The sequence below is a fragment of the Bacillus silvicola genome (assembly GCF_050524305.1).
GTDB lineage: Bacteria > Bacillota > Bacilli > Bacillales > Bacillaceae_G > Bacillus_A > Bacillus_A cereus_AT.
Genome location: NZ_JBNGVC010000013.1, coordinates 1,666,373 through 1,722,754, shown reverse-complemented (window position 1 = coordinate 1,722,754; position 56,382 = coordinate 1,666,373). Strand labels below are relative to the sequence as shown.

Genomic DNA, 56,382 nt, shown 5'->3' with positions numbered 1-56,382 from the left:
ATGTCTTTTAGATTCACTTGTAAACCTCCTACTTCAGTCTTCCACAATTCAATAAATAATCCGGTACGTGATATTTTATTATCCACACATAAACAAAAGAGCAACCGTGCATCATCAGTTGCCCTTTCGTCAATTCTTTATGTTATTACTATAAACCCTTTTTGCAATAGTTAACATGAACTGAAGTGAACTTAATACTTTGTTAACCTAACTTTTGAGCATATTCAATCATACGCTTTATTTGCGAGTGTTTATTATAGATATAACGTGGACTGTAGTCTAACTCTTCAGCAAGCTTTTCCAATGTCTTGCCCTCCACATACTTACCATACATAATTTTATGTTCCAAACCGTAGAATGTACTAATTACCTTTTTGAAATCAAACATGTCATTCATCTTATGAGCTAAATCATATTCCCGTACAGCAATACGATCTTCAAGTTTTGCTCCTTCTGACTCAGCGGTTAATCGTACCTCTCGCAAATCACCACTGACCCATCGTTTTAGTTCTCGCTTGCTTCGGTATAAGTCACTTTCCAAATAGATAATTTCATCTTCTAACTTTCGATAATCTTTTAACCAGTCTAACACTTGATGATTCACCTACTTTCTTTATAAGCGTGTAGAATTCGTTTTAAGAGGTTTTACAACTTTAGATACCTATGGTATTCAAAAGAAATTCAAACGCCTATTCCCCCTGTTTTATGACGTCGTTTTTACTAAGAAATGAAAATCCCTTACACACTTTCAATGATTTTGTCAATTAACTCATTTAATTCACTTTCTGTTTCCATATCTGCCGTATTGTCCGCAATCTCTTGCAATTTTGTAGATAGTACTAATAGAAAATCTGTGGATGCTCTCACTTTTTATCCCTCCTGCATAAAATTCTACGTTTGATTCATACTATCTATGAGCCAATATGGCTGAACTTCCTAAGTTGAAATCGTTAGTAAAACTCTCCTCTTACCTTGGGCCACAGAGAGCAGTTAGCTTATGCTAGCTGTTTTTTGTATTGTAAAACTTCTATCACTCATTCCCTATTCGCCCTCCTTTCTTTTCTATATATATCTTCTAATTGATTCAACGAAAGTTCATATAACTGTAGCCCTTCTGGTGTTTTAAAATATCCCATTTGAATTAACTCAGATTGGTAGAACTCCTTTTGAATTTCAATCGCTTTATTTATTTGATGAATAGAAACTGTTTCAATCATATAAACCCTCTTTTCAGTAGCTCACGAGCCATATATAAGAAATGGTGATAAATATAGTTTCCGGTAGTAGCAGGTGCAAGAAACACAGTAGAAAATCCATATCGCACTTCGAATGTTTTCAGACTACCTAACAACGATTCGGGTTTGTATCTACTCCTGTACTCACCCTTCAATATTTTTTGATAGCCTTCCAAATCTTCCACGATAAGAACAAATGGGTGTTTAGAAGCACGTATTAATTCATTTTCAAATCTGGTACGGTCTTTAATGGACTCCACAAGTTCATCTACACCGTTTTTCCGTTCTAATCCGGCACTTAAATAAACATCACGTGTAACTCCCATTGCTGGATTACTTGGAATCATTGCTGAATAATCAGCTGTTTTCATTGTCTGTATTTTGAAAGGTACTTTCTTTTTACGAAAATACTCCAGTACATGTTGATTCTTTTGTTCCCGCGTGTCTACGATAATTTCAAGTGTATGGAGAATCTTCTTTAATTCCGACTCTGAGTAGCGATAATGAATGGCACTCATATAAATTGCTCCATTAACTCTGGATTTTCAAATCTATTTCCAATTACTTCAACATCATAACCCCTCCATAAAAAATCTTTCAGTGGGTATGTTCTCTGATCACCCAGATGTCCAGTTACACAAAAACAACCATCATCAAAGGTTACTTCGGCAATATTTTTAACATTTCCACTACAAATATGAAGGATATCCGCCTCATAGACTTCCTTATCGTCCTTGTCTGTTAATCCCGTATATTGCATCACCACTACTAATTTATGTTCAACATGTCCCCTGAAAAATTGTTTTATAGTGTCCCAACCATACATTTGCTCAACACCTAAATCCCATGCTCGAAACTTACTCTCTCTCATATTCAATCTCCTATCACAGTTAATTTCCCCCAAAAAAGAACGTCCATTTTCACTGTCCCGACGATTTTTAGCCTTTCGGGTTACAAAAAAGGTTACAACGCCTACTTCTAATTTGTTATCCTTCTCGCCCTTACTCTCCCAAGGGCTTTAGCTTTCAAAGGTGTTAAAAGGTTACAAGAGGTTACAAGCAATTCCACTAACTTGTAACCCTCTTCATCCTTACTCTCCCAAGGGATTGAGGCTCATCGATTACAAAAGTTACAGCTTTTCCGAAAAAAAAACACTATATATAATGTAAGAAAAACTTTTTAATGATAAAACATTTTCCATACGTATATATGTATTATACTTGTAACTTTTGTAACCCTTACCCTTCTATACCTTGTGGCTCTAGGGATGAATGAGGTTACAAGCTTGTATTTTCCCTTGTAACCTTTGTAACCCCATTACTTCAAAACCATTGATATGACTGCATTTATGAAGGTTACAAGTTGTTATCCTTGAACATATTTTCCCGGTATTTCTTCAAAATCAAACCCTAATTTTTTTACATAATCCATATTAACGGGTATCGCCCGATACGTTTTTCCCTTTTGTTTAATCGCAACATAATCTACATATGTTCCTTTCTCTTTCTTCCCTACCGTTATCCCACGCTTTAACCACTCTCGACGGGTCGGTTTCTCTTCTACACCTAAGAATCGAGAGATGAAGGCTGGCATGAAATATAGCTGATCTTTTTTATAAATAGCCTTATTCAGCGTTGGTTCCCACGTGTAAAAGATATCCTGTCTACTACTATCCAAATCAGTAAGGATTTCCTCTAAAAACTGCATCGGCTTGTCTATTGCTTTATTTTCCTTGACGATTTCATCAAACAAATCAGATATTGCTTGTAAATCCACATCCAGTCGTAGTTTTTCCTTCAATATGCTCCCAGTGAAGTGAACGGCTGCATAGTATCCCGCAAGTCTCGTTAGCACTTCATTCCCTTTTGCTTTCTCTACATAATATTTCCTGAATGTAGGGTACTCCGAGAGCAAGGTCTTCTTATTTGCGAGCCATACTTGCAAGAATGCAATCCCAATCGCTCCATAATTTTTTTCCATCCCTTCATGAAGGCTCATAATATTTCCGTGATTCTTCCCAAGCGGTTCATCAATAAGAGGAATAATACGAGCAGCCGCTCCCCCTTGATTCTTCGCATATTCATTTAAAGATACTTCACCTGTGCTGAGGAGAATGTTGTGCCACGTGAATTCCCTCTGACTTCCTTTTAGAGAACCACGCCCCTTGGAGCGCCCTCCGCTAAATTGATAAATGATATCTTTTAATATGCGTTCATTGGCCTTTCGTGTGTCATCTAGCAGTAAAGGGAAACTATTTAAATAAGCCGCTTTTCTTTCAATCGATACTTTTGTGGCATTCCATTCGCTCATCAACCTTTCATTTCCCCATACACTGGCAGCCGCTTTGAGTGTCGTCGTTTTCCCTTGTGAGGTTGTACCACTTAAATCAACAATGAAGGGCTGTAGACGCAAGTCTTGAATAATAACACTCGCAAAACTAGCAAGTATGAAAAAGACTGCCTTCGGATTCTGTTTGATACGTGCAAACACTTCTTGTTTCCAACTTTCGCCGGTCCCTTTCACTTCAAATGCTTCCAATAGTTGTTTCTCACCATAATCAATCGCCATGATTTCAACATCTTTTGTTACAGATGGATGAATAAAACTATCCTTGACATGTCCTAAACGTTCTACTGCTCGATATTGGCCTATATCATTCATCACTAAATACTGGTCAAAGTACGTAATGATTTGTTTCACATTATTATCATGAACAGAAAAGCCCCTATCGCTTAATTCTAATAATTCTTTCCTAATCGCAATCGTGGAAGCTGGTATGACTTCTTTCACGGCCCCGTTTTGTTCCTTCCATTCGATTTCATACAACACTTGTGAACGTTCTATGTTATGAAATTCCTTGGTTATATAGGGCGTTTTACGCGAAACGAGTTTCGTGATTACATTTCCATCCTTATCCTCTTTTTCCTCAAAAAGTGTAGCATTTGTCCCTACTTTAAACGGCTTCGGAATCACTGTATTTTTGCTACTACCTTTCACATAGGATTCAGGGGTTTTTATATCATTAGGCGCCGTATTTCCCCCCTCACTGACCTTTCTATAAGCAGATTCCACTTTCTCCTGTACGGTTTGGAAAGGGAAGTCTTTCTTGTGCGGTACAAAATATTGATAAGCGAGTTGTAAGCTTCCTAATACATCTTGCTTACTCACACCACATGTCAATAACCTTCTCGCCATATCATAAAAATCACCGTCACGCGATCCGCTTCCTTCATACGGATATGCCATTGGTGAAGGGGTTTTCGCACCATTCCAAGCCTTATATAAAAAAGAGGGCAGTTCATCCACTCCTTTTAAGCTTTGCGTAACCAAATAACGCCCCTCTGTATTTTCAGTTGGAAAAACAATATAACCTTTCTCCGCAGCCCGTGTATCCTGTGTAAGCCCTAATCGATTCACATACTTTTGGTATTGCCCTTGTGCACGTGACTGTTCTGTTTCACTACAAAAAATAAACTGCCAACCATTTGGTGTTTGCATGGCATGATGATGAATGTGCTCCCCGTCTAGAAGCTCACGTAATAAGGCACCTTCTGTTTTATCATCGATATCAACGACAACTCTTCCTTCTGGAATTCTAACGCCAATCCATCCACCTTTTTGTATCCATGCGTGAATTCGTTCGTCTTGTAATGTTCCTGTTGTTTGCCACTTTCCCACTGCACATTTCGCTTTTTGATACTCTCTATTTCCATTTGCATATCCAATTAACTGAATAATTTTTGCATGCGGAAGTACTTCCTGGATGCGTTTTGTATAACTTGGCATTTTATGCGGCACATTCTCACCCTCCCACACTGATTACATAACAGGCTAGAGAGAGAACCACATGAACTCTCTCCTACCTGCATTCGATTTATTCTCAAAACGGCACGTCTGAATCGGAGACCTGGATACTTTGAGGTGGTACAACTTCTGACGGTTTAAATCCAGTTACTTGTGGGTACGTCTTCCCGTTGTATTCACGATCGCCAACTACTACTTTTAACGACTTATTCATTAATATATCTGCCCATTCTTTATAGCTTCTAAAATGCATACCAGCCAATCCTACCGCTGTAGATACTGTATAAGTCCACTATAAAATATCATCATGTATAAATCGTTTCCGGATACCCGATAATGTTTGTAAAAAGCATAAGGGGAGAAAGATACGCTATGCCACATAAAATACAAAAATCACAACCTTTAACAATATCAGATTTACGAAAATTAGAGAAAAAAGAAAAACAAACTTCTCGTCAACGACGTATTACAGCTGTTCGAATGGTAATGGAAGGATATACAATGGTGGACGTAGCGGCCATACTTGGTATGCATCGTCAAAGCGTTGCTCGTTATGTGAAAAAATTCAAAGAACATGCACTAGAAGGATTACTTACTCGCAAACAAATCCCAGGTAAAAAGCCGTATTTAACTAAGCAACAACAGGGAGAATTGAAGCAACTCATTTTAAATACAACTCCAGCGGAGTTGCAATTCGGTCAAGAAGCTTTCTGGAATACACGCAATATCCAATACGTCATCAAAGAGAAATTTGCTATTTGTATGTCGCGTGAAGGCATCCGTAAAATGTTACATCGGATGAATTTTTCCTATACAAATGCTACTTATGTATTGAAAAAAGCGAATAAAGAAAAACAAATACAGTTTCAAAAACAATTAGATATGATAAAAAAAACTTAATTGATGAAAATACTGTACTCTTATATCAAGATGAATGTCACTTTAGAGATAGTCAAACCGTTCATGCTACATGGTTTGCAAAAGGGAAACAAAAGAAAATTGCAGTGTTAGGAAAGCGTATTTCAACGTCTTTATTCGGTACGATTGATGCAATCACTGGTAAATTTCTCTGTACAAAAGCAGAGTGCTGTAATGCTGAAACGTTTCAGCAATTTTTAACATATGTGTTAAAAGAATATAAAAATAAGCACGTTGTGCTTGTGTTAGATAACGCAAGGTATCATCATGCTAAGCTATTGAAATCTTTTTTGCGAGAAAATAACCGCCGTCTGACTTTGCTGTTTTTACCTCCATATTCCCCGAACTTAAATATGATTGAACGTGTATGGAAGGTAATGAAAGAAAATGTATTAGCAAATTGTTATCATGAAACGATGGATCATTTGATGGATTCAATCTATCAATTTATAGAATCTATTGATAAAAATCCTGAGGCAATCCTCAGTCGTATTCAACGTGCAGACATGTCGATTTTTTAAAGAGGACTTATATGCATGTAATCTCCACATTGAATTCTCTGTTACAACGAAGTTATCGAAACGTATTTGTTGCCCTTGATGCGGTTGTGCTACATCACTGCGAATCTCGTAATCAACGATAATGCGTGGGTTCCCATTTTGTGATGTTGTCTGATCATATTTCACCACCGTTACTTCATACTCACCTGGCTTTACTTGGTCAAATCCTTTTGCTTGCGTTGGGTCTACTGTAAACATTTATTTTTCCTCCTTAGTTTTTAAATCTTTTAATCTATCTAGAGCTAGTTGAGCTAACCTAATCGTGAAGTTTTCAAGTTTCCTATTTGCTTTCATTTCAAATTCTTGTACCTTCATTTGCATTTCTGGATTCCCATTCACCATTTCCATTACTTGATTAATTAGGCTCGTCCGTCTTGATTCTTCCTCAGCTTTCACATCAATCCCTAATTCCAGCCATTGGTATAATTTGCGCCCTACATCAGCTGTAATCTTCTGTGGACTTCCTTCAAACAGTTGCGTATTATCCTTAGATGTATCAGCCACATGGTCAATATCGATGACAAAATTCAGCATAAACTCATACTCCATTTCATCTTTTTGTACAGGCTTAGTACCAACTTTACGTGGAGCCATTCTTCCGTTTGCATCCGCTTCTACCACATACTCAGTCTTTGTTCTAAGAGTTGTTAGAATATGAACGTCATTCTGAGTTAATGTTTTGATTAAGTTGTTCGTTTCAGAAGATAATTTACCCCAATTTTGAAATGAGTTACCTGACATCTGACCGTGAGTTTCTACAATACCGCCTTCACCTTGCCAATTATGAGATAGGGAATCTATGATGATGACTTCCGCTCCTGCCTGTTTCATGACACCAACAGCTGCATTGTATCGTTCTGTTGTATAGGGAGGTGGAAAATCCACATGAAGGAAGCTTCCAATTTTCGTTTCACCATACACAAGACCAACATGTAATTTAGAGCGATTGTGTTCAGTATCGATGACACCTATCTTCTTCCACAATTCTTCTTCTGATAAATCAGGATAAGCTTCTTGCATCATTCCGCAGGCTGTGAGCAATGCACTACCTGTTTTGCCTGATCCACTACAACCAATAAAGCCAATGACCGCTTTCATCTTTTCACGTTGCGCTTCTGTCACTTGAAACATAGAATCACCCCCTGACCATGCTTTTCAAAACAAAAATGGAAGCTTCAAAATCTTGAATTTTGCTTTCCGTGTCCCGAATATTTTTTTCAACGATTGGCTTCTTTTCTATTAACCTTTCTAATTCACCCTTATGTTCACGCAACTTTCTATTCATGACAGTTAATGCCTGTTCTAATTCTTCAATTGCAGCGTTCAAAACGGTATCATCTCTTCTTGTTTACTTACTTCATACACAGCCATCAACGCTTGTAGCCCATATTCATAAGCAACAATGATGGAAGCTGCACCTGGAACTTCGCTTTGTTTATAGCGTTCTATTATATTCATGATGATTTGCATTTCATTTTCAATCTTTTGTTGTACGTTCACTTCACTCACCTGCAATCTTCTTTTTAGAATGTGACTCTACATATGTTGTGATACATTCTGTTTCGTCGTGTATGGAATCACCGTCAAAATCATAATATTCTTCACCGAAATATATTTCTTTCCCACAACTTTGACAGTAGTCCATCACGTTATTTATCATTGAATCATGTGGATTCCCTATAACCATTGCATTTTCAATTATGTTAAATCCCTCCCTGTTATCTATTGATTACCACTTCATATTCCACAGTTTTTCTTACTACTACGCCATCAAAATCAGCAGCAGTTTTCTTTGCTAAGTCGTATGGAAATTCTTTCGCACCTTTCACATGTTTAGAAATCACTAATGGCGTTTCATTACCTATAAATAAATTCCCCACCATCACTACATATGCAGTTTTCACTCCCAATTGTTCATTCATTTTAGCCCCTCCTTTACATTCTTGATTTTCGTGCTATACTAACTTTGAATTTTTTTAAATTAGATCACCTGTTGGCGCAGGTGGTTTTTTAATGTCCTTTTACCTAAGAAAAATGATTTTTGTTTCATCGATTTATAATCTGGATTGATTTTTAAAAATGCTTCATTCTTCTTTTTATTCACTGTGGATTTCCCCATCTCAAATTTCATTGCAATTTCTCTTGTGGTATATCCCTCGCCAATATGCAAAATGATTGATTTTTCTTTTTCTTCCAGCACACTCGTTACTTCTTCAAATTCAATGGATGACATGATGTCTTCTTCCACATTACTAGGAGACACTGCGTAAAATTCATTTACTGATTCCTCATCTCGATGCAAATCGATCGAATGCAGATTGATTTTGTTTCTTTCCTCATGACTCACTTTTCTACTTACCTTAAAAGGCGTTCCTTTCATGTGAAGCTCATCACTCATTGCCCATTTCATACCTTTCATGACATATGCATTGAATGTTTTCGCTCTCTCTGCATCATATTTCACACAACACGCCCATACATGCATACGACCTACTTGAATTAAATCGTCTAGCTCCATATTGTTCATTTCTGCAATTTGTGTGGCTCTTGCTATACTTCCAAACCTTTGTTTAATCGCTGCGAATACTAGATGCTGTTTTTCTTCGAACAACTCTTCAGGTGTCATTTTCTTTGACCTTCCTTTCATTACTTTTCCAAAAACTTTTTAATTGGTTTATCTAATAAACATGCAAGTGACATGACTGTACAAATTGTTGCCGCTACGATCATTAATGATATTGTGCTTTCCTCCATCATCCTAACGACTCTCTTTTTTCATGAAAGCAGCTAAGAGCCTGTTTATAGTCTTATAAATATGTTAGGATGTATGCAAAAACAGGAGATGAGTGTATGTCTTATCCAAGTGATATCAGCCGTGAAAAATTCGAGATCATTCGTGAGGAACTAGAAACGTTTAGCAAACGCACAAGTCCGCGAAAGTATGACCTTTATGATGTGTTCAATGCACTACTCTATGTTCTGAGTACAGGCTGCCAGTGGCGTGCTTTACCAAAAGATTATCCCAAATGGCAAAATGTTTACCGCTACTATGCAAAATGGAGTAAATCCAATGCCGAAGGTAGTAGTCTATTAGAGACCTTATTAAAAAAATTGTTGGGCAAATAAGGGAAGCAGTGAATCGCCCCAAAAGCTCTAGCTTTAATATTGTCGATGCCCAAAGTGTTAAGAATGCAGATACGGCTGAACAAAAAGGTTATGATGGTGGTAAGAAAGTTTCTGGTATTAAACGACATATCAGTGTAGATATTCTTGGATTTCCCCATGCAATCCATGTTACCACTGCCAATGTCACAGATCGAAAAGGCGCACTCGAAATGTACGAGCAATATCCTGAATTGAAAGAAACCATAGAAGCCATCCTCACGGATGGTGGGTACACAGGAGAAAAGTTTCAAAAAGAAATTCAAAAGCTATTGAATGCTGAAGTACAAGTTGCCCAGCGGTCCGAATTGCATCAATTTCAAGTGATCCCTAAAAGATGGATCGTAGAGCGCTCATTTGCTTGGTTAGAAAAATACAGACGATTGTTCAAAAATGTAGAGAGAAAACTAGAAACAAGTAAACAAATGGTTGTCCTAGGATTTCTCGCTATTTTAATAAAAAGATAAGACTATAAACAGGCTCTAACTGTTTCCACGTGAGTTCTTTCAGCAATTGCTTATGCTTCTCTACGAAACAATTCGGAATGTCATCTATCGATTTCAGTCCTAACTGTCGCTGCATATAAGATGTAATCTGACGCATCACCCTTGTAGCATCCTTTTTGATTAACTCTCGAACCGCTTGTTCTAGATCAAATTTTGTCCCTTCTATCGCCTCAAACTTCAGTTGAACCGTATTTTCTACAAAGTGTTTTGCCTTTGCATGGCGTTCTTGTTGTAGTTGGTCTCGAATGATTTTAGAAGCCACATTAGATATCTGGGTTTCCGTTAATCGATTATCAAAACTTCCAACTGTTTGGTCTAAACCTGCAACCTTTTCCGTTTGGATTCCTACTACCTCGCCAAGCTCGCCTATGATATGACTGTTTTTACGCAACTCTTTTTTCGTATTTTCTGTATCCAGCGTGTAATTCTGCGTAAACACTTCACACATTCTCATCAAATGCCTTACTGCTTCTCCATTCTCTCCACGTTTGATAATAAGGTCTCCATTTTCATCCATTGTGATTGGTAAGTTTCTAACGTTCTCCACATTCATTCCTCCATTAATTAATTTTTCTACCTGTCATAGCAATTTCTAAATCATTTGTTAACTCTCGCATCGCCTGTATACGTTGACGTAAGTTTTCTTTAGTAGCGTCGTTTGCATTGGCGATAGAACCACGCATTAAAGCTGATATGGATACGTCTTGAATGAAACTATCTATATGAGCAATGATTGTGTGTACATTGGTGTTTGCTAGATAATTCAACGAGGACTCTTCTTCTCTTAAATCCTCTGGATTTTTCAACAGCGCATCCGCCTTTTGCTTATAGAAATCCGCTGTATCCTTGAGTTCTGCATTTTTATCCCTGAATTCATTTATAATGTTAATATGTTCTTCGGACTCGATTTGTACCTCTTTCACAACTTCCCGTTCCACAATCTGCGGTTCTTGTTGTTCTAACTCTTCGATTTGCTTACGTGTAAGTTTTTCGGATTTACGGGCTTGTGTGGCTTCTTTTTGGGCAAGCTTCGCTTTTTCTTCGGCTTGTTGAAGGAGCTTGTCCTTTTCTTTAAGTGACTTTTTGACTTCCCTTAGTTCACGAACAGTCATTTCATTAACTGTCTTCTCTTCTCCTGTGGAGGGAATCGTGTGCGGTTCTTCGATGAATTGTTGACGATTTATTTCTTGTGGTAGAGATAACATTTCAAATATTTTTCCTGTCGGTAAAACGCTCGACGTCGCGTGCTTTGCAAATTGGTCATATGCTTGTATTAATTTCCTAGCTGTTTGTGGGACAACATCAACAGATTGTAACCATTTTTCCCATTCACCATGCACTAAATTCTTTTCTTTCACATACTTTAATCGTTTTCCAATCTCAAATATCGATTGACCTGCAATTTGTTGATAACTTTTTATCTCTGCTGTAATTACGTTGATATCAGTTGATAAGTTCATCACTTCATTCATTTTTGCACCCCGTTCAAACCTCCACACTCTCATTTACATTTTTCTACTTCATGTGGATTTTGTGGATAACCTGTTAATAAGTTGTGGATTTAGTCACACTTACCTTTCAATACATCTACCACACTTTCATTCCATCTAATTTGATACCCGCTATGCCCTGCCCATTTCGTGTAAACGGCATTTCCTCCCCGTATTTCTTTCCTTCATCAGTTAAGTGCCATTCTTTATCCTCTTTGACTTGTAATCCTTTTTCAAGGAGTAGTTGATTTACAGCTGGTGCTTTCAATCCGATCTGCTTACCTATTTGAGTTGGATTCAGAAATCCTGTTTCGTGTATAGCAGTAGGTAACAATTGTTTATACGCTGTGAAGTCCTCCCCCGTTTTCTTTTCTGCACGCTCGATAGCTACGGCATAAGCGATACCTTCTTTTACACCCGCTATGCTTGCTAGTGTTCTTGCCATATCCATTTCTTGGCGGAATACGAGATTGACTGACTTTTTGCGTGGTTTAGATTGTTTAGGTTTAGCTTCCTTCTTAAGAAATGCATCCGCTAATACATCCTTAACTTTTAACTGATACGTAATTAAATTTTGCGTGAGTTCAGGTTGATTCAATCGCATATTCGGTGTAATTGAAATTTTAGCTAACCATAATGGAAGATAATTAAGTTCAATACATAAAACTTCTTGAAGTCCACTATTTGTAGGGAGGGTTAACTTTGACCCGCCACTCCTTAAGACTAAATCCGATTGAATCTTCTTACGTTCATTCCGCATTTGATCATCTGACAGTCCAATTCCCTTGCATACCCACTTAACGCCAACATAAATTTTTTCATCATTTGCTTTCACTGCCATGATTTCTGCACCATTAAAATTTACTAGCTGTTGTTCTACCGCAACTACTTTTTGTCCTGTTACATCTACAATAGTTTGTCTCGCCATGATAAAACCTCCTAAAATTTATTGATGAAATACAAAGTTGAATGTTTTTCGCAAACTCGCATATTCTCAAACAAAAATCACTGATATCCGACAATTATCTACCGCATTTTTCGACATATTAAGTAAAAAATATTCCTTCAACCATTTTCAATTTTGCTTTCTCTTTCGTCTCACGTTAGTAAGCGTTTACATTTTATCCTCGATGATGCGTGATTAAATATTTTGTTTCTTGTATTTTGGACATACCTACAATTCATCGTGAAATTTATCAAGAAACCATCTAAAAATTCATTAATTTACTTGCGGATAATACTCCGTTCATGCAGATTTACCTCCTCCTCGTTCAACATATGGGTACTTTTCATGGAAAAAGGAAACTGGTACTTTTCCACGCTCCACCCAATACCCTTTTGCTTTAAGCTCATCATTCAGAGCTTTAATTCTTATTTGAGCGGTTCTTATACACCCAAGTCCCAACATTGACTGAACATCTTTTGAATTGTAGAACAGTTTTTTATCCATTATTCAACACCTCCAATCCCAATACCTTTAAACGGTATTATGTTTCAAAAAAAAATCATCATCATAAATATCATCATCTACTTGCGGTAAACGAATCATATCTGAAGGTATGTCATATACTAAAGATGCTTTTTTCAAAACCGGACCAGGAATAGCAGTAATTCCCCGTTCATAATTACTAAGTGTTTTTGCAGTGACACCAATCTTTTGGGCTGCTGGTTCTTGTTTAAATCCAGCATTCACCCTCGCTGCAGCTAATGTAATTTGAAACATATTTTTCAACTCCTTTCGACAAGTTCTGATTTTAATTTACTACCGTTTTACCGAATTGTCAACGGAAATAATACAAATACATTCCTTTAAAAAGTAGTTTTACTATTTACATTTCTACCGTTTTTCGGTATTGTGGTATTAGAAAGTGAGGTGAGCGCAAGAACATGGACACTAAAAATTTAAAAAAAATTTTTTCGAATAACTTAAAAAAATATTTAAATCGTAACGGAATTTCTCAAACAGATTTAGCTAACGAGCTAAATATACCAGAAACTACTTTTTCTAATTGGATGCAAGCCAAAACTTATCCTAGACCAGATAAAATTCAAATGTTGGCTGATTACTTCCAAATTACTCGATCCGATTTAACAGAAGCGGAACAAAATTATACAGGTGAACGTCCACCAATAAGTGTTAGAATTCCAGTCTTAGGTGAAATTGCTTGTGGTTCTCCTGTACTAGCAGAACAAAATTACGACGAATATCGATTTGAAGCAACTGACCTTCCAAGTGGAAAATTGGTATATCTTAAGGCTAAAGGCGATTCAATGGAACCGACAATACCTAATGGTGCTTATGTAATGATTCGTGAACAGGCGGACGTAGAATCTGGTGAAATAGCTGCTGTTCTTGTGAATGGAGATACAGAAGCCACCTTAAAAAGAATTAAAAGGCAAGGGAATATCATTATGCTTATGCCAGATAATCCAGCGCACAATCCAATGATTATAGATGAAAATAACCCAGCTAAGATCATCGGAAAAGCAATCAGATTTACTCAAGATTTGTAATTCTTTTGCGCAAAAGAGTTATACAGAAGGAGCAGCAAATCTATATACATTTGCTGCTCTTAAATATCTACAAAAGGAGTAATCTTAATGCCTGTTTATAAAGATAAAGAGAGAAAAACTTGGTATTTTAAAGTTAGATATAAAGATATGTACGGTAGAAATAAACAAAAATTAAAAAGAGGTTTTAAAAAACGTGGAGATGCTATTCTGGCTGAAGCTGAATTTGTTGCAAGTATTAAAGATGCATTCACAGATGAAGTGACCTTTGGCGAAGTATTTGAACATAATATTACTTTCAAAACTTACAAACCTAAGACTATTCGTCGTCGTACTAATGAGTATGATCTACACATCAAACCACGTTTTGGTCACATTAAAGTTAAAGATATTAATACCCAACAAGTTTTGGAATTCCAAAAGCATTTAAGCAGTACATTAAATTCTCCTGAAAGTGCAAGAACAGTTTATAGCAATTTCAAAGTATTAATGAATCATGCTAAGAGATTCTATAACCTTCGGTATGATCCAACACTGCAAGTACCAACTATGCCTAGAGGAAAAAAACGAATTGATTTTATTAAAAGAGAAGATTTTGATAAACGCGTACAAAAAATTAATATGCATTACTATAAAGAGTTAACTATTCTCATGTTCTATACAGGATTACGTGTAGGAGAAGCACTTGCTGTAAAGTGGAGTGATATTGATGTGGCTAAACATCAAATTAACATTAATAAATCTTGGAGCTTAAATGAGAAGGTTTTAACATCAGTAAAAACAACTGCAAGTGAAGCGATTGTTCCAATCCCTAAATTATTAGTAGAAATTTTGGATGAAATAAAAAAAGAATCCGCTGAAAAAACATACGGATTCGATGAAAATTATTTTGTATTTGGTGGCATTACTCCATACCACTATAGCCACTATCATAAGAAATATAAAGAAGTGTTTCCTGAATTACGTATTCATTCATTACGTCACAGTTATGCAGCTTATCTTATCAATAAAGGTGTAGACATTTATCTTGTTAAAGAATTAATGCGTCACGAAAATATCAAAGAAACCGCTGATACTTATGGACATTTATATATTGAACGGAAACAAAAAGCTATGAGCGTATTCGACGACTAATTGGTATCATATCGGTATCATAAAAATAACGATTTACAATTAGCCGTTGATACACTTATAATCTCATTACCCTATCGAACCTTCCATCTCAAACTTGATTAGGCGGTTCATTTCAACTGCGTATTCCATTGGAAGTTCGCGAGTGAATGGCTCGATGAAGCCCATTACGATCATTTCTGTAGCTTCTTGCTCAGAAATACCACGGCTCATTAGGTAGAATAATTGTTCTTCTGATACTTTCGATACTTTCGCTTCGTGCTCAAGTGAAACGTAATCGTTTTTGATTTCGTTGTAAGGAATTGTATCAGATGTAGATTGGTTATCCATGATTAACGTGTCACACTCGATGTTAGAGCGAGAGTTTTTCGCTTTTGGTCCGAATTGTACGATACCACGGTAAGTTACTTTACCACCATGCTTCGCAATCGATTTAGAAACGATTGTTGAAGACGTGTTTGGTGCTAAGTGAATCATTTTCGCACCAGCATCTTGGTGTTGGCCTTTACCAGCAATCGCGATAGATAATGTTAAACCACGAGCGCCTTCGCCTTTTAAGATAACTGCTGGGTATTTCATCGTTAATTTAGATCCGATGTTACCGTCAATCCATTCCATCGTTGCGTTTTCTTCACAAACCGCACGTTTTGTAACTAGGTTATATACGTTGTTCGCCCAGTTTTGGATTGTTGTATAACGGCAATATGCATCTTTCTTAATGATGATTTCTACTACCGCACTATGAAGTGAGTTAGTCGTGTAAACAGGTGCTGTACAACCTTCTACGTAGTGTACGTGTGCGCCTTCGTCTACGATGATAAGCGTACGCTCGAATTGTCCCATATTTTCAGAGTTAATACGGAAATACGCTTGAAGTGGTGTATCAACTTTAATACCTTTTGGAACGTAGATGAATGATCCACCAGACCAAACTGCAGAGTTTAATGCAGAGAATTTGTTGTCTGTTGGTGGGATTACTTTTCCGAAATGCTCACGGAAAATATCTTCGTTCTCTTTTAATGCGCTATCTGTATCTTTGAAGACGATTCCTAGAGCCTCTAGGTCTTCTTTCATGTTGTGGTATACAACTTCAGATTCGTACTGTGCAGATACACCAGCTAAATATTTTTGCTCAGCTTCAGGAATACCTAATTTATCAAATGTAGCCTTAATTTCCTCAGGTACTTCATCCCAAGACTTCTCAGATTTCTCAGATGGTTTTACGTAGTACGTAATTTCATCGAAATCTAAGTCGTTTAAGTCGCCGCCCCATTGTGGCATTGGCATTTCATAGAACTTATCCAGTGATTTTAAACGGAAGTCTAACATCCACTGTGGTTCTTCTTTCATACGTGAAATCTCTTCTACGATTTCTTTTGTTAAACCGCGTCCAGCACGGAAAATCGAAACGTCTTTGTCTTTGAAACCATATTTATAATCGCCGATATCTGGCAGTTGCTTCGCCATGTTGGTGTGTCCCTCCTTATATAACCTCGTTTTTAGGAACCTTTAACATTACTTATCTTCGTTTAAGCCCTTTTCTAACGCTTTCCACGCTAATGTTGCACATTTAATACGTGCCGGGAACTTGCATACGCCTTGTAATGCTTCAATATCTCCTAAATCAATGCTGTCATCATACTCTTTTCCTAGCATCATGTCAGAGAAAATTTTAGAAAGCTTAAGAGCCTCTTCAATTTTCTTTCCTTTTACTGCTTGTGTCATCATTGAAGCTGAAGACATTGAAATTGAACATCCTTCGCCTTCAAACTTCGCTTCTTGTACAATACCCTCTTCTACTTTCATCGTAAGTTGAATACGATCGCCGCAAGTTGGATTGTTCAAGTTAACGGTAACACTATCTTCTAGCACGCCATGGTTACGAGGATTTTTATAATGATCCATAATAACTTGACGATATAACGTATCTAAATTATTAAATGACATTTGTGAAATACTCCTTTGTCTTGATTAGCGATTCAACAAATGTATCAATTTCTTCTTTTGTATTATATAAATAGAAGCTTGCACGTGCTGTAGAAGAAGCTTTTAGCCACTTCATAAGCGGCTGTGCACAGTGATGTCCTGCGCGAACCGCAATGCCTTCTACATCTAATACAGTTGCTACATCGTGAGGATGTACGTCTTCAATATTAAATGTAACTAGACCAGCGCGATGCTTTGGACCATAAATTGTAACGCCATCTACTTCTGATAGTCTTTCTAAAGCGTATTGCGCTAATTCATGTTCATGCTTTTCAATATTATGAAGACCGATTTCTTCTAGGAAATCAATTGCCGCACCAAGTCCGATTGCATTACCGATAATCGGTGTACCTGCTTCGAACTTCCACGGAAGCTCTTTCCACGTAGACTCTTGTAAGTCTACGAAATCGATCATTTCACCACCAAATTCAATTGGTTCCATATTGTTTAGCAATTCTTTCTTACCATATAATACGCCGACACCTGTTGGTCCGCACATCTTATGAGCAGATAATGCGTAGAAATCACAGTTTAAATCTTGTACATCCACTTTCATATGAGGTGCACTTTGGGCTCCATCAACGATCATGATTGCACCGTTTTCATGTGCGATTGCTCCGATTTCTTTTACAGGGTTAATCGTTCCAAGTACGTTTGACACGTGCATAATAGAAACGATTTTTGTATTCGGTGTAACTGTTTGACGAACATCTTCTAAAGAAATTGTACCGTCTGGTTGAAGCGGAAGGTATTTTAAAGTTGCGCCAGTTTTCTTCGCAACTTGTTGCCACGGAATGATGTTACTATGGTGCTCCATGTAAGAGATGACGATTTCATCGCCTTCTTTTACATTATCAAGACCATAGCTAGCTGCTACTGTATTTAATGCAGTTGTCGTTCCGCGCGTGAAAATAATCTCTTCCATTGATTTCGCGTTAATAAACTTGCGAACTTTCTCACGTGCACCTTCATACGCGTCGGTAGCTTTCGTACCGAGCGTATGAACACCGCGATGCACGTTAGAATTATATTCTTTATAGTAACGTTCTAACGTTTCAATGACTTGAATTGGTTTTTGAGAAGTTGCTGCACTATCGAAATAAACAAGTTGTTTGCCGTTCACTTTTTGATCAAGAATTGGAAACTGTTTGCGTATTTCATGAATATTCATTAGCGAACTTTCCTTTCAATTACCTCAACAAGCTGTGCTTTTACTCCTTCAATTGGAAGCTCATTTACTACAGGTGCTAAGAATCCATGGATGACTAAACGTTCTGCTTCGCGTTTTGGAATACCACGGCTCATCAAGTAGTATAATTGGTACGGATCTACGCGGCCTACTGAAGCTGCGTGACCTGCCATTACATCATCTTCGTCAATTAAAAGAATTGGGTTTGCATCCCCACGAGCTTTCTCGTCTAACATAAGAACGCGAGAAGATTGTTGTGCATTTGATTTAGATGCACCGTGTTCAATCTTACCAATTCCGTTAAAGATAGATGTTGCACTATCTTTTTGTACACCGTGTTTCAAGATCCAACCTTCAGAGTGTTTACCGAAGTGAACAACTTTAGTTGTAAAGTTTTGTGTTTGGTTACCACGGCCAATTGTTACTGTTTTCGTATCAGCATATGAACCGTCGCCCATTAAGTTCGTAACGTTCTCTGAAATTGTGTTTCCGTCATTCATAAGGCCTAAAGCCCAATCAATACGGCCGTCGCGTCCAACAACACCGCGGCGGTTAACGTAAGTTGTTACGTCTTTTGCTAATAGATCAACCGCACCGAATTTCACTTGTGCGCCTTGTTCCACGATTACTTCTGCTACGATATTTGCAATACCTTTAGCATTTTCATTTGCAACGTAGTTTTCTACATAAGTTGCAGTACTGTTCGCATCAGCTACGAATAATACGTGGTTATATACGTTAGCTTCTTCGCCGTCTACTAAGAATACAGCTTGAAGTGGAGTTTCAAGAACAACGTTTTTCGGAACATATACGAATGCACCGCCGTTGATTAATGCAGCATGAAGTGCAGTTAGACGATGCTCGTCTACTTTCACGCCATCTTTCATTAAATACTTTTGTAATAGTTCAGCATGCTCTGTTGCAGCTGTTACGATGTCTGTAAAAATAACACCTTTTTCTTTTGCTTCGTCTGCTAAAGAAACGAAAGCAGTTGTACCAGTACGTTGTACTAATACGCTGTTATTTTCATCGATTAAGTTTTTCACTGCTTCTGGAAGCTCTGTTAAAGAACTTACAGGCTCTTGCTTAGCAGCGTCGCCTTTCCCGATAAAGTCCCATTTTTCAATTTTCGTTTTATCAGGCGTTGGCATTGGAAGTTCAGTTGCTTGTGCAAGAGCTTGTAAGCGGAACTCAGTCAACCAAGCAGCTTCGTTTACTTCGCTTGCGCGCTGACGGATTGTTTCTTGATCGAAAGGTAATGTACCGATTGTCATGTTTATGCTCCTCTCTTACGCTTCTTGCTCTGCTGTTTCGTCTTCAATACCTAATTCTTTTTTAATCCAGTCGTAACCTTCAGCTTCTAGACGTTGTGCAAGCTCAGGGCCACCAGATTTAACGATACGACCGTTCATCATAACGTGAACGAAATCTGGAGTGATGTAGTTTAATAAACGTTGGTAATGCGTAATCATTAGGCAACCGAACTCTTCGCCGCGCATTTGGTTAATACCTTTAGATACAACTTTTAATGCATCGATATCAAGACCTGAGTCGATTTCATCTAAGATTGCGATTTTTGGCTCAATCATCATTAATTGAAGAATTTCGTTACGTTTTTTCTCTCCACCAGAGAAACCTTCGTTTAAGTAACGTTGTGCCATTTCTGGATCCATTTCTAGGAATTCCATGTTTTTATCTAAAGTACGGATAAATTTCATAAGAGAAATTTCATCGCCTTCTTCACGACGTGCATTAATTGCAGAACGTAAGAAGTCAGCGTTTGTTACTCCGCTAATTTCACTTGGATATTGCATTGCTAAGAATAGACCTGCTTGTGCGCGCTCGTCTACTTCCATTTCTAATACATCTTCACCGTCGATGATGATGCTACCTTCTGTTACTTCATACTTTGGGTGACCCATAATCGCAGAAGATAAAGTTGATTTACCTGTTCCGTTAGGTCCCATAATTGCGTGGATTTCTCCACCCTTTACTTCAAGGTTTACACCTTTTAAAATTTCTTTGCCATCAATTGATACGTGTAAGTCTTTAACCGTTAATGTAGAACCAGCCATCTCAATACCTCCATTAATCCTATATATACATTTTAAAAATTACTAAAACGTTCATATTCTCATTTTATTCTCATTCTAATCTTATATCAAATAAAATGATATCGCAAACGATGAAAAAATGTAACAATTTTTTCACAAATGTATATAAGTATTTCCCTTGCATCCTTATATGATACACCTTTCTTCTTATTTATATAAAGAAAAAAGAACTGGGAAATTCCCAATCCTTTCCTTGTACTTATTCACTTACCGGAAGTACAGCACCTTTATATTCTTTATTAATAAAGTCTTGAATTTCTTTTGAATGCAGTACTTCTACTAACTCTTTAATTTCTTTTTTCTTCTCGTCCCCTTTGCGAACTGCAATAATATTTGCATAAGGAGAGTCTGATCCTTCAATTGCAATTGCATCCTTTGTTGGATTTAATTTCGCATCAATTGCATAGTTTGAATTAATAAATAAAGCATCACCTTCATTATTTTCATATAGCTTCGGTGAAAGTCCAGGTTCTACATCTGTTTTGAACTTTAAATTTTTCGGATTTTCTACAACATCTTTTACTGTTGCTTTAACAACATCTACACCGTCTTTTAGTTTAATAACTCCGCCTTTTTGCAATAGTGCTAACATACGTCCGCGCTCTGCAACGTTATTACTCATAATAACTGTTCCGCCATCTGGCAAGTCTTTTAAGCTTTTATATTTCTTAGAATAAATGCCCATTGGCTCTAAATGGATTTTTCCTGCATTTACAATTTTATATCCTTTTTCTTGAATTTCTTTATCTAAATACGGAATGTGCTGGAAATAGTTCACATCAATTTCTTTATCCACTAACGCTTTATTCGGTAACACATAGTCCTGGAACTTTTTAATCTCTAATTTAATGCCTTTTTTCTCTAATATCGGTTGTGCTTTCTCTAAAATAACAGCGTGCGGCACGTTAGAAGCTCCCACAACAAGCTTATTCTCCTCTTTCCCTCCGCAAGCAGCTAATGTAAATACAGACAGCGCTGTAACAACTGACAGTAGAATCTTTTTCATATGATGTCCCCTTCTCCCCTATAGTTATGTAGTTATAAAAAGAGCCGGCATACACCAGCCCTTTCACAGCAATTATTCTTTTACAGGAACAACTGCTCCTTTATATTCTTTATTAATAAAGTCTTCGATTTCTTTAGAATGCAATACTTCTACAAGCTCTTTAATCGCTTTTTTATCTTTATCACCTTTACGAACCACTAACACGTTTGCATATGGAGAATCATCGCCTTCAATTGCAATTGCATCTTTTTCTGGGTTTAATTTCGCATCAATTGCATAGTTCGAGTTAATTAAAACAGCGTCGCCTTCTTTATTGTTATACACTTGTGGTAACAAACCAGGCTCAATATCTGTTTTGAACTTTAAGTTTTTCGGATTATCTGCAATATCTTTTGGAGTTGCATTAACTGGTTCTACTCCGTCTTTAATTTTTAAAATGCCTTCTTTTTGTAAAATTGCTAAACCACGACCATGATCAGTAACAGAATTACTCATAATAATTGTCGCCCCGTCTGGAAGTTCTTTTAAGCTCTTATATTTTTGAGAATATACACCAATCGGTTCTAAATGAATTTTTCCTGCTACTTCAAAATCATATTTTTTATCTTTAATTTCTTTTTCTAAATACGGAATGTGCTGGAAGTAGTTCGCATCTAATTCTTTATCTGCTAACGATTTATTCGGTAACACGTAGTCTTGGAATTTTTTAATTTCTAACTCAATTCCTTTTTTCTCAAGTAACGGTTTTGCCTTTTCTAAAATTTCAGCGTGCGGTACGTTAGAAGCACCAACAACAAGTTTCTTTTCATCTTTATCTTTCCCCCCGCAAGCAGCTAACCCAAAAATTGAAGTTGAAATAAGTGCTGTAAGTAATAATTTTTTCATTTGAAATATCCCCCTGTTTTCATTATCTTTTATCTATCCGAGTCGTTAAACTATCACCAATCCACTGAATGAAGAATACAACTAGTAATACACAAATTGTCGCAACGATTGTTACATCGTTATTCCCTCTCTGGAATCCCTCTAAATAAGCAAGCGTTCCAAGACCACCAGCACCAACAACACCTGCCATTGCTGTATAGCCTACTAAAGCAATAGTCGTAACCGTTATACCAGATACTAACGCTGGTAACGATTCTGGAATTAACACTTTCAAAATAATTGTGCTTGTTTTTGCTCCCATTGCTTTTGAAGCTTCAATTACACCTTTATCAATTTCACGAAGTGCGATTTCAACCATTCTCGCGTAAAACGGTGCTGCGCCAATAATTAAAGCTGGCAGTGCTGCACTCGCTCCAAGGATTGTTCCAAGAAGGATTTTTGTGAATGGGATTAATAAAATAATTAAAATGATGAACGGTATAGAACGGAAAATGTTTACGAATGCTCCAATCACCGTATTAATCGCTTTATTTTCCCATAAATTATCTTTCGCTGTCATAAAGAGTAATAGTCCTAAAATAAGTCCTAACACAAATGTGGCAAGCGCTGCGATTGCCGTCATATATAACGTTTCACCAGTTGCTTCTAACATTTGATTCCAATCAATATTTGCGATTAACTTATCCATGTGCAATCACCTCCAGCTCTACTTGATCTTGATGAATTCCTTCTATCGCTTGCTGGATCGCTGTTTCCTCACCATTTAAATGAACAACTAAACTTCCATAAGAACCGTTATTCGTTTGTGCGATATTTCCTTGCAAAATGCTAACTTCTATATCGCTGCGTTGCATTAATCTTTGAAGTACTGGTCTTTCTACAGCCTCACCGACAAACTGCAAGCGAATTACTTTTCCATCTGGATACTTTTCTATTAAGCTTTCAATCGTTTCATTCGTATCTTCAGAATCCGTTAACTGCTGTACAAATCGTTTTGTAATGTCCTGCTTTGGATTACGGAATACGTCAAGTACTGGACCTGTTTCTACGATTTTCCCTTTCTCCATTACAGCAACTCGATTACAAATCTTCCGAATCACGTGCATCTCATGTGTAATTAATACAATTGTTAAGTTGAGACGCTTATTAATGTCTAATAATAAATCTAAAATTTGATCCGTCGTTTCTGGATCAAGAGCTGACGTTGCTTCATCACATAAAAGTACTTGTGGATTATTTGCTAACGCTCTTGCAATCCCAACGCGTTGCTTTTGTCCACCACTTAACTGAGATGGATATGCGTCTCCTCTTCCTTCTAATCCAACGAGATGAATTAACTCATCAACACGTTTTCTTCTCTTCGCCTTATCCACACCCGCAATTTCAAGTGGGAATTCGATATTTTCGCGTACAGTTCGTGACCAAAGTAAGTTGAAGTGCTGAAAAATCATTCCGATTTCTTGTCTTGCCTTACGAAGTTCACTTCCTGTAATTGCTGAAATTACACGATTTGCGATTGTAATTTGACCAGACGTTGGTTTCTCTAACTGATTAAACAATCTAATTAAAGAACTTTTCCCAGCGCCACTATATCCGATAACACCAAATATTTCGCCTTTCTCTATTTGTAAGTTGGCGTTATCTACAGCAGTGACATCACCGCTTTTTGCCTTATATATTTTCTTTACATTTTCTAATAAGATCATGATGTTCACCCCTTTTTTAAATAAAAAGCGCAAGCAGCTCGTTTAGAACAAGAGGACGCCCGAATCCCAGACGTAGAGGCGCTGTTTGCCTCATAGGAAGGGATGAAACGACCGACTGTTCTAGCCGCTGGAGCTGGATTTCATAAAACTTTAGATAGACTCCGCAATTTTTTTATTTTTGATGCGTGTAGTCCATCGGTATATCTCCTCTTATTATTTGAATGTCCTCCACATTCAAACAACAAAAAAACCTTTCCGCTTTAGAGAAGCAGAAAGGTTTATATGCGTATATAACAACATTATCCCTCTCTCTCATCTCTCAAAGCATTTGCTTTGCAGGAATTGGCACCATTTCAACATAAGTTGACGGTTGCCGGGCTTCACAGGGCACAGTCCCTCCACCTCTCTTGATAAGAGAAATCAGATTAAATTTTCGTCTGATTTGAAATTTATTAAATTGTCTATATTTTATGAATTGAATTGTATCAATATCCATACGCCATGTCAACAGAAATTTTCGTAAAAAAAGAAACTTCAGACTTTTAAGCACCCACTGACATCGGCTTACATATATGAAACATTGATTCAATTAACAACATCGTTCGATACGTTCCCGAATATTGCACACGCCCATCGCTCATTAACGTCTGCAACCTTATATTTCCATTCACCAAACGTTTTACATCCTCTTCCCCTAAACACACGATTTGTTCTGTTCCTCTTTCCTCTTTCAAAAGTTCAATATAATCCCTTGAAATTTGTAATGAACAGCATTCATCCCCAAAGCGAAAATTAACAGTTTTTTCTCCTTGTCTTAAAAGCGGCTCTAAATGATATTGACCATTAGCGTAATTTACAAATGATTGTAGCAAAGAATATAATTTCACCCTAAATCACATCCTTCATATCACTTTCTATTACACATACCATTCCCTCTCACTAAAGAGCAATCCTGTAACTTTCGCTCGACAAATACTGTAACCACCCTGCATCTCGACATATTTCCCAAGAAATATGTCGAGGCGGCAAAAACTTTGCCGCCTACTTTAATTCCGTATATAAATATTCCACCGAATGAAATGCATATATCTTCTTCATTAGTGTCCCATTTTCAAAAACAAGTAAACACGGTACACTTTCGATTCCATACTCTTTCGCTAAATGCGGAGCATAATTTAAATCTAACATTCCAATTTTCAAATCTTCAATCGTCATCTCGACAACCGTTAACATCTTTTTTGCTAATTGGCATGTTCCACACATTGGTGTATATACATATAGCACTGTTTTTTCTTCGTTTTCTATTAGGGCTGTAGCTTCGGTACCTGTCCAGTCAATCACTTCTATCATTCCTTACCGTAAATATTCTGTATAAACGTCAATGTCAGCTCCCCATAATACATTTGCTAAATGTGAAGAAGGCGCAGTCGCCACCTCGCGATACGAGCGATCAATATAAATATGCTCTGCTTGCGGAAATTCTTTTCGAAATTGTTTCCTTAACTTTTCCCCTGCATCATCAGCATCCACTAGCACATATACGTCCTTATCAAAAAATTGATCAATGAGCTCATCCATTTTCGACAAACCAATTGTACCATTTGTACAAACAATTTCCACCGGTTCACGAATAATAGATTCAATCTTTCTTCTGTCTGACTTACCTTCTACAATAATGACTTTTTCCACATAAATCATATGTCATCACCCGATCACCATATACTATACAACCTTTAACTTAGTATATAGTATATTCGTTATTTTCATGTTGTTTCCTGTTTATTTTTGCAAAAGAAAAGCGGAACCGACTGCTTAGCCCTGTTGGCTAAGGTTCTTTCGCACAGAAGACGCTTTTTGTCTTCTCGTGCGGAAGGTTCTTAGACATGAAGGGCTAGGAGGTGGAGCTAGACAAAGAAAAGCGCAAGCGGCTCGACCAGAACAAGAGGGCACCCGAACTCCTGAACTAGAGGCGCTTTTTGCCTCAGGTGAAGGAGTGAAATGACCGACTGTTCTAGCCGCTGGAGCTAGACAATAAAAAGCAGAACCCGCTCAATCAACATGAAACATCTGCGAAAAAGTTTTTCAAAAATCTTCTCCTATATGATAATTAATATATATGTGCTTTCAAATTCATTATGTAACACAACATAAAAAAGGACAGCACAAAGGCTGTCCTTTAGTCGACTATAATTAGTCTTGGTTTGTCATTTCTGCATATTTTTCTGCAGTTAATAACTTCTCAACTTGGCTTGCATCAGAAAGTTCAACTTTAACCATCCATGCACCCTCGTATGGAGATTCGTTAACAAGTTCTGGTTGGTCACTTAATTCTTCGTTTACTGCTACAACTTTACCACTTACAGGTGCGTATAATTCAGAAACTGTTTTAACAGATTCTACGCTTCCGAATGGCTCGTCAGCTTGGATTGTTGCACCTACTTCAGGAAGTTCAACGAATACGATATCGCCTAACTCACCTTGCGCAAAATGAGTAATACCGATAACAACCGCATTACCTTCTGTTTTTACCCATTCGTGTTCTTCAGAGTAACGTAAATTATTTGGAATGCTCATGACTGTACCTCCAGTGAATGTATTAATTATGTAAAAATACCTTATTGGTACTTTTTCCACACACTTTCAAACTGCTCTTCGTTAAAACCAAGTGTTACACTCGTTCCATTTGTTACAATTGGACGTTTAATTAACATGCCATCAGATGCTAAAAGCTCGTACATTTCGTCTTCGCTTGCATCCTTCAACTTATCTTTTAAACCAAGTTCGCGGTAACGCATTCCACTTGTATTAAAGAATTTTTTTAATGGCAATTCACTTTTCTCATGTAAATTACGTAAATCTTCTTTTGACGGTGGATTTTCAACAATATGAATCATCTCATATGCTACATCGTTTGCCTCAAACCATTTTTTTGCTTTTTGACATGTGCCACACTTTGGGTATGAATAAAATGTTACTGTCATAAATTCACCTACTTTTTTACTAACCTTTACCTTTATCATATAGAAAACGTTTTATTATTTCAAACGATTATTCGCTAAACTTTTACTTATTTCGTTATAATTTTTAATAATCCTGCTAATTTTTCTTATTTTTCCGCCATTTATCAAGAAAAAATAAATATATAATTTTTTAAAAACTTTTTTCTCATCCCACGCCGAACATATATCTTAAACGAACGTTTGATTAATTTCCGATTTTTCTACCTCAACCTTTGAAACACATATATTTTTTCATACCGAACATATATCTTAAACAAACGTTTGATTAATTTCATGTTTTTCTACCTCAACCTTTGGAATACATAGGTTTTTCCCTACCGAACATACCTCTTAAACAAACGTTTATTTAAAAATAAAAAGAGCCCTTTTACAGGCTCCTTCATCATCGACTTAAATAGTCCGAAATTGTTTGAAATACTATGATATACATATTGCGAATATTTTGATTGGAAACAGTATCATTATATAACCCCATACCCCAATACTGTCCTTCAGGGCTTCCCATGTTTACAAATCCTTGCGTATACATCATTGCTTCATCCCTCGGGGCATTGTCATAATCTAAATCCTTTTTAGTAAAAATCAAGTATGGTCTATCCTTTAAACCGATAAAAAACACTGGTTTCTTTAATGATAAAAATAAGTCCGTATACTGTTCCTTTGATGCTTCTTGAAAATATTCTTTCATGACGAGAAAACCATCAACCTTTGCTGATTTCTCCTGCATCTCTTCTAATTTTACACTTTCAAACTTTATATTTCTAAACGTATCTTTCGGTTTTTCACCAACAACTCCAATTACGAGTGCTCTCCCGTTATATTCTAATTTCTCTCCTTCTTTATCTTTGGCACACCCAGTAGCCACTAGGCATAACAATATAAAAACTAAGAAATAAAATGAACGCTTCATTTAGCACCCTCTCCCTCTTTTAAGTCAAGTGACAAAAGTGTAAGGTAAATTCAAGAAAATGTAAGTGAAATCGATAGCCCAATTGGATTTTCTATATTATAATCAATTGAATTTACTTACATTACTAAAACATAGGAGCTTATCATGAAGAATTTTAAACTTTCATCTTTTCTTCCGTTAAGTTATATACTTCTACTCGTACTCGTAAGTCCCCTTTACGATGTATTAAATAAATCTACTGTACACGCAGTGGATGTCACAACTGTAGTAGATGATTGGATTCCATTTGTTAAAGCATTTATTATTCCTTATTTACTTTGGTTTCCTTACTTATACGGCGCACTTATTTATTACTGCTTTGCTGATCGAAAGCAATATTATGTCACTTTAAGTAGTGTTATTCTTGGAAAGCTTGCTTGTTTTTCTATTTATTATTTTTGGCAGACAACTGTACCACGTCCAACAGTCGTTGGAACAGACGTATTTTCCGAACTAGTCCGCTATATTTATAGTATTGATCAACCAGTAAACTGTTTCCCAAGCATTCATGTCCTTACAACATTTGTAATTATGTTAGCTGCCTTTAAGCGTAGAGAACAGCATGCTTTTGAGTATTACATCCTTACGTTCTTCGGTACGCTTATTATTTTATCAACGCTATTTACGAAGCAACATGCTTTTGTAGATGCCGTTTCTGGAATGACGCTTGCAAGCATACTTTACTTCGGCGTTCAGTTGTTATTAGCAAAAGAAACCGTACGTGTTCCAGTAAAACACAATCATAAAATGTAAAAAGCAGACTGTGGCTTCTTCAGTCTGCTTTTCTCTATTATTAAGGAGATTTTCAATTTAAGATTGCGGTACAGTCATATCACCAGAATGAATACGACCTGCTTTTTTAAGAGCAATGTAAAGTATATAAGAAACAGCTACTGGAATGATGATATAAGTGATTACCATCGCTGGGACAACTTCCCATCCTTGGCTGGAAATTAAATTAATTGGTGCGATAAGAGAACTTAATCCGAGACCTGCAATTTCTTTCCCTGCTTCCAGTTGGAAAATTAATGCTGATACTGGGCCTACTATAGCACTGGCGACGACAGTTGGGACGAGAATCATTGGATTTTTAGTAATATTAGGCAACTGTACTTTTGGAGTACAGAGTGCTTGAGCTAATATGCCGCCTAAATTATTTTCTTTCGCTGAAATAACAGAGAATCCGATAAATTGAGCAACACATCCTGCAAGTGCTGCACCGCCTGCAACGCCATCTAAGCTAAGCGCTATCGCTAAAGCAGCTGATGAAGCTGGAGAGATAAGTAATAGTCCCCAAACTACAGCAATCACGATAGAAGCGATAAATGGGCTACCAGCTGAACTATCTTTAATGAATGCTCCAACTGTATTTAAAACTGGGCTAATATTTTGAGCTAACCAAATACCGACTAAACCAGAACCTAATATTGCTGCAAATGGAACGAGCATCATATCTAAAGCAGTTTTTCCACTTAATCGTTTACCAATATAAACTGCTAAAGTCGCTGTTAATAATGCACCGATTGGTTCACCTGTTTTAATGATGAGACCGGCTTCAGTAATTGAAATTGAACCAGCTCCAATTGCTCCAGCTACCATCGCTGAGAAAATTACGAGTCCGTTTGCACCGAGCATAAAAGCAATCCCGGCTCCAATTGCTGGTGCCATAAGTGATTTTGCAACAACTCCGATTGTAATAAGTAATGGGATATCAACAATTCTTCCTATATTTTCGATTAGTAAACCAATTCCGAGGGATACGAAAATACCCTGTGCGATTCCGGCAGAAGCTTTAAACACACGAGACATTATATATTCCTTCATTTGTTTCACCTTCTCCTATAAGTTAGTAACCAACTGTTTTCATATAATCGCGCAAAACATCGTTTGATTTTGCAAAGCGACTTTCTTCATCTTCTGATAAGTTTAGTTCTACAACTTCTCTTATACCGTCTCTAGTAATAATTGCCGGTACTCCTGTACAAATATCGTATTCGCCATATTCACCATCTAAAATAGCTGAAACAGCGATAACACGGTGATCATCATTGAAAATTGAGCGTGCAATATAAGCTAAAGAATTTCCAATTCCGTAATAAGTAGTTCCTTTGCGCTTATAAATTTCCCATCCAGCTTTTGCAGTCTTCTCAACAATTTCATCTAAATCTATTTCACCTAAGCGTTCTTTTTGTTCCTCTAAAATTTGCAGAATTGGTTTTCCACCAACAGTTACATGAGACCAAGCAACCATTTGAGAATCACCATGTTCTCCTAAAGAATACCCATGAATACTACGAGGGTCTACATGTAACATTTCAGATAAAATTGTTCTTAAGCGAGAAGAATCTAGTGATGTACCAGTACCAAGTACACGATGTCTTGGCAAACCAGATAATTTCCAAACTTGATATGTAATAATGTCAACTGGGTTCGATGCGATTAAGAAAATGCCATCAAATCCACTTTCCATTACGCCGCCAACAATGCTTTCCATAATCTTAGCGCTTGCTCCTAAAGTGTCTAAACGGCTTTGTCCAGGCTTCGGTGCTGGTCCTGCTGTAATAATAACAATGTCCATATCTTTGCAGTCTTCATAACTTCCTGCATATACTTTTGTTCTTGTATTTGTAAAGTTAATGCAGTGCGATAAATCCATCGCTTCTCCAACTGCACGTTCATGATTTATATCAATTAACAATAGCTCTTCGCAAATCCCTTGGTTTACAATGGAATACGCACAGCTTGATCCAACTAATCCAGTACCGATAATTGCAATTTTTCTTGTGTTTCTATTCATAGCAATCTCTCCCAATTGATTATGTAGTCTATTTCTTTTGTTCTTTACACTCCTAATTATAGAGATTCCCACGATAGAAACCATGGATACTTTGTGAAATATTGAACAAACTTTTGTCCTTTTTGTGAATTGTTATATTCAATTTTCGTCATATTTGTTACAACTGGAAAAATATTTATTATATATTTATTGACATATACCAAACAAAAAAAACGAGCGAATCCATTCGCTCGTTTCATTCATCACACTATTCCGCACTTAATTGGCTTTTTAATTGTTGTACAATCATTGGATTAGCAGGTGCTGCCGGCTTGTAATAACTCTTTTGCTTTGCGTACTCATACATATTGCGTTGGCGCATCTCATCTTGATTACGAATTTGGATTAACGTTTGATGTAACTGTTCATTATCAGACTGAGAAATATAATTTGCATAACTTGTTAAACTTGCATTTAATCCTGCTAAATAATCATTTACCATATCTTTTTCATTCATCTGTTGCTTCCTCCTATCCTAGGAAAGTCATTAATTGCTGTTTCGTATTTCGTGCATCTTGCGCATCTTTTTGTAGCATTTGTTTCAACTGTGGATCTGTACAAGCCTGTGCATACTGGTCTAACTTGTTAATAATTGTTGCGTGTCCACCAATTAAATGACGTAAGTTTTCTACTTCAAGCTCTGTTAAATTTTGCATAGAATACTCCTACCTTTCTTCTTTCATTCACCATTTATTATTTGATTCTTTTCAAATCATATTCATTAAAAACTTTCTAAAATTTCCTTCATACTAAAACCAAACACATCTATTTATAAAAACAGAAAAATGTTATAATTACAGAAAAATACAATTTTTAAAAATATCCCCTTATGATAACTACATAATTAACGCACAAATCATATTAAGAAGATGTACTTATGCAAAGTAAATTTAAAGTTATCTTCTTTATCGTTTATGCAATCTTATATGTAAAACTTTTAATCGATGTATTAACTTTAAAACCACTATTCACTTCTATACCTTTGCATATGTTATTTCTCATTTATCTTTTGTTCATTGCACTTAACAACTATAAAAATCGTAACACTACATTTTTCTTATTATTTATTAATACAACTCAATTAGTAAGCGGTAGTTTTTTTAAAAAAACTACCTTTTATAAACTCTACATAACAAAGGAGCAATGACTATGAAAATCCACGATTTTCTTACAAAAAGCCAAGAAGCTTATGATTCTGAGTCAAGCCACGACCCTTTCGTATTTACGTTTTTCAATTTTTTCTTAGCAATATATATTTTTCTAAAGCCTGCTAAATAATATTATTTAGCAAGAAAGAGCCTCTAAATCAGTAGGGGCTCCTTCTCATTTTCAAGCCCTGTTAAATTTTGCATAGAATACTCCTATCTTTCTTTGCTCATTCACGATTGAGTATTTATTTCTTTTTTGGTTATATGCACTAAAAAACCTTAGAATCACTTCTAAGGTTTCCTCTTATTCAATCTCTCATTACATGTAATCCTTTAATAAACGTTTCCAATAATAAATGTAAACTTATATCTAAATCTAGCGGCAAACCAAATCCCCCCTGCTGTTCAATCGACGCAAATCCATGACAAATACTTCTGAATCCGCGTGTCGCATGAAGTGCATTCTCTCCTTCTAAGCCGTATTGTTGTAAAATCCGAAGACAAAGCTCTACAATTCCGTCACCTGCTTTTCTTACTTCTTCATCTCGTGAAAAGGTTGCTTCATACAACCCAGGATGTTTTCGGACGAATGCTACGTACGCTTCTCCTAATGCATGAATTGCTTCATCCACGCTTTTACCCGAGGCCGCCTCTTCCAGTCTGTTATGCAGCTGTTCTATGCCGTAAATACCAAGATTTTTCCGGACATCCTGTAGCCCTTTCACATGATTATATAGCGAGGGCGAACGTATCCCTAACCTTTGCGCTAACGATGCTAACGTTACTTCTTGTATCCCATTTGTATCTGCAATTTCTACCGCTGTATCTACAATTTTTTGTAATGTAAGTCCGATTCTTGGTGACATGAATTTAACCCTCTTTCATACTTTCTATATTTCGCTTAGCTTCCTTAATAGCAAGTTTTATGACAGTGCTTGGATCCTTTATCATTTCCCCATGTCCTGCCGCAAGCAAGGAAGGCTCATATTCGCTTAGCTTCTCTGCACTTTGTAATGATATTTCTTTGCTCCACGTTGCCATTGCAGGAAACGGAAACCAAAATTTCATTTGTCCCGAAACAGCCATACCTCCTCTTGTTTGGAAGGCATCCCCGACAATTAGAGCTTTATTTCGTACATCAAGAAACGACATGGAACCTGGCGTATGTCCCGGTGTCATAATCGCAAGAAGCGATCCAACTCGGTCGCCATCCTCCAATAAAACATCAGGTACTGTTTTTACCTTTTTAGGTACACCGCCTTTTATTGGTATATTCGGTTCATCCTTTTGTAACGTCGTATCTCCTTCTAAAAGCTTTGCGTCCCGCTTAGAAATATAGACTGGAACATTAGGAATCACTTCCTTTAATGCGTCTAATGCACCAATATGATCATCATGCGCATGTGTTAATACAATCTTAGTAATTGGTTTCCCTATTTTCTCAGCCGCCTGTAAAATTCCTTTTGCGCTATATGGCAAAGCCGCATCAATTAAAGTTAAACCATCTTCTTCCTCGACAAAGTAACAATTCACAGGAAACACTCTTGGCAAAAATGACAATTGATATACCGTTTTTTCATGTATCACTCTCATATTTCCAGCTCCCTTTCCGAATAAAACTAATGCTATTAGTTTTATTATACTAATGGCATTAGTTTTATGTCACTAAAAATTTCATTTTTGCAAAAAAAAAAAAGAACAGTAGCCGTTTATACGACTACTGTTCTTTACAGCTATTAAACTGTGTAACGCTCATCTTCTAAAATTTTCGCAGCAATTTCACGTTTCTTCGGAATTACGTTAAGTGGCGTGTGGCGTGTTAATTTGCGTAATGATGATAACATCATGCGCAGCATGTCGCCGTTTTCAACTGCGATAAGCGTTTCTTTCGCATCTGCTTCGATTTCGTTGAATGCTTCTTGGCAGAATACTTCAGTGTATAACACTTTTTGTTTATTCTTTTCAAGACCAGTTGTTTTAATTGCTTTTTCTGTACGAAGAACAGCTGACTCCATTGCGTATAAGTTACTTACAATGTCAGCGATATTCACAAGAATTTCTTGCTCTTTATCTAATGCTTTACCGTATTTTTGAGCAGCTAATCCAGCTACCATTAAACCGATTTTCTTCGCGTTAGTTACTAAATATTTTTGAAGTGCTAATGGCTCATCGCCTACTTCTTCTGGCATCATCATCATTAACTCTTCTTGTAATTTTTGTGCTTTTTGAAGAAGTGGTAATTCACCTTTCATCGCTTTACGTAAGAACGTACCTGGTACGATTAGGCGGTTAATTTCGTTCGTTCCTTCGAAAATACGGTTAATACGAGAATCGCGGTACATTCTTTCAATCTCGTACTCTGCCATAAATCCGTAACCACCGTGAATTTGAACACCTTCATCTACTGTATAATCTAGTACTTCAGAACCAAATACTTTATTTAAAGAACACTCGATTGCATATTCAGCGATAGAAGCTGCTACTGCTTTACCGTCTTTTACTTCTTCTTCAGATAATGTGCTCATGCGGCTTTCGAATAAACCTACTGTACGATATACAGAGCTTTCAGCTGCATATGTTTTTGCTGCCATATTCGCAAGTTTCTCTTGAATTAATGGGAAGCGAGCGATTGGTTGTTTGAACTGTTGACGTTGGTTTGCATATTGTGCTGAAATTTCTACTGCACGTTTCGCAGATCCAACTGTACCAACACCTAATTTATAACGACCGATATTTAAAATGTTGAATGCGATAATATGACCTTTACCGATTTCACCAAGTAAGTTTTCTTTCGGTACTAATGCATCTTCTAAAATTAACGTACGAGTTGAAGAACATTTAATACCCATTTTCTTTTCTTCAGGACTTGTAGATACGCCTGGATACTCTTTCTCTACGATAAACGCTGAGAAATGCTCGCCATCTATTTTTGCGTATACAACAAATACGTCAGCGAATGCAGAGTTTGTAATCCATTGTTTTTCACCGTTTAATACGTAATGTGTACCTTCTGCATTTAAACGCGCAGTTGTTTTTGCACCTAATGCGTCAGATCCTGAACCTGGCTCAGTTAATGCATATGCAGCTAATTTTTCACCAGTTGCAAGTAATGGTAAATACTTTTTCTTTTGCTCTTCGTTACCGAATAATACGATTGGTAATGATCCGATACCTACGTGAGCACCGTGAGTAATTGCAAAACCACCAGCGCGAGAGAATTTCTCTGCGATTAACGCTGAACTTACCTTATCAAGGCCAATTCCGCCGTACTCTTCTGGTACGTCAGCGCCTAGTAAACCAAGTTCGCCAGCTTCTTTTAAAAGACGAACAGAACGATCAAACTCGTGTTGCTCTAAATATTCAAGCTCCGGAAGAACTTCATTTACGATAAAGTCCTCTGTCGTTTTTGCAATCATTTTATGCTCAGATGAAAAATCTTCTGGCGTAAACACTTGATCAATCGTAATCTCATCTACTAAAAAGCTACCGCCTTTAACCGCACTTCCTACTGTTTTTTCCATGAAAATTTCCTCCTTCATATTTTCATAAGCCGCTTCTCTCATTTTGAAAGAAGCTGGCTCTCCCGTTTATTTTTTATAAACCTTTGTTGCTTCCATTCTTTGCATTAGCGTCGTCTCGTTCTGAGCGATCCGCTTACACTTTTTTTATAGTCCAGTTCCAGCGGCTAGAATGTTCGGTGGCTTCGCTTCTTCCTGCGAGGCAAAAAGCGCCTCTACGTCTGAAGCTCCATCCCCCTCACATTCTGAACGAGCCGCTTACACTTTTTTTCATAATCCAGTTCCAGTGGCTAGAACAGTCGGTCGTTTCACCCCTTCCTGTGAGGCAAAAAGCGCCTCTTCGTCAGGGCCTCCAACGCCCTCCTGTTCTGAGCAAGCCACCTGCACTTTTTATAGTAATTCAAACACTCCTGCTGCTCCCATTCCGCCGCCGATACACATTGTTACGATACCGAATTGTTGGTTGCGGCGTTTCATTTCGTGAATAAGAGATAGTGTTAGTTTTGCTCCTGTACAGCCAAGTGGATGTCCAAGTGCGATTGCACCGCCGTTTACGTTTACTTTTTCCTCATCTAAACCAAGTTCACGAATAACTTGGATCGATTGAGAAGCGAATGCTTCGTTTAGTTCGAATAGACCGATATCAGATAGCTCTAAGCCAGCTAATTTTAACGCTTTCGGAATTGCAGCGATTGGACCGATTCCCATTACTTCTGGCGGTACGCCAGCTACTGCAAATGAACGGAATTTCGCAAGTGGCTTCATGCCATCGCTCACTGCTTTTTCACGATCCATTAATAGTACAGATGCTGCACCATCACTCATTTGTGAAGAGTTACCAGCTGTTACAGAACCGCGAACGTTAAATGCTGGACGTAATCTACCTAAAATGTCTAGCGTCGTTTCTGCTCTTACACCTTCGTCTTGTGCGAAAATGATTGTTTCTTCTTGCAGTTTGTTATTTGATCCAACAGTACGTAACGTTACATCTACAGATACTGTTTCATCAGCAAAGTTCCCTGCAGCTAATGCTTTCGCAGCACGTTGATGACTTCTTACTGCAAATGCATCTTGCTCTTCACGAGAAATTCCATATTTCACAGCAACTTGCTCTGCTGTATGTCCCATACCCATATAATATTCTGGAGCCGCTTCTACAAGGCGACTATTTGGACGAACAACGTGTCCCATCATTGGAACTAAACTCATTGATTCCGCTCCGCCTGATAACACAGCTTCAGAGTGACCAAGCATAATGCGCTCTGCTCCATAAGCGATACTTTGTAAACCTGAAGAACAGTAACGATTAATTGTAATAGCTGGAACATCGTAAGAAAGTCCTGCTAATCCGCCGATATTACGAGCCATATTTAAGCCTTGCTCTGCTTCTGGCATCGCACAACCGAAAATTAAATCGTCGATTGGTCCTTCATAATTCGCACGCTTTAACGTTTCCTTTACTACTAACGCCCCTAGATCGTCAGGACGAACTGTTTTTAATGAACCCCTCTTTGCTTTTCCAATTGGTGTTCTTGCTCCCGCAACAATGACAGCTTCTCTCATGAACGATATCTCCCCTCGTTATTAGTTACGTAATGGCTTTCCTTTTACAAGCATGTGCTGCATTCTTGCTTGTGATTTCATCTCACTTACTAAGCTAATAAATGCTTCACGTTCTACATCTAATAAATACTGCTCATCAACTTCTGTTCCGTACGGCACTTTTCCGCCCGCAATGACATATGCAAGTTTCTTCGCAATGTGAAGATCATGTTCAGAAATGTAACCTGATAAATGCATTGCTTCTGCACCAAGTACAAGCGTTGCATAGCCTGTTTCACCAACAACAGGTATCTTTTTACGAATCGGCGCTTTATAACCCGCTTCATATAAAGAAAGTGCTTTTTGTTTCGCATCATATAGTAAGTGATCACCATTCACACTAATACCGTCTTTATCGCCTAAGAAGTTGTTCGATACAGCTTCTTGTGCTGATGTAGAAACTTTCGCCATCGCTACAGATTCGAATACTTTATTCGCAACTTTTTGTAGATCAAACTCTACACCGTTTGGCATTTTATTTAAGTGTTTAATGTATAGCTCTTTATTACCGCCTCCGCCAGGGATTAAGCCAACACCAACTTCTACTAAGCCCATATACGTTTCGCTAGAAGCTTGAATGCTAGCTGCTGGTAAGCAAACTTCTGTACCTCCGCCAAGCGTCATACCGTATGGTGCTGCTACAACTGGCTTAGAAGAGTACTTAATTTTCGTCATTGCATCTTGGAAATTTTTCACAACCCACTCAATTTCAAAGTAGTTGTCATCTTGTGCTTCCATTAAAATCATTGCAAGGTTCGCACCAACGCAGAAGTTCTTCGATTGGTTACCGATAACAAGACCTTTATAATTCTTCTCTACTTCATCAACAGCGTAGTTAATCATTTGCGTAATATCCATACCAATTGCATTGCTCTTCGAATGGAATTCTAAGCAAAGGATGCCGTCACCTAAATCAATTAAGCTCGCTCCACTATTTTTCTTTAATACGCCATTTTTCGCTTTTAATTGTTTAAGAGAAATTGCCTTTTTATTACATTCGATTAGCTTATATTCGCCATTGTCGTAATAGTAGCTATCTCCGTTATCATGTTTGTAGAAAGTAGTGAAACCTTTCTCTAACATTTCTTTCACCCAAGTCGGAACAACTGCACCGTTTTCTTCCATCTTTTGAACAGACTTTTCAACGCCGATTGCATCCCAAATTTCAAATGGCCCTTGCTCCCATCCGAAGCCCCATTTCATCGCTTGGTCAATCGCAACGATATCGTCCGCAATTTCTTTATGAAGTTTTGCAGAGTATAAAAGAGTTGGTGTAATGATGTTCCATAACAACTCCCCTGCACGGTCTTTCGCGTATACAAGCGCTTTCAATTTATTCGCTAATCCTTTTTCTTGCTTACTTAACTCTACGGATGCAGCTTTTAATTTTTTGCGCGCTTCGTATTCCATCGTTTCAGGATTTAATTCTAAAATTTCTTTTCCTTGTTTTAAGAAGAAGCCTTGACCTGTTTTGCTTCCAAGCCATTTTTTATCAAGCATGTCATGCATGAAAGCTGGTACTTTAAATACATCACGCTCTTCTTCTTGTACGTTTTCATATACGTTATTTGCAACGTGTACGAATGTATCTAAACCAACAACATCTAATGTACGGAATGTTGCGCTCTTCGGACGGCCAATTAATGGACCTGTTACAGAGTCAACTTCTCCAACGCTATAGCCGCGCTTAATCATTTCTTGTAATGTTACAAGCAAGCCATACGTACCGATGCGGTTTCCAATAAAGTTTGGTGTATCTTTTGCGATAACAACGCCTTTTCCAAGAACGTCTTCGCCAAATAATTTCATGAAGCTTAATACTTGTGGATCAGTTTCTTTCGTCGGTATTACCTCTAGAAGTTTTAAATATCGTGGTGGGTTAAAAAAGTGTGTGCCTAAGAAGTGTTTCTGGAAGTCGTCTGAACGACCCTCTGCCATTTTTTCAACGGAAATGCCTGATGTATTTGAGCTCACAATTGAGCCTGGTTTACGAACAGCATCTACTTTTTCAAATAGTTTCTTCTTTATATCTAAGTTTTCAACTACTACTTCAATAATCCAATCTACATCAGCTAGACGCTCAAGATCATCTTCTAAGTTACCTGCTTCAATCAGTGCTAAATTTCCTTTCACTGTCAGAGGAGCTGGTTTTTGCTTTAATAGTTTTTGCACAGCCGTATTACTAAAACGATTTCTCACACTTTTATGTTCTAATGTAAGTCCCTTCGCTTCTTCTTCTTTCGTAAGCGCAGGTGGTACAATATCAAGCAATAATGTCGGAATACCAATATTAGCTAAGTGTGCCGCAATTCCTGAACCCATTACGCCTGAACCTAGAACAGCAGCCTTTTTAATTTGGAACATCCATTTCTCCCCCTATTCTTGAATGAATGCTCATTCAATTTTTCGACATAAGTCGCAATCAATGAGTGAGCCTCTACTAATAAATATATGATACAGTTTGAATTTTCGCAATATATTTATTGATAAAATTTTCTGAAATAAATATTTTTCTTTCATTTGGCTATGCTATACATGTGTATTTTCTTCATTAAAATGCACTTTTCCTTTTTATAATCTGACGAAACTGGAGGAATTTATATGGCAAAACTTAAGAAGAACCCTTCGAAAGCTGGAATTAGCGCAGCAAGCGTAACTGGAAATGCAGGTCCGCATAATCACGGTGTTGAAAAAGGGCGTCAAGGTAATAACCAACAATATAAGAAGCATAATATGGGCGAAAAATAACGCTATATTTTTGGGCAGAGAACGTGGCATAATGATTAATGGCTGCTTTTTCTGCCCAATTTATTTGGAACAAAAGAGGGAATTATAATGAAACGAACAATAGTTATGATTGTAATGATTGCTACACTGTTTACAGGGATGATTTTCTTCTCTTATGCTCACAGGCAACAAGCCGTAAGAGCGGATCAACCTAGTATTACTGGGCAATATGGAATTACAATCGATGCAGACACAGGTGAAATTTTGTATGGAAAACGCGAGGATGAGCGCTCTTATCCGGCTAGTATAGCCAAAATGATGACAACTCTTCTCTTACTTGAGAATGTAAAAGAAGATGAAGAAATTACAGTTACAGAAAACGCAATTAAAACAGAAAGTCAAAGTAAGAAGATTAAGCTTCGTGCTGGTGAAAAATTAAAACGTGATGAGGCATTAAAACTTATGCTCATCATTAGTGCAGACCCGATCGCTGAGTCAATTGCAGAACATATCGCAGGATCAAAAAATGAGTTTGTGAAAATGATGAATGCTAGAGCGAAGGAACTTGGGACGAAGCATGCAACTTTCAAAAACGCAAGCGGTGCTGATGCACTTGGAAATAAAGTATCACCTTATGACATTGCTATTATTACGAAAGAAGCCTTGAAGTATCCGATTGTTTTAGAATATATGAATTCAATACATACAACACTACATACCTCAGAGCGCTCTCCAAAAATCGCAAACTATGGACGAGAAGAACTATATAACGATCCATATGCAATTGGAAGTAAAAGCGGTTTATCTGCACTCGGAAAATATACAGTCGTAACTGTTGATGAAAAAGACGGTAAACGTGTCATCAATGTCGTATTATCTTCTACTCGTACACAGCTATACCCTGATACGAAGAAAATGGCACACTATGCATTTCAGCAATTAAAATAACCAAGGAGAATTTTCTCCTTGGTTATTTTTTGATCATACCTTTTAATACGAACGCAACGTTCGCTGGACGCTCTGCTAGACGGCGCATGAAGTAACCATACCAGTCGTTTCCATACGGTACGTAAACACGCATTTTATAGCCTTCTTTTACTAGCTCAAGTTGACGCTCTGTACGAATACCAAATAGCATTTGGAATTCAAATTGATCCCTTGAAATATTGTGTTCTTCGGCAAGTTTTTTCGTATATTCAATAATTGCTTCGTCATGTGAAGCAATTGCAGTATAATTTCCATTTAATAAGTGCATTTTAATAATTTTTTTATAATTGTCATCTACATCTTTCTTGTCTGGGAACGCTACTTCTTCTGGTTCCTTATAAGCCCCTTTTACAAGACGTAAATTAGGATTATAAGCATTTAAATCTTCAATATCTTTTTCTGTACGATATAAATAAGCTTGAATAACTGTACCAATATTATCGTATTCAGATTTTAATTGTTTAAAGATATCAATTGTTTTTCCGCAACGCGTATAGTCTTCCATATCAATTGTAACAAACACACCGTTTTCTTTTGCAGCTTCTAAAATACGACGCATGTTGTTCATTACGATTTCATCAGAGATATCTAATCCCATAGAAGTCATTTTTAAAGAAAGTTGTGAATCAAGACCTTCTCTTCCAATTGCACGAATCGCTTCAATCGATTGGGTAGCCATTTCATTTGCTTCTGCTTCATTATCAACGAATTCACCTAAATAATCGATTGTTACACAAAGACCTTGCTTATTTAATTGTTGAATTGCAGCTGTCGCTAATTCAATCGTCTCCCCTGCGACGAAGCGACCTGCACCAAAGCGCAAACCGTACTTTTTAGCCAGTTTTGTTAGCGCTTTATTTTTAGATAAGAAAAGAAACGAATTTCGCATTAATTGTTCCATGTAATTCACCCCTATGACTGTACTTTATCTGTTTTTTACCCCTCTTCGGAATTATATCATTGTTTAAAATTATTTGATACAAATAATTATTTAGATAATTTATAAAATACTATAAAAACATTTAAAACCCCATATTCTCGCTTACAAATATGCCGGAAATATTTTTCGACATTTATAAAAAACGGGTTTACTAGGCAAAAAATAAGCATGTCGAAAATATTCGACATGCTTATAAAACCCTTTATATTCCATGTAAATTATATAAGGATATTAATATAGAAAACTTGAGGTAACATTATCTCAAGCTTTTTTACTTCTCATTTCGCTTCTCATCATTCAGCTTTTTAATATTCGTAATTAACTGTACCATCTCTTCTTTCGCATCTGGATACGTCTCATTCCAATGCTTCACTAAAGCTGGCATCGTCTTAGCCATATAAGAATAAAGCGCCCATTTTTGCACCTGCTCTTTTCGCTCTTCGTTGCTCTCTCCAAGTAATAGCTCCGTGTATTTCTCTAGCAATCCGTCAAATTGCTCGTTAAATTTTTCACTCATCTCATTTCCTCCTATATGAAAAAAGCAGCGAAGATCGCTGCTTTTTCTTATAATTTTGATCGAACAGAGTTTAATTTCTTCTCCATTGTGCTTACTTTATCACGACGATCATCGATACGAATTGTTGTCGCAACGCGCTGTGCACCTTTCGTATATGGAACTTCATGCATTTGTTGAATTACTTCTAGAATGACAGGAAGATCTCCTTCAATTACTGTATTCATCGGTGTTAATTGATACTTCACGCGATCAGCATTTTTCTCTAGCACCTTTTGTACTTCTGCTACATATTCACTAACACTTGGATTACCTGTTCCTACTGGAATAATCGATACGTCAACAATTGCCATAGTAACTTACCTCCTAAAACTGCTTCTTATATATCCATCTCCTATTTTACCGAAATCCTCATCACTTTACTAATATGTTTTCTTCTACTTTAAACTGCTCAACCAATCTTCTTAAGTCCTGCATATTCTCTATCAAACTTTCCATCGTATGAGCCACTTTTTCTAAATGATTAACTTGTGACTCAGTCGCTACATTAACCTCTTCAGAAACAGCTGTACCTAATATTACAAACATCATAGAAATAAGCACCGAAAATACTACCGCAATTTTTAAACGTAAACTTCTCAACACTTGTGCAAAAACAAATAGTTCATTATCCTTAACATATAATCTCATTCGTTCGGAGGGAACTATGTTACAAAAATTCGGTTTCTCACAATATGAAAGCCAGGCCTATGAAGTTGTCGTATCAAGCATCGAACCATTAGATGCAACAACTATCGTTAAACATTCAGGTGTTCCAAAAGCAAAAATATACGAAGTGTTAGCACGCCTAGTTGATAAAGGGATGGTAATGGATTCTGTTTCAGAAAAGAAAAAGTTGTATACAGCATTACCACTCAAGCTAGCAATTGAAAAATTAACGACAGAATTCCAATCTAATATTAAAGAACTTGAAAATAATATTTCTAAAAAGTCATTTACAGATGACCGCGTTTGGAGTTTAAAAATGCAGTCTTCTATTAAAGTACAAAGTAGGCAACTTGTAGAAGATGCGAAAGAATCTATACGCATCTCTGCATGGAATGATACCCTTTTAGAATACCTTCCTTTACTAGAACAAAAAGCAAAACAAGGCGTCCGAATCGAGTCCCTCATAGTTGGAAAAGTAGAAACAGACTTAGAAAACATGCATTTTCTAATCCCAACTGAAGAGCCTAACGCATTAGAGCGGTACTTACTACTCATCGTTGACGATCGTGAAATTTTATTTGCTGGTGTAGAGCAAGAGTCATGGCAAGCAATGAAAACAATGTCACAACCTTTCGTGAAGTTCTTTACAGAATTCTTCTATCATGACGTTGCACTTGCAAAGATTACCCAGAAACACCATGATCTCTTTATGGAAGATGAGGAAATTAAGAGTTTGTTGATGAAGTTGAGGTATTAATTGAATGATAAAAAAGGGGTCTAGTTCTTCACCTAGACTCCTTTTCATTTTTCTCCTTTATCTCCATCAAAAGCTCAATAATCTTCTCATTTTGTTCTACTTGTTTCTCAGAATTTTGATAGATGAAACGAATCCATCTAAAAACAAAAACAACCACAAATAACGGAAGCATTGTGAATATAAAACCAATAATTGAATAATCCATATACCATCACCTCGCTATATACTCCCTTCTCCATTTCTCTACTAACCCCTGCAATTTTTTACAAATAAAAAAAGAACCTATCAAACGATAGATTCTTCTTTCGCAAACTGATTCGAGCGTCCTCTCGTAATTGAGAAAATCGCACAAAGTAGCGCCAATATAATAAAACCGCCGCCTACCCAAGCGTTATAAATAACAGATGATTTCTCAATAACAACTCCGCCCACTGTTGAACCGAGCGCAATTCCTAGATGAAGTGCAGAGTTATTTAAACCTTGCTGAATACCAGCTGATTCCGGTGCAATTTCAATTAAATAGTTTTGCTGCGCTGGCGAGATTGCCCAGCTCAGCATACTCCACAGTCCCATCATAATAATGAAGAGCGGGAATGAGAATGTCATCATCGGCAACATAAAGATTGCACATGCAAATACGATAATAATGGAAATAATACTTTTCTTCGATCCCCATTTATCAGCAAGCCATCCACCAAATCCGCCGCCGATTACTGCTGCGATTCCGAAAATAAAGTAAAACACACTAATCCAGTTTGCTTCAACATGCATTACGTCTTTTAAAAACGGTGTTAAATATGCATACAATGTTAAATGCCCCGTTAAAAACAAAAATGATGTTAACTGTGCACTTACAATTTTTTTATCTTTTAAAGTAGCAATTTGTTCTTTTATTGATAGTACCGATGTCGGTGGTACTTTCGTTAAGAACAATGAAATACAAGCAATTGCCATAACTGTTAATATCGAAATTAATACAAATGGCGCACGCCATCCGTATGCATTTCCAAGCACAAGACCTAGCGGTACTCCAAGTACGAGTGATCCGCTAATCCCCATGAAAATAATTCCAATTGCACGCGCACGAAAATGCGGTTCTACTACACTAGAAGCAAGTGTTACCGATAGTGCAATAATAAGCGATCCACTCGCTGCACAAATTACTCTCGAGAACATTAACATCCCATAATTCACACTAAATGCCGAAACGATATTTCCAATTAAGAAAATTGATAGTGCCACAACATACAATTTCTTTCTTTCAAACTTGCCTGTTAATGCTAATAAAACTGGCCCTGATAGAGCGCATACTACTGAAAATATTGTAATAAGCTGACCAGCTGCACTAATCGACACCCCTAAATCATTGGCAACTAAATCAAGCGTTCCTCCTATAATTAGCTCAACCGTTCCGACTACGAAAGCCGCAATAGCTAAAATATATACACGAAAATTCAAGACTTTCCCCACACTTTCTTTTTTGGTTACTACGACTATAGTAACCAAAAAAGAAAGTGTAAGCAAGTACAATTTTTTATAATAAAAATCTAACCTATTATGATATGCCTCCAATATTTAAATAAAAATCCTTATCTGAAAAATTATCACTACTTCTATCCTATCTGTAGTCAAATTAAGAAATATTAGTATAAGAATAAAAAACAAACTTTATTATTACAAAATTAAAATATATAAATTAAACAAATTATAAACCTGATTAAATTCCCTATTATTTACAACGAAATTGTACCAAATAAGATTTTTCTTTACTAGACTTGTATTAAAATTACAGAAAAATTATTATTTTCTTGTAGAGTGAATAATAAACTTTACAAGCACACAATAGTTTGGAATATCAAAAAAAACTTAGGGGGAAAAGAAATGAAAAAATTAACCGCACTAACTTTAACAGCAGGTATTTTAGCTTCAGCTGGGCTTGTACCTACAGCATCTTTCGCGGCAAGCAACGATCTTCCATATTTAAATGAGATTAAGAAATTGCAGCCAGACGTAAGTACTGAAGAGCTAATTTCAGGTATTATTGAAGTTGCTAAAAATACTGGCAATACAAAAGATGCTTTAGCAGAACAAATTTATAAAGAATTAAAAGCAAATCATGAACAAGGAGAACGAGAAGCTACTCAACGAAATAATAAATATGCTCCTAATGTTCAATATGGTGCTAGCGGTGGAAATGTAAAAGTCGGAAATTCTAATATGGGCGACTTTTATTATACTGGTTCTACAACTGCTTATATGAATCATGGACATGTCGGTATGTATTATAGTGAAAAATTGATTGTTGAATCTGTACCAAGCACAGGCGTACGTACAATTGCTACTAATAAACGCTTAGTTGATAAAGGGAATGCAGTTGTTAAATCTGTAAAGACTTCTTGGCAAAATAAAAATGATGCAGCCTGGTGGGCAAAAGATCGTGTAGGAAAGGATGAGTATTCTTATAATTTTGCAAATAATAGAAATACTAGTCATTATGGCGCAAAGAATTGTTCTAAGTTAATATGGTCTACTTATAAACTACATGGTGGTTTAGATTTAGATAAAGATGGTGGAGCAGGTGTATATCCTCGAGATGTTAGAGATGCGAACCAAACATCGTTAATTCGTAATATTTAATTTCACAACTAAAAGTGAAACAATTTATTTGTTTCACTTTTTGGTTATTTGAGGAGCAGAAGTGAAAATGAAAAATAATCGGAAAATAATTCTATTTTTTATAAGCATCATAACGATTACAGTATTAGCCTACTATTTATGTATAAAAGATAAGAATGCAAACTTAATATCAGATAAAGATATACAAAATAAAAATTTTTTAGATGATAAAAAAGCTATGCTTTACTTCTCATCCACTGCCGATCAAGATTTAGATGGTAAAGGCATTAGTTATGCCATATTTATAAATAAACAAGGCATTGCTAGCGGATATAAAATGGGCGGTCTAGAACTCGGCGGTATTGGTGTATCTGACGATAAAAAACAAGTTCTATTAGAGAGTAAAGATACTATAAAATTTCTAGGCGAAACTCCTACTACTCATAAAATAAAATATCAGCATACCGGTGATTTTAATGGATATTTAGCAAATCAAAAGATATTTGTTAATATTTACAATTCAGGAATGAACAAAGAGAACGGGAACTACGATTCAAATGTTTTATTCGGAAATGAAAAAGTTATTCATAAAAGTAATATTCCTCATTTCATTATTAGCTCTGGATTAGATGGGGAATATATTTTAGTAGCCACTCAAGACCTAGTTACTAATAAATACGAATTAAAAAGATTATCGTTTAATGATGCAATAATGAATATAGAGAATATTACAGAGCTTAATGTAAATGGAAAAGAGGACCATGCTAATCTATCACCTATTTTAGTAGATTCAGAGAATTACTACATGGTTATGAGTACAATTGATAAGGATGATCCGCTAAAAGGGAAGACATTCTTGTTACGTACTAATAAAACCACTTTAGAACAAAACACAATATTTATGTATAATGAAAAAAACTCAACTGCAACCAGCCCATTTTCATTAAATAATTCCGCATATATATATAATGACGAGTTGTATTTTATAAACGGTCTTGGTGATGTGTATACATATAACCCTAAAAATGATGCAATGAGCCATAAATTCAGCATAGATTATCATGTTAAAGATGGCGTTAGGTATAATGAACAAACCTATTTCGAGAATGATTCATTATATGTTCTACGTTATGATGAAAAGCGCAATAACAAATACTATATAGAAAGATACAATTTAAAAACTGGAAAAAGAATATCCGAACAAGAAATACAAGGTATAGAATCTATACTCGCTACTGTGAAGGGTGGAAAGAAAGTTTATGCTTATGACTTTAAAATGTTACTATCCAAAACAGATGATTAAATATACTTAATTACCTGTTTCTAGGTTATAAAATAGGTTAATGTAATTCCCCCTAATTCTAATTTGATACTTTCAAATTTTTTTACATAAAAAAGCAGGCGTATTATACGCCTGCTTTCTAATGATTAAACTCCAGTTTCTTTCTTCCTATTCAAGTACCAATACACCGGAAGTCCAGTAAATACCATTCCAATCGATAAGAAACAACTTACCGGATCGTTAATAATCGCACTTCCAAGTACAAACAATGACCCTAAAATCGCAACGATTGGTACAATCGGGAATAACGGTACACTATATGCACGCTCTTTATCCTTGTTACGTCTTCTTAAAATGAAGACACCAATAAACGTCATTACGTAGAAAATATAAATAATGAATACGGAAATCTCAGATAGCTTATTCGGATCACTAATAAGCATTAAAATAATTCCTAATATGATTTCAACAGTAATCGCATTTGCTGGTGTTTTAAATCTTGGGCTTTCCTTTGCAATAAACTTAGAAAACGGAAGGTGTCCACGCTCTGCCATCGACATCGGAATACGTGGGAACGTTAAAATCTTTCCATTTAAACAGCCGAAAATAGAAATGATAATACCGATACTAATAATTTTCCCGCCATATTCTCCAAGTAACATGCCCGCAGCTGTCGCTGTTGCATTTTCTCCAAGGTCCACAATTTTCGCTGCTGGTAATACATTTAATAACGCTAAGTTAATTAATACGTAAGCAGCTGTTACAATTAAAATCCCAACTGTCATTGCCTTCGGTAATAATTTTGTTGGGTTCTTCATTTCTCCGCCAATAGAAGCGAGTAAAATCCAACCATCATAAGCAAATAAAGTTGCCAAAATCGCCATCCCGATACTTTGATTTTCTGATATCGGCACAACTACGTTAAAGATATCACTATTCCCTTTCCAAAACCCTAACACAACAATTAAAAAGATTGGTATCATCTTCCCAACCGTCGTAACCGTTTGGACGATACCCCCATATTTTGTTCCTATACTATTTATAACGCCTAGAAACACAACTGTTCCAATTGCGATTGGTAAATTCCATACTTTATCTAAATAGAAAAAATTAATCATTAAAGAACTAAAATACAAACCTAATGTTCCAATAATAGCTGGTCCATAAACAATTGTTTGCATCCAGCCAGATAAATACCCCCAAAAACTTCCGTAGATCTCCTCTAAATACGTATACAACCCACCATTTTTCGGAATTTGCGCTCCAATTTCGGCTACTGTTAAACCACTTGCTAACGTCAACAGACCACCAATTACCCAAGCCCAAATAGCCATATTAGAACTCCCTGAGTAATCTAATACGCTCCCTGGTTTCATAAACACACCAGACCCAATAATAGTTCCTACTACGATAGAAAGTGCCACTGTTAAACCAATTTTGTTTTTCTCATCATGATGCATGCTGCGTATCCTCCTTCCAATTCTAGTGTGATGCAAAAATGAAATAAAAAAACACTCCTCCCTAAAAAAGGGACGAGTGTTGTATTCGTGGTTCCACCCTTGTTTCAATTCGCAAAGTGACACACTTCACCAATTTCTCAAGTCTAAATAACGGTTTTTGCCGGCAAGCAATTACTAGATATCCGTTCACTGCTGCAGTTCAGAGGGGGTAATCGATTTTCCCGTATTAGGAAGCTCACAGCCAAAGGCTTCCCTCTCTGAGAATCGTAAAAAATTGATCATGTCCTCATCATCACTTCTTGATGTCGAATTTTGTAGTTATTTCCCATTATATTGAATTGTTAGAAAAAATCAATATATTTTTTATATAACATAAGAAATATTTCTCTTCTTATATTATAACAGAAGCTACTTTATTTCTCTAATCTCCTCTTCCACGAACGCCATAAGATCGTAAATGAAATTATATCGATAATTCGACAAAAGGGACAATGATAGCACTCCAAATATTAAAAGGAGGCTGTTCCAAAGACAGCCTCCTCGCATACGTATCTTTCGGTTGCCCACACGGAAGATACGACATAGTTCAATTATTTATCTTCATTTTTCATAAAAAACTTATGGTGCGGAAGATCCACATTTAATTCTGCTAGTTGTTTCTTTTCATTTTCTAGAATCGCTTTCGCTTTTTCTTTTGTTGCTGCATCTAAGTTCGCAAAGATGTCTTCATGCTTCTCTTTCTCTGGAAGTTTCACACCTAATTTTGGTAATTCTTCTTTTGCTTGCTCATGCGTTAATTTCCCAGATTTCTCTTGCTCTAAAATCGACTTCGCTTTTTCTTTTGTTGCCTCATCTAACCCTGCAAACATATCCTTGTGCTTACCCTTTTCTGGGGATTTCACACCTAGTTTTGTCAATTCCTCTTTTGCCTGTTCACGAGTTAGTTTCCCGGATTTTTCTTGTTCTAGAATCGACTTCGCTTTTTCTTTTGTTGCCTCATCTAACCCTGCAAACATATCCTTGTGCTTACCCTTTTCTGGGGATTTCACACCTAGTTTTGTCAATTCCTCTTTTGCCTGTTCACGAGTTAGTTTCCCGGATTTTTCTTGTTCTAGAATCGACTTCGCTTTTTCTTTTGTTGCCTCATCTAGATTCGTAAACATATCTTTACGTTTCTCTTTCTCTGGAAGCTTTACACCTAGTTCCTCTAATTGTTTCTTTGTATCATCCATAATCGTTTTTACTTTTTGTTTTGTAGCGGCATCTAAATCTTTTTTCGCCGTTTTTGTAGGCTGATCTGCTGCTGGAGTATTCGTTGCCGCAAATGCTGGTACACCCACTCCTCCTATAATTCCAAATGATAAAGCACCTGCAATTGCTAAATACCCAACTGTTTTCTTCTTCATAGGAAATTTCCTCCTTCACATTTCTAAAGCATGTACACTTTCGTATACAATGCCTATAGTAATGTTGATTTCTTAAAATTCCCTTAACGACTTAACAAAAAAACACCGCTCATCACGAGCGGTGTTTTTCTAAGCTTTTTGTAATTGTAATTCTTCACGTTCCATTACTTTCCTTAATACAATTGTTTGTGTCATTGTAAATAAGTTACCTGTAATCCAATACAATACAAGTCCTGACGGTGCCGCAATTCCCATAAATAAAATCATCGCCGGCATCATTATTTGCTGTATTTTCAGCATCTGTACTTGCTCTCCTGGTGTTATATTTGATTGGAACACCTTCATCTGGATAAATGTCGTTAACGCTGCAATAATCGGTAATATATGATATGGATCTGCATGTCCTAAGTTCACCCATAAAAATGAAGATGTACGAATCTCTTCAGTTCGGCTAATCGCATAATACAAAGCAGAGAAAATCGGCATTTGTATAAAGATTGGCCAGCAACCAGCTAACGGATTCCAACCACCTGATTTCATTAGTTCTGACATTTCTTTTTGATACTGCTTTTGTTTTTCAAGATCTTTACCCACATCACCGTGTTTCTTTTTCAGCTTCTGTAATTCAGGTTGCATTTTTTTCATTTTCATTTGACTACGATATTGCGAAACAGCTAATGGAATCAGTGCTGAACGAACAACAAGCGTAATGACAATGATAGCAATCCCAAAGCTTCCACCAGATATATGATGAGCAACAAATTGAATCATATACGATATTGGATATACGAAATAATGGTTCCAAATTCCCGTACTATGTGAATCTATTGTGCCTGCATTACTACAGCCAGATAAAACAAAAACAAGTAATAATGATAAACTAATGAGCGCAGCTCGGTATGATTTTAACATGTTCATTCCTCCAATGTTTCGTAATTAATTAGCGAAACATTGGTGTATACGGACCTACCTCGTCACTCTCTCCACTTGATTCTTGTCTGCGGACAGAGCGAATCATTCCATATTTATAAAAAATAGAGAAAAGCGGTACATTTCCGATACCCTCTTCACACGTATCAACTAGTTTAAAAGCTCTCTGTCTACCGCTCGATGCTTGCTGACGTACGAAACGAGAAACGTTAGCAAGAAAAAAGACTTCTAATACACAAAGCGCTGTCGTTACAAACGATATATACAGAAGTGCATCCTGCAATAAAAATTCCATCGCTTCACATCCTTAATAAAGTCATTTTAGCACATTCAACAAACATTCTCTATTTCCTTTTATTTTCAAAAAAGAATTTTGCATATTTTCTCAAAAAATTATGCTATAAAACTAATGTATTCGCTTTCTTTAGTATATTCACACGTATCTTTGAATAGGTTTAATTTTTTAGAAATTTATAAAATTTTTGCATTATAATAAAACTATTGCCAGTTTTTGAAAAAAGCTTTATTCTCTTCTTGTAATCAAAAATGAATATGGAGATGAAACATACTATGGGTCAACTAGGAGACGCCGATTACGTTCCCGACACCGCCTTTTTATCCTTCCCAGCAGCTAAAACATTTCATTTAGAATTCATTATACAGTTGGTTGTTATTTTTATAGCTTCTATTTTGTATGCAATTTCTATGAATATGTTTTTTATCCCGCATAATATGATTAGCGGTGGATTCGCTGGTGTAGGGATGATTATCGGTTATTTAATGCACTACAATATCGGAGCACTTATCTTTTTACTAAACATTCCGCTTCTTATTTTAAGTCACTTTTACTTAGGAAAGAAGACAACCTTTTTAACGGCATACTTTGTAGCTGTATCATCTTTAGCGATGAACATTATCCCAGTACACCAAGTTTCAGACGATATTTTACTGTCTTCTGTATTCGGTGGTGTCATCTGCGGTGCTGCCTCAGGAATCATATTCCGATTTGCTTCTTCAACAGGTGGTTTTGATGTTGTTGGATTGATTGTAGCGAAACATCGCGATGTTTCAATTGGAGCAATCATCTTTGGATTCAACTTAATCTTACTTGTTGCAGCAGGATTTATTTTCGGATGGGATATTACGCTTTATACGTTAATTAGTCGGTTTGTGGTCAGCAAAGTAATTGATGCCGTGCATACAAAACATATTAAATTAACGATAATGACAATTACAGAAAAAGGTGAGGAAATAAAAAGCTCACTGCTACATCACGGCATACGTGGCGTAACAATGGTAGATGCTGTCGGCGGCTATACAAACCATAAGAAAAAAATGATTTACACTGTCGTAACTCGCTACGAGTTAGGCGAAATGAAACGTATTATTCGCCAAGTGGATAATAAAGCATTTATGAACATTACTGAAACAGTTGAAATTGTCGGCCGTTTCAAACGTATATAAAAAAGCGCAAGGAACTACAATTCCTTGCGCTTTTTATTTTTTACACTTATTACAAAATCAGATAATTCTATTATTGTGGCGCTAAATATGTTATAATAAAAGCAGACTTACAAAAAAGAGTATATAGACTTGGAAGTTTCTCTTATTATTATAAACAAAAAGAAACGAGAAGTCGGGTATATTTCAGACATCATACACGTAACGGTTTAAAAAACCGATCATCTTAGTTATTCTTCACTGATCTTTTTATAAAAAGATGCGTACAACTAAAATCCACTTCAATTATACCTACCTTTTTGACTTCCAAATCATCTTATTACATAGGGAGATGAACATATGAATCAATATATACGATATACAATAGCTATCCTGTTTGCCATTATCGGCGGTGTGATTTGCTTCTGGACAAACACTCAGCTTGGAGAGAACATCATTTTTAATGGAATCGAAACACTTGTAAGCGCTTCAATTCTAGGTGGCTACATTTTCTTCCTCTTCAATCCAGAAGAAAATGCTCAAAAAACAATGTTATTAACAATGATCGGAATCGTTGGCGGATGTATTTCCTACTCAATGACAAACTATACATTACCACTTCAATTAAGCTCAGCTTTCTTCCACGGTCTTTGGACTTGGTTCATTGCATTCTGCCTAGCAGATGTATTCAACCTATTACAAGACACTGAAGAAGATAGCAGTCGCCAAATTGAAAGTAACTCTTAAGCTGGAAGATATTCTTCCAGCTTTTTTATTTTTACTGACTACTTTTGGATACCCCACTCAGAATTCGAAATGAAACATGTGCCCCACCTCGCACCTTGCTATTTTCTACCTGTATTATGCCGCCATGCTTCTCAACAATTGTCTTGGCAATATATAACCCGAGCCCAAAATGCTCCTTGCTTCCTGAACGCGACTGATCTCCCTGATAAAAACGCTGCAATACTTTCTTCAAATCCCCTTCTTGAAAACCAAGTCCTGAATCATATACATGAAACTCTATTGCGCCATGCCAAGCACATACTTTAACAAGCATCTTCCCTGACACCGGCGTAAACCGAACTGCATTCATCACGATATTATCCATTACTTGACTGATCCGCTCTTGATCAAATACTAAGCTTTGTACACCCTCATTATTTTCAAAGGTAACGTCCCACTCAATCTCTTTTTTCCTAGCTATACATTCATATTCTTCTAGTTTTTTAAGAAAGAATGGGGTTATATGCACTTTATTTAAACGTAATTGAAACGAGAAACTTTCTAACTCATTTACTGTTTGGAACTCCTCAAGAAGTTTTGTCATTCTGTTTGTATTTCGTTCAATCGTTTGTAAATACCGATGTAACAAGTCTTCATTTTTCCATAAGCCACTTTGCAAACCTTCTGTATGACCTTGTACAATCGTTAGCGGCGTTTTCAAATCATGAGAAATAGCTCTAATATATTCTCTTCTTTCTTCTTCTAACTCCCATTGCCGTGATAAACTAGTTGCTAATGCTGCGCGCATATTTTCAAACGAACCGACTAACTCACCAATTTCATTTTTCGCGTTGTATTCTAAATGAAAATCTAAATCCTGCTCTTGAATTCTTTTTGAAGCCTCTGATAATTCAGCGAGTGGTTTCTTTATTCTTTTTCCCATTTGGTTTGAAACAATATAAGATAAAATTGTAATGTATATAAAGGGCGAAGCTAAAAATAAGATTACAAACAAGGAATCAACTGCCGAAGCAGTAGACATTGTCAAATGATAATTAAGTCCTATCGCTCCCTGTAGATCCCCAGTCTTATCCACTAAAGGCAGATATGTCGTAACTTCAGTATCATCATCTTCCTCATGAATATTCGTATTAATAACACTCAAAATTGGTCTCTCATTTGTTATTAATTTCTTTTTATATGTACCATAAGCAATATCTCCTTGCCTATTAACAATTTGATATTTAATTCCCTCTTTAGGGATAATTTTCTCTAATTCATTTCGCTCTTTCTCATTTAACAATAGGGCTCCTTTATCTTTTGCATATTCTTTTATCATAGGAATTTTTTGTTCATAATAATTTGCAGGAAATACTTTTCCACTCTTCGTTAGCCAATACCAACCACTAGCTGCCGTTAAAACTGTCAGTATTAAACTACCAATTAAAACTATTAAAAAGCCAATTACTAGCTGTTGTTTAATCCTTAACCTTTGCATCAATTCTGTACACTCCACTTATATCCAATTCCCCACACAGTTTGAATATATGTATATTCTCTATCATATACACTAAGCTTTGTTCTAATTTTCTTTATATGCTCAACTACAGTAGAGACATCACTTTCACTATCATATCCCCAAATCTTTTCAAACATCTGCTCTTTCGTCAAAACTTGGCCAGCATGAAGTGCTAACATTTTCACAACTTCATACTCCTTTTTTGTAAAGTGAATTTTTTCTTTACCTAATAGTATTTCATAACTCTGCAAATCTATTACTAAATTGCCATAACGCAGTAAATTCTTTTGCCCCATCATTTGCAATTCTGTCGTACGGCGCAAATTAGCAACAATTCTAGCTTTCAACTCTTTTAAACTAAACGGCTTATTAATATAATCGTCTCCACCAATCAATAAACCTTCTATACGAGAGCGTTCACTACTATCCGCACTTAAAAATAATATTGGGCATGCATAAGACTCTCTCATCTTCTCGCACACTTTAAATCCATTCATATTCGGCAGCATAACATCTAAAATAATGAGATCCACGCTACTATCTAATTTTTTCAAAGCTTCTTCACCACTTAATGCACTTCTTACTTCATACCCTTCCATGACAAGACTATCTTCAATAAATGTAAGAATATCCGGTTCGTCATCTACAAGTAATATTTTGTCTGCCACGGTAAATCCCTCCTAATTAAATACATCTTTTTTACACCAACTAAACATAGCCGCTATTGCACATCCTCCTAAAATTGTACCATTTATTAGGTAAAATGTTCCTTTCCCTTCACTTAATATTCTTAGAATCGATTCGCTTCCAATTACAAAATAACTTATTTCTTCACTCACATACAAACTAGCTACTAATAAACCGACTATCATAAAATACGTAATGATAGCGTTTTGAAACCAAAGACTTACAAAACTACTCAACATTGTTAAAGCACTTGCAATAAACCATAGTATTAAATAATATTTTACAGTATATAAAATAGAGGCACCCGTCCCATAAATGACTTGTTTATCCAAAAAGAATGTCTCCTCTGCGTGCCTTATAAAAAATGTTCCATATATATAACTCTCTATAAATGCCATTAACAAAAA

Annotated in this window: 67 protein-coding genes, 2 pseudogenes, 1 riboswitch and 1 other annotated feature (2 of these 71 only partly in view); of the genes and pseudogenes, 13 read left to right on the top strand and 56 right to left on the bottom strand. The window is 36.5% G+C overall.

The window, feature by feature from the left end:
* The 8 genes and pseudogenes from ACP6L7_RS31005 to ACP6L7_RS30970 all read right to left on the bottom strand — a co-directional run.
* Positions 1–17: pseudogene (locus ACP6L7_RS31005) on the bottom strand (BC1881 family protein); it reaches 137 nt to the left of the window's first position.
* 185 nt (positions 18–202) lie between these two features.
* A complete protein-coding gene (locus ACP6L7_RS31000; RefSeq protein ID WP_430529643.1) occupies positions 203–592 on the bottom strand; it encodes a hypothetical protein in 390 nt (129 codons plus the stop codon).
* Positions 593–738: 146 nt separating this feature from the next.
* On the bottom strand, positions 739–867 hold the full coding sequence (locus tag ACP6L7_RS30995) for a hypothetical protein (RefSeq protein WP_430529426.1): 129 nt from the start codon (positions 865–867) through the stop codon (positions 739–741).
* 167 nt (positions 868–1,034) lie between these two features.
* Complete coding sequence (gene fbpA, locus ACP6L7_RS30990) at positions 1,035–1,217, bottom strand: Fur-regulated basic protein FbpA (protein ID WP_430529427.1); 183 nt, start codon at positions 1,215–1,217, stop codon at positions 1,035–1,037.
* Positions 1,214–1,753, bottom strand: coding sequence for an ERCC4 domain-containing protein (locus ACP6L7_RS30985; RefSeq protein WP_430529428.1), 540 nt, complete (start codon positions 1,751–1,753; stop codon positions 1,214–1,216). The genes fbpA and ACP6L7_RS30985 overlap by 4 nt, the downstream gene beginning before the upstream one ends.
* A complete protein-coding gene (locus ACP6L7_RS30980) occupies positions 1,750–2,106 on the bottom strand; it encodes a YopX family protein (RefSeq protein WP_430529642.1) in 357 nt (118 codons plus the stop codon). The genes ACP6L7_RS30985 and ACP6L7_RS30980 overlap by 4 nt, the downstream gene beginning before the upstream one ends.
* A 494-nt stretch (positions 2,107–2,600) precedes the next feature.
* Complete coding sequence (locus ACP6L7_RS30975; RefSeq protein ID WP_430529650.1) at positions 2,601–5,021, bottom strand: DUF927 domain-containing protein; 2,421 nt, start codon at positions 5,019–5,021, stop codon at positions 2,601–2,603.
* 94 nt (positions 5,022–5,115) lie between these two features.
* Positions 5,116–5,316: pseudogene (locus tag ACP6L7_RS30970) on the bottom strand (DUF669 domain-containing protein); the annotation flags it as partial.
* Between the two features lie 95 nt (positions 5,317–5,411).
* Here ACP6L7_RS30970 and ACP6L7_RS30965 point away from each other — a divergent pair.
* Both ACP6L7_RS30965 and ACP6L7_RS30960 read left to right on the top strand, forming a co-directional pair.
* The gene (locus ACP6L7_RS30965; protein ID WP_430529346.1) at positions 5,412–5,939 is read left to right on the top strand and encodes a helix-turn-helix domain-containing protein; all 528 of its coding nucleotides are present in this window, start codon (positions 5,412–5,414) and stop codon (positions 5,937–5,939) included.
* A complete protein-coding gene (locus ACP6L7_RS30960; protein ID WP_137059045.1) occupies positions 5,915–6,478 on the top strand; it encodes an IS630 family transposase in 564 nt (187 codons plus the stop codon). The genes ACP6L7_RS30965 and ACP6L7_RS30960 overlap by 25 nt, the downstream gene beginning before the upstream one ends.
* On the opposite strand, the gene ACP6L7_RS30955 is transcribed toward ACP6L7_RS30960, so the two are convergent.
* The 6 genes from ACP6L7_RS30955 to ACP6L7_RS30930 form a co-directional block, all read right to left on the bottom strand.
* Complete coding sequence (locus ACP6L7_RS30955; RefSeq protein WP_430529641.1) at positions 6,392–6,715, bottom strand: DUF669 domain-containing protein; 324 nt, start codon at positions 6,713–6,715, stop codon at positions 6,392–6,394. The genes ACP6L7_RS30960 and ACP6L7_RS30955 overlap by 87 nt on opposite strands.
* A complete protein-coding gene (locus tag ACP6L7_RS30950; RefSeq protein ID WP_430529640.1) occupies positions 6,716–7,648 on the bottom strand; it encodes a DEAD/DEAH box helicase family protein in 933 nt (310 codons plus the stop codon).
* Between the two features lie 4 nt (positions 7,649–7,652).
* Entirely contained in the window at positions 7,653–7,844 is a 192-nt protein-coding gene (locus ACP6L7_RS30945) for a hypothetical protein (RefSeq protein WP_430529639.1), read from the bottom strand.
* Positions 7,841–8,017, bottom strand: coding sequence for a hypothetical protein (locus ACP6L7_RS30940; RefSeq protein ID WP_430529638.1), 177 nt, complete (start codon positions 8,015–8,017; stop codon positions 7,841–7,843). Before ACP6L7_RS30940 ends, ACP6L7_RS30945 begins: the two co-directional genes overlap by 4 nt.
* Positions 8,018–8,235: 218 nt before the next feature.
* Positions 8,236–8,439 (bottom strand): hypothetical protein, encoded by a 204-nt coding sequence (locus tag ACP6L7_RS30935; protein WP_430529637.1) that lies wholly within the window; start codon positions 8,437–8,439, stop codon positions 8,236–8,238.
* A 59-nt stretch (positions 8,440–8,498) separates the two neighbouring features.
* Positions 8,499–9,143 (bottom strand): sigma-70 family RNA polymerase sigma factor, encoded by a 645-nt coding sequence (locus tag ACP6L7_RS30930; protein WP_430529636.1) that lies wholly within the window; start codon positions 9,141–9,143, stop codon positions 8,499–8,501.
* 224 nt (positions 9,144–9,367) lie between these two features.
* Here ACP6L7_RS30930 and ACP6L7_RS30925 point away from each other — a divergent pair.
* Positions 9,368–10,146, top strand: a protein-coding gene (locus ACP6L7_RS30925; protein WP_430529356.1) for an IS5 family transposase whose coding sequence is annotated in 2 segments (ribosomal slippage) — positions 9,368–9,629 and positions 9,629–10,146 — 780 coding nt in all. Because the reading frame shifts where the segments join, the coding sequence is not laid out codon by codon here.
* Here the strand turns inward: ACP6L7_RS30925 and ACP6L7_RS30920 are convergent.
* The 5 genes from ACP6L7_RS30920 to ACP6L7_RS30900 form a co-directional block, all read right to left on the bottom strand.
* Complete coding sequence (locus ACP6L7_RS30920) at positions 10,127–10,732, bottom strand: hypothetical protein (RefSeq protein WP_430529635.1); 606 nt, start codon at positions 10,730–10,732, stop codon at positions 10,127–10,129. The two genes, ACP6L7_RS30925 and ACP6L7_RS30920, sit on opposite strands and share 20 nt — an antisense overlap.
* Positions 10,733–10,745: 13 nt before the next feature.
* A complete protein-coding gene (locus tag ACP6L7_RS30915; RefSeq protein WP_430529634.1) occupies positions 10,746–11,657 on the bottom strand; it encodes a DUF3102 domain-containing protein in 912 nt (303 codons plus the stop codon).
* Positions 11,658–11,772: 115 nt separating this feature from the next.
* Positions 11,773–12,603: a phage antirepressor N-terminal domain-containing protein gene (locus ACP6L7_RS30910; RefSeq protein ID WP_430529633.1), complete on the bottom strand. Its 831-nt coding sequence runs from the start codon at positions 12,601–12,603 to the stop codon at positions 11,773–11,775.
* Between the two features lie 318 nt (positions 12,604–12,921).
* Positions 12,922–13,125, bottom strand: a complete 204-nt coding sequence (locus ACP6L7_RS30905; protein WP_430529632.1) for a hypothetical protein — start codon at positions 13,123–13,125, stop codon at positions 12,922–12,924.
* 27 nt (positions 13,126–13,152) lie between these two features.
* Positions 13,153–13,398, bottom strand: a complete 246-nt coding sequence (locus ACP6L7_RS30900; RefSeq protein WP_430529631.1) for a helix-turn-helix domain-containing protein — start codon at positions 13,396–13,398, stop codon at positions 13,153–13,155.
* Positions 13,399–13,562: 164 nt separating this feature from the next.
* Between ACP6L7_RS30900 and ACP6L7_RS30895 the strand changes: the two genes are divergently transcribed.
* Both ACP6L7_RS30895 and ACP6L7_RS30890 read left to right on the top strand, forming a co-directional pair.
* Positions 13,563–14,189: a LexA family protein gene (locus tag ACP6L7_RS30895; RefSeq protein WP_430529630.1), complete on the top strand. Its 627-nt coding sequence runs from the start codon at positions 13,563–13,565 to the stop codon at positions 14,187–14,189.
* A gap of 87 nt (positions 14,190–14,276) precedes the next feature.
* Complete coding sequence (locus tag ACP6L7_RS30890; protein ID WP_430529629.1) at positions 14,277–15,320, top strand: site-specific integrase; 1,044 nt, start codon at positions 14,277–14,279, stop codon at positions 15,318–15,320.
* A 66-nt stretch (positions 15,321–15,386) separates the two neighbouring features.
* Here ACP6L7_RS30890 and sufB read toward each other — a convergent pair whose 3' ends face one another.
* The 15 genes from sufB to ACP6L7_RS30815 form a co-directional block, all read right to left on the bottom strand.
* On the bottom strand, positions 15,387–16,784 hold the full coding sequence (gene sufB / locus ACP6L7_RS30885; RefSeq protein WP_001118829.1) for a Fe-S cluster assembly protein SufB: 1,398 nt from the start codon (positions 16,782–16,784) through the stop codon (positions 15,387–15,389).
* A 48-nt stretch (positions 16,785–16,832) separates the two neighbouring features.
* The gene (gene sufU, locus ACP6L7_RS30880) at positions 16,833–17,264 is read right to left on the bottom strand and encodes a Fe-S cluster assembly sulfur transfer protein SufU (RefSeq protein ID WP_002089369.1); all 432 of its coding nucleotides are present in this window, start codon (positions 17,262–17,264) and stop codon (positions 16,833–16,835) included.
* Positions 17,254–18,474 carry a cysteine desulfurase SufS gene (sufS, locus tag ACP6L7_RS30875; RefSeq protein WP_001020757.1) on the bottom strand — a complete coding sequence of 407 codons (1,221 nt, stop codon included), beginning with the start codon at positions 18,472–18,474 and terminating at the stop codon, positions 17,254–17,256. The genes sufU and sufS overlap by 11 nt, the downstream gene beginning before the upstream one ends.
* A complete protein-coding gene (gene sufD / locus ACP6L7_RS30870) occupies positions 18,474–19,766 on the bottom strand; it encodes a Fe-S cluster assembly protein SufD (protein WP_000152177.1) in 1,293 nt (430 codons plus the stop codon). Before sufD ends, sufS begins: the two co-directional genes overlap by 1 nt.
* 15 nt (positions 19,767–19,781) lie before the next feature.
* On the bottom strand, positions 19,782–20,567 hold the full coding sequence (gene sufC, locus ACP6L7_RS30865) for a Fe-S cluster assembly ATPase SufC (protein WP_000929162.1): 786 nt from the start codon (positions 20,565–20,567) through the stop codon (positions 19,782–19,784).
* A 238-nt stretch (positions 20,568–20,805) separates the two neighbouring features.
* Positions 20,806–21,612, bottom strand: a complete 807-nt coding sequence (metQ, locus tag ACP6L7_RS30860) for a methionine ABC transporter substrate-binding lipoprotein MetQ (protein WP_430529628.1) — start codon at positions 21,610–21,612, stop codon at positions 20,806–20,808.
* Positions 21,613–21,684: 72 nt separating this feature from the next.
* Entirely contained in the window at positions 21,685–22,497 is an 813-nt protein-coding gene (gene metQ, locus ACP6L7_RS30855; protein WP_097832186.1) for a methionine ABC transporter substrate-binding lipoprotein MetQ, read from the bottom strand.
* A 22-nt stretch (positions 22,498–22,519) separates the two neighbouring features.
* Positions 22,520–23,185, bottom strand: coding sequence for a methionine ABC transporter permease (locus ACP6L7_RS30850; protein ID WP_002089380.1), 666 nt, complete (start codon positions 23,183–23,185; stop codon positions 22,520–22,522).
* Positions 23,178–24,203, bottom strand: coding sequence for a methionine ABC transporter ATP-binding protein (locus tag ACP6L7_RS30845; protein WP_097832185.1), 1,026 nt, complete (start codon positions 24,201–24,203; stop codon positions 23,178–23,180). The genes ACP6L7_RS30850 and ACP6L7_RS30845 overlap by 8 nt, the downstream gene beginning before the upstream one ends.
* Positions 24,204–24,512: 309 nt before the next feature.
* Positions 24,513–24,620: riboswitch (SAM riboswitch) on the bottom strand.
* Positions 24,621–24,745: 125 nt separating this feature from the next.
* Positions 24,746–25,090 (bottom strand): hypothetical protein, encoded by a 345-nt coding sequence (locus ACP6L7_RS30840; protein WP_097832184.1) that lies wholly within the window; start codon positions 25,088–25,090, stop codon positions 24,746–24,748.
* A 154-nt stretch (positions 25,091–25,244) separates the two neighbouring features.
* Positions 25,245–25,553, bottom strand: coding sequence for a thioredoxin family protein (locus ACP6L7_RS30835; protein WP_080028970.1), 309 nt, complete (start codon positions 25,551–25,553; stop codon positions 25,245–25,247).
* 3 nt (positions 25,554–25,556) lie between these two features.
* Positions 25,557–25,901, bottom strand: a complete 345-nt coding sequence (locus ACP6L7_RS30830; protein ID WP_000640865.1) for a toprim domain-containing protein — start codon at positions 25,899–25,901, stop codon at positions 25,557–25,559.
* Between the two features lie 492 nt (positions 25,902–26,393).
* Positions 26,394–26,777 (bottom strand): glycine cleavage system protein GcvH, encoded by a 384-nt coding sequence (gcvH, locus tag ACP6L7_RS30825; RefSeq protein ID WP_000026895.1) that lies wholly within the window; start codon positions 26,775–26,777, stop codon positions 26,394–26,396.
* A gap of 41 nt (positions 26,778–26,818) precedes the next feature.
* On the bottom strand, positions 26,819–27,184 hold the full coding sequence (locus ACP6L7_RS30820) for an arsenate reductase family protein (RefSeq protein WP_000218970.1): 366 nt from the start codon (positions 27,182–27,184) through the stop codon (positions 26,819–26,821).
* 421 nt (positions 27,185–27,605) lie between these two features.
* Positions 27,606–28,133 carry a hypothetical protein gene (locus tag ACP6L7_RS30815; RefSeq protein ID WP_097832183.1) on the bottom strand — a complete coding sequence of 176 codons (528 nt, stop codon included), beginning with the start codon at positions 28,131–28,133 and terminating at the stop codon, positions 27,606–27,608.
* Between the two features lie 144 nt (positions 28,134–28,277).
* Between ACP6L7_RS30815 and ACP6L7_RS30810 the strand changes: the two genes are divergently transcribed.
* On the top strand, positions 28,278–28,925 hold the full coding sequence (locus ACP6L7_RS30810; RefSeq protein WP_097832182.1) for a phosphatase PAP2 family protein: 648 nt from the start codon (positions 28,278–28,280) through the stop codon (positions 28,923–28,925).
* 57 nt (positions 28,926–28,982) lie between these two features.
* Here the strand turns inward: ACP6L7_RS30810 and ACP6L7_RS30805 are convergent, their stop codons facing one another.
* The 9 genes from ACP6L7_RS30805 to ACP6L7_RS30765 all read right to left on the bottom strand — a co-directional run bounded on the left by ACP6L7_RS30805 (position 28,983) and on the right by ACP6L7_RS30765 (position 39,640).
* Positions 28,983–29,996: a PTS sugar transporter subunit IIC gene (locus ACP6L7_RS30805; RefSeq protein ID WP_002089394.1), complete on the bottom strand. Its 1,014-nt coding sequence runs from the start codon at positions 29,994–29,996 to the stop codon at positions 28,983–28,985.
* A gap of 22 nt (positions 29,997–30,018) precedes the next feature.
* Entirely contained in the window at positions 30,019–30,969 is a 951-nt protein-coding gene (locus ACP6L7_RS30800; protein ID WP_097832181.1) for an L-lactate dehydrogenase, read from the bottom strand.
* 247 nt (positions 30,970–31,216) lie between these two features.
* Positions 31,217–31,465, bottom strand: a complete 249-nt coding sequence (locus ACP6L7_RS30795; protein WP_001002992.1) for a spore coat protein — start codon at positions 31,463–31,465, stop codon at positions 31,217–31,219.
* A gap of 13 nt (positions 31,466–31,478) precedes the next feature.
* Positions 31,479–31,664, bottom strand: a complete 186-nt coding sequence (locus ACP6L7_RS30790) for a hypothetical protein (protein ID WP_001180550.1) — start codon at positions 31,662–31,664, stop codon at positions 31,479–31,481.
* An 800-nt stretch (positions 31,665–32,464) separates the two neighbouring features.
* Positions 32,465–33,022, bottom strand: a complete 558-nt coding sequence (locus tag ACP6L7_RS30785; protein ID WP_097832178.1) for a TetR/AcrR family transcriptional regulator — start codon at positions 33,020–33,022, stop codon at positions 32,465–32,467.
* A gap of 4 nt (positions 33,023–33,026) precedes the next feature.
* Positions 33,027–33,749: an MBL fold metallo-hydrolase gene (locus ACP6L7_RS30780; protein ID WP_097832177.1), complete on the bottom strand. Its 723-nt coding sequence runs from the start codon at positions 33,747–33,749 to the stop codon at positions 33,027–33,029.
* A gap of 143 nt (positions 33,750–33,892) precedes the next feature.
* Positions 33,893–35,677 (bottom strand): acyl-CoA dehydrogenase FadE, encoded by a 1,785-nt coding sequence (locus ACP6L7_RS30775; RefSeq protein WP_088008554.1) that lies wholly within the window; start codon positions 35,675–35,677, stop codon positions 33,893–33,895.
* 387 nt (positions 35,678–36,064) lie between these two features.
* Positions 36,065–37,237: an acetyl-CoA C-acetyltransferase gene (locus ACP6L7_RS30770; RefSeq protein ID WP_430529627.1), complete on the bottom strand. Its 1,173-nt coding sequence runs from the start codon at positions 37,235–37,237 to the stop codon at positions 36,065–36,067.
* A 21-nt stretch (positions 37,238–37,258) separates the two neighbouring features.
* Entirely contained in the window at positions 37,259–39,640 is a 2,382-nt protein-coding gene (locus ACP6L7_RS30765; RefSeq protein WP_430529626.1) for a 3-hydroxyacyl-CoA dehydrogenase/enoyl-CoA hydratase family protein, read from the bottom strand.
* A 237-nt stretch (positions 39,641–39,877) separates the two neighbouring features.
* Here ACP6L7_RS30765 and ACP6L7_RS30760 point away from each other — a divergent pair, with 237 nt between their 5' ends.
* Positions 39,878–40,024: a YuzL family protein gene (locus ACP6L7_RS30760; RefSeq protein WP_001096344.1), complete on the top strand. Its 147-nt coding sequence runs from the start codon at positions 39,878–39,880 to the stop codon at positions 40,022–40,024.
* 87 nt (positions 40,025–40,111) lie between these two features.
* On the top strand, positions 40,112–40,951 hold the full coding sequence (locus ACP6L7_RS30755) for a D-alanyl-D-alanine carboxypeptidase family protein (RefSeq protein WP_097832174.1): 840 nt from the start codon (positions 40,112–40,114) through the stop codon (positions 40,949–40,951).
* Positions 40,952–40,973: 22 nt separating this feature from the next.
* On the opposite strand, the gene ACP6L7_RS30750 is transcribed toward ACP6L7_RS30755, so the two are convergent.
* The 4 genes from ACP6L7_RS30750 to ACP6L7_RS30735 form a co-directional block, all read right to left on the bottom strand.
* Positions 40,974–41,891, bottom strand: coding sequence for a proline dehydrogenase family protein (locus ACP6L7_RS30750; RefSeq protein ID WP_002174080.1), 918 nt, complete (start codon positions 41,889–41,891; stop codon positions 40,974–40,976).
* A 310-nt stretch (positions 41,892–42,201) separates the two neighbouring features.
* Positions 42,202–42,447: a YusU family protein gene (locus ACP6L7_RS30745; RefSeq protein ID WP_001290599.1), complete on the bottom strand. Its 246-nt coding sequence runs from the start codon at positions 42,445–42,447 to the stop codon at positions 42,202–42,204.
* Positions 42,448–42,494: 47 nt separating this feature from the next.
* Positions 42,495–42,797 (bottom strand): MTH1187 family thiamine-binding protein, encoded by a 303-nt coding sequence (locus ACP6L7_RS30740; RefSeq protein ID WP_001018862.1) that lies wholly within the window; start codon positions 42,795–42,797, stop codon positions 42,495–42,497.
* Positions 42,798–42,858: 61 nt separating this feature from the next.
* Positions 42,859–43,035 carry a hypothetical protein gene (locus ACP6L7_RS30735; RefSeq protein ID WP_170961046.1) on the bottom strand — a complete coding sequence of 59 codons (177 nt, stop codon included), beginning with the start codon at positions 43,033–43,035 and terminating at the stop codon, positions 42,859–42,861.
* 115 nt (positions 43,036–43,150) lie between these two features.
* On the opposite strand from ACP6L7_RS30735, the gene ACP6L7_RS30730 reads away from it, so the two are divergent.
* Positions 43,151–43,909, top strand: coding sequence for a TrmB family transcriptional regulator (locus ACP6L7_RS30730; protein WP_097832172.1), 759 nt, complete (start codon positions 43,151–43,153; stop codon positions 43,907–43,909).
* 28 nt (positions 43,910–43,937) lie between these two features.
* On the opposite strand, the gene ACP6L7_RS30725 is transcribed toward ACP6L7_RS30730, so the two are convergent.
* Together ACP6L7_RS30725 and ACP6L7_RS30720 are read right to left on the bottom strand one after the other, a co-directional pair.
* The gene (locus ACP6L7_RS30725) at positions 43,938–44,114 is read right to left on the bottom strand and encodes a hypothetical protein (RefSeq protein WP_097832171.1); all 177 of its coding nucleotides are present in this window, start codon (positions 44,112–44,114) and stop codon (positions 43,938–43,940) included.
* 80 nt (positions 44,115–44,194) lie between these two features.
* On the bottom strand, positions 44,195–45,484 hold the full coding sequence (locus ACP6L7_RS30720) for an MFS transporter (RefSeq protein WP_430529649.1): 1,290 nt from the start codon (positions 45,482–45,484) through the stop codon (positions 44,195–44,197).
* 306 nt (positions 45,485–45,790) lie between these two features.
* On the opposite strand from ACP6L7_RS30720, the gene ACP6L7_RS30715 reads away from it, so the two are divergent.
* Together ACP6L7_RS30715 and ACP6L7_RS30710 are read left to right on the top strand one after the other, a co-directional pair.
* Positions 45,791–46,546, top strand: coding sequence for a YiiX/YebB-like N1pC/P60 family cysteine hydrolase (locus ACP6L7_RS30715; protein WP_097832169.1), 756 nt, complete (start codon positions 45,791–45,793; stop codon positions 46,544–46,546).
* A 67-nt stretch (positions 46,547–46,613) separates the two neighbouring features.
* The gene (locus ACP6L7_RS30710) at positions 46,614–47,828 is read left to right on the top strand and encodes a hypothetical protein (RefSeq protein WP_097832168.1); all 1,215 of its coding nucleotides are present in this window, start codon (positions 46,614–46,616) and stop codon (positions 47,826–47,828) included.
* Between the two features lie 125 nt (positions 47,829–47,953).
* Here the strand turns inward: ACP6L7_RS30710 and ACP6L7_RS30705 are convergent, their stop codons facing one another.
* The 4 genes from ACP6L7_RS30705 to ACP6L7_RS30690 form a co-directional block, all read right to left on the bottom strand.
* Complete coding sequence (locus ACP6L7_RS30705) at positions 47,954–49,267, bottom strand: APC family permease (protein WP_097832167.1); 1,314 nt, start codon at positions 49,265–49,267, stop codon at positions 47,954–47,956.
* 65 nt (positions 49,268–49,332) lie between these two features.
* Positions 49,333–49,569 (bottom strand) — a binding site (T-box leader).
* 288 nt (positions 49,570–49,857) lie between these two features.
* The gene (locus tag ACP6L7_RS30700) at positions 49,858–50,673 is read right to left on the bottom strand and encodes a hypothetical protein (protein ID WP_264448393.1); all 816 of its coding nucleotides are present in this window, start codon (positions 50,671–50,673) and stop codon (positions 49,858–49,860) included.
* A 129-nt stretch (positions 50,674–50,802) separates the two neighbouring features.
* Positions 50,803–51,585, bottom strand: a complete 783-nt coding sequence (locus ACP6L7_RS30695) for a membrane protein insertase YidC (RefSeq protein ID WP_097832165.1) — start codon at positions 51,583–51,585, stop codon at positions 50,803–50,805.
* Between the two features lie 28 nt (positions 51,586–51,613).
* On the bottom strand, positions 51,614–51,898 hold the full coding sequence (locus tag ACP6L7_RS30690; protein WP_002174090.1) for a hypothetical protein: 285 nt from the start codon (positions 51,896–51,898) through the stop codon (positions 51,614–51,616).
* A gap of 275 nt (positions 51,899–52,173) precedes the next feature.
* Here ACP6L7_RS30690 and ACP6L7_RS30685 point away from each other — a divergent pair, with 275 nt between their 5' ends.
* Together ACP6L7_RS30685 and ACP6L7_RS30680 are read left to right on the top strand one after the other, a co-directional pair.
* Entirely contained in the window at positions 52,174–53,067 is an 894-nt protein-coding gene (locus tag ACP6L7_RS30685) for a YitT family protein (protein ID WP_000530031.1), read from the top strand.
* A gap of 336 nt (positions 53,068–53,403) precedes the next feature.
* Positions 53,404–53,790, top strand: coding sequence for a DUF3938 domain-containing protein (locus tag ACP6L7_RS30680; RefSeq protein WP_097832164.1), 387 nt, complete (start codon positions 53,404–53,406; stop codon positions 53,788–53,790).
* 31 nt (positions 53,791–53,821) lie between these two features.
* Here ACP6L7_RS30680 and ACP6L7_RS30675 read toward each other — a convergent pair whose 3' ends face one another.
* The 3 genes in view from ACP6L7_RS30675 to ACP6L7_RS30665 are tightly spaced (at most 12 nt apart) and all read right to left on the bottom strand, a layout consistent with a single transcriptional unit that may run on beyond the window.
* On the bottom strand, positions 53,822–55,267 hold the full coding sequence (locus tag ACP6L7_RS30675; protein ID WP_097832163.1) for a sensor histidine kinase: 1,446 nt from the start codon (positions 55,265–55,267) through the stop codon (positions 53,822–53,824).
* Entirely contained in the window at positions 55,267–55,956 is a 690-nt protein-coding gene (locus ACP6L7_RS30670; RefSeq protein WP_430529625.1) for a response regulator transcription factor, read from the bottom strand. Before ACP6L7_RS30670 ends, ACP6L7_RS30675 begins: the two co-directional genes overlap by 1 nt.
* A gap of 12 nt (positions 55,957–55,968) precedes the next feature.
* Positions 55,969–56,382, bottom strand: partial view of an ABC transporter permease gene (locus tag ACP6L7_RS30665; RefSeq protein WP_430529624.1) — the 3' portion only. 357 nt of this gene lie beyond the right edge of the window; the window shows 414 of its 771 coding nt (coding positions 358–771); the start codon falls outside the window, past its right edge; it ends in the stop codon at positions 55,969–55,971.

Coding starts and splice junctions, on each gene's coding strand:
- ACP6L7_RS30950 (WP_430529640.1), bottom strand. CDS start 7,648: ATGTTTCAAGTGACAGAAGCGCAACGTGAAAAGATGAAAGCGGTCATT.
- ACP6L7_RS30770 (WP_430529627.1), bottom strand. CDS start 37,237: ATGAGAGAAGCTGTCATTGTTGCGGGAGCAAGAACACCAATTGGAAAA.
- metQ (WP_097832186.1), bottom strand. CDS start 22,497: ATGAAAAAATTATTACTTACAGCACTTATTTCAACTTCAATTTTTGGG.
- ACP6L7_RS30975 (WP_430529650.1), bottom strand. CDS start 5,021: ATGCCAAGTTATACAAAACGCATCCAGGAAGTACTTCCGCATGCAAAA.
- ACP6L7_RS30915 (WP_430529634.1), bottom strand. CDS start 11,657: ATGAATGAAGTGATGAACTTATCAACTGATATCAACGTAATTACAGCA.
- ACP6L7_RS30790 (WP_001180550.1), bottom strand. CDS start 31,664: ATGCAAAATTTAACAGAGCTTGAAGTAGAAAACTTACGTCATTTAATT.
- sufD (WP_000152177.1), bottom strand. CDS start 19,766: ATGACAATCGGTACATTACCTTTCGATCAAGAAACAATCCGTCAGCGC.
- ACP6L7_RS30965 (WP_430529346.1), top strand. CDS start 5,412: ATGCCACATAAAATACAAAAATCACAACCTTTAACAATATCAGATTTA.
- ACP6L7_RS30955 (WP_430529641.1), bottom strand. CDS start 6,715: ATGTTTACAGTAGACCCAACGCAAGCAAAAGGATTTGACCAAGTAAAG.
- ACP6L7_RS30800 (WP_097832181.1), bottom strand. CDS start 30,969: ATGAATAGAAACACAAGAAAAATTGCAATTATCGGTACTGGATTAGTT.
- ACP6L7_RS30735 (WP_170961046.1), bottom strand. CDS start 43,035: ATGATGTTTGTAATATTAGGTACAGCTGTTTCTGAAGAGGTTAATGTA.
- gcvH (WP_000026895.1), bottom strand. CDS start 26,777: ATGAGCATTCCAAATAATTTACGTTACTCTGAAGAACACGAATGGGTA.
- ACP6L7_RS30730 (WP_097832172.1), top strand. CDS start 43,151: ATGTTACAAAAATTCGGTTTCTCACAATATGAAAGCCAGGCCTATGAA.
- ACP6L7_RS30680 (WP_097832164.1), top strand. CDS start 53,404: ATGAATCAATATATACGATATACAATAGCTATCCTGTTTGCCATTATC.
- ACP6L7_RS30685 (WP_000530031.1), top strand. CDS start 52,174: ATGGGTCAACTAGGAGACGCCGATTACGTTCCCGACACCGCCTTTTTA.
- ACP6L7_RS30835 (WP_080028970.1), bottom strand. CDS start 25,553: ATGATAGAAGTGATTGACTGGACAGGTACCGAAGCTACAGCCCTAATA.
- ACP6L7_RS30935 (WP_430529637.1), bottom strand. CDS start 8,439: ATGAATGAACAATTGGGAGTGAAAACTGCATATGTAGTGATGGTGGGG.
- ACP6L7_RS30715 (WP_097832169.1), top strand. CDS start 45,791: ATGAAAAAATTAACCGCACTAACTTTAACAGCAGGTATTTTAGCTTCA.
- ACP6L7_RS30695 (WP_097832165.1), bottom strand. CDS start 51,585: ATGTTAAAATCATACCGAGCTGCGCTCATTAGTTTATCATTATTACTT.
- ACP6L7_RS30910 (WP_430529633.1), bottom strand. CDS start 12,603: ATGGCGAGACAAACTATTGTAGATGTAACAGGACAAAAAGTAGTTGCG.
- ACP6L7_RS30705 (WP_097832167.1), bottom strand. CDS start 49,267: ATGCATCATGATGAGAAAAACAAAATTGGTTTAACAGTGGCACTTTCT.
- ACP6L7_RS30710 (WP_097832168.1), top strand. CDS start 46,614: ATGAAAAATAATCGGAAAATAATTCTATTTTTTATAAGCATCATAACG.
- ACP6L7_RS30895 (WP_430529630.1), top strand. CDS start 13,563: ATGGACACTAAAAATTTAAAAAAAATTTTTTCGAATAACTTAAAAAAA.
- ACP6L7_RS30785 (WP_097832178.1), bottom strand. CDS start 33,022: ATGTCACCAAGAATCGGACTTACATTACAAAAAATTGTAGATACAGCG.
- sufB (WP_001118829.1), bottom strand. CDS start 16,784: ATGGCGAAGCAACTGCCAGATATCGGCGATTATAAATATGGTTTCAAA.
- ACP6L7_RS30845 (WP_097832185.1), bottom strand. CDS start 24,203: ATGATCTTATTAGAAAATGTAAAGAAAATATATAAGGCAAAAAGCGGT.
- ACP6L7_RS30850 (WP_002089380.1), bottom strand. CDS start 23,185: ATGGATAAGTTAATCGCAAATATTGATTGGAATCAAATGTTAGAAGCA.
- ACP6L7_RS30755 (WP_097832174.1), top strand. CDS start 40,112: ATGAAACGAACAATAGTTATGATTGTAATGATTGCTACACTGTTTACA.
- ACP6L7_RS30830 (WP_000640865.1), bottom strand. CDS start 25,901: ATGATTTATGTGGAAAAAGTCATTATTGTAGAAGGTAAGTCAGACAGA.
- ACP6L7_RS30900 (WP_430529631.1), bottom strand. CDS start 13,398: ATGTTTCAAATTACATTAGCTGCAGCGAGGGTGAATGCTGGATTTAAA.
- ACP6L7_RS30675 (WP_097832163.1), bottom strand. CDS start 55,267: ATGCAAAGGTTAAGGATTAAACAACAGCTAGTAATTGGCTTTTTAATA.
- ACP6L7_RS30765 (WP_430529626.1), bottom strand. CDS start 39,640: ATGTTCCAAATTAAAAAGGCTGCTGTTCTAGGTTCAGGCGTAATGGGT.
- ACP6L7_RS30750 (WP_002174080.1), bottom strand. CDS start 41,891: ATGGAACAATTAATGCGAAATTCGTTTCTTTTCTTATCTAAAAATAAA.
- sufS (WP_001020757.1), bottom strand. CDS start 18,474: ATGAATATTCATGAAATACGCAAACAGTTTCCAATTCTTGATCAAAAA.
- ACP6L7_RS30700 (WP_264448393.1), bottom strand. CDS start 50,673: ATGAAGAAGAAAACAGTTGGGTATTTAGCAATTGCAGGTGCTTTATCA.
- ACP6L7_RS30740 (WP_001018862.1), bottom strand. CDS start 42,797: ATGGCAATTGTTGACGTATCGATTATTCCAGTAGGAACAGGTAATCCA.
- ACP6L7_RS30820 (WP_000218970.1), bottom strand. CDS start 27,184: ATGACAGTAACATTTTATTCATACCCAAAGTGTGGCACATGTCAAAAA.
- sufU (WP_002089369.1), bottom strand. CDS start 17,264: ATGTCATTTAATAATTTAGATACGTTATATCGTCAAGTTATTATGGAT.
- ACP6L7_RS30890 (WP_430529629.1), top strand. CDS start 14,277: ATGCCTGTTTATAAAGATAAAGAGAGAAAAACTTGGTATTTTAAAGTT.
- ACP6L7_RS30810 (WP_097832182.1), top strand. CDS start 28,278: ATGAAGAATTTTAAACTTTCATCTTTTCTTCCGTTAAGTTATATACTT.
- fbpA (WP_430529427.1), bottom strand. CDS start 1,217: ATGATTGAAACAGTTTCTATTCATCAAATAAATAAAGCGATTGAAATT.
- ACP6L7_RS30780 (WP_097832177.1), bottom strand. CDS start 33,749: ATGAGAGTGATACATGAAAAAACGGTATATCAATTGTCATTTTTGCCA.
- ACP6L7_RS30805 (WP_002089394.1), bottom strand. CDS start 29,996: ATGAAGGAATATATAATGTCTCGTGTGTTTAAAGCTTCTGCCGGAATC.
- ACP6L7_RS30905 (WP_430529632.1), bottom strand. CDS start 13,125: ATGGATAAAAAACTGTTCTACAATTCAAAAGATGTTCAGTCAATGTTG.
- ACP6L7_RS30725 (WP_097832171.1), bottom strand. CDS start 44,114: ATGGATTATTCAATTATTGGTTTTATATTCACAATGCTTCCGTTATTT.
- ACP6L7_RS30795 (WP_001002992.1), bottom strand. CDS start 31,465: ATGAATGAAAAAGATATGGTAAATGATTATTTAGCAGGATTAAATGCA.
- ACP6L7_RS30815 (WP_097832183.1), bottom strand. CDS start 28,133: ATGAAGCGTTCATTTTATTTCTTAGTTTTTATATTGTTATGCCTAGTG.
- ACP6L7_RS30980 (WP_430529642.1), bottom strand. CDS start 2,106: ATGAGAGAGAGTAAGTTTCGAGCATGGGATTTAGGTGTTGAGCAAATG.
- ACP6L7_RS30930 (WP_430529636.1), bottom strand. CDS start 9,143: ATGACACCTGAAGAGTTGTTCGAAGAAAAACAGCATCTAGTATTCGCA.
- ACP6L7_RS30745 (WP_001290599.1), bottom strand. CDS start 42,447: ATGAGTGAAAAATTTAACGAGCAATTTGACGGATTGCTAGAGAAATAC.
- ACP6L7_RS30985 (WP_430529428.1), bottom strand. CDS start 1,753: ATGAGTGCCATTCATTATCGCTACTCAGAGTCGGAATTAAAGAAGATT.
- ACP6L7_RS30760 (WP_001096344.1), top strand. CDS start 39,878: ATGGCAAAACTTAAGAAGAACCCTTCGAAAGCTGGAATTAGCGCAGCA.
- ACP6L7_RS30690 (WP_002174090.1), bottom strand. CDS start 51,898: ATGGAATTTTTATTGCAGGATGCACTTCTGTATATATCGTTTGTAACG.
- metQ (WP_430529628.1), bottom strand. CDS start 21,612: ATGAAAAAGATTCTACTGTCAGTTGTTACAGCGCTGTCTGTATTTACA.
- ACP6L7_RS30775 (WP_088008554.1), bottom strand. CDS start 35,677: ATGGAAAAAACAGTAGGAAGTGCGGTTAAAGGCGGTAGCTTTTTAGTA.
- sufC (WP_000929162.1), bottom strand. CDS start 20,567: ATGGCTGGTTCTACATTAACGGTTAAAGACTTACACGTATCAATTGAT.